This window comes from Thalassobacillus sp. CUG 92003 (genome assembly GCF_013618635.1).
Taxonomy (GTDB): domain Bacteria; phylum Bacillota; class Bacilli; order Bacillales; family Halobacillaceae; genus CUG-92003.
In genome coordinates this window covers 115,344-173,014 of the sequence record NZ_JABLSJ010000003.1, presented here as the reverse complement: position 1 = coordinate 173,014, position 57,671 = coordinate 115,344, and the positions used below count along the sequence as shown (strand labels likewise).

The following is a 57,671-nucleotide window of genomic DNA, read 5'->3' as shown; positions in this document are numbered from 1 at the left end:
GGTGTACACACTATCGTATGGAACACTAGCTGCGGTGGTTTGTACGCTTGATGGGGGAGAATACAGTGAAGAAGCGCTTAAGGAAAAAAGCAATCAGATGGAATGGGTTCAGGAAAAAGCATTTCATCATCACGAAGCGTTGCTGACGATAAGGGAAGCCCTTCCTGTCGTACCTATGAAATTTTGCACAATTTACGCCAGTCGGTCCAGTTTAACCGAAATGATTGAATCGCATAAAGAGAAGCTAGTGGATCTATTGGCCCGACTTGAAGATAAAGAAGAATGGAACCTAAAAATATATTGTGATACCGCCAAATTGAAAGAAGAAGCGGAAGCTCACAATTTAACCATACAAGCTAAAAGAGATGAAATTGCAACGATGTCACCGGGAAGACAGTATCTTGAAAAACGAAAGCTTGACCAGGTGGCAGACGAAGAAGTAGAGAAGGAAAAAGATGCATTCTGTACTGACTTTCATGAAGAATTGAAAGCTTTTTGTGAGGACAGCACCGTGAAGGATACCTGGAATAAACAAGTGACGGGCAAAGATGTGGAGATGTGTTGGAACAGTGCTTATTTGTTAGCGACCCAAGATGTTGAACAATTTTTAGCAACTATTACCAAGATGAAAGAACAGTCAAGCCCATCCGGCTGGCAAATTGAAGCAACTGGACCGTGGCCAGCCTATCATTTTGCAAATCTATCATAAAGTGAGGCGAGTCATATGTCCGAGCGAAACAACTATGAAAATAAAGACATAGCCTTGATAGATATTTTAGATACAGTTCTTGATAAAGGTGTGGCCATAAAAGGGGATATACTCATTTCCATAGCCGGCATCGACCTTGTCTATCTTGACTTGCGTGTCCTGATTTCGGCGGTTGAAACATTGATTCAAGCCGACGAGAACGCTGCCCATTCATTATCCTCTGAACAATTTGATTCTGAAAAGGAGGAATTAAAGCATGTCACAGAGCGATCTTAATCAACAGACCCCGAATAGCAGCCGGATAAATCTAGATCCAGAGGGGGCTGAACAGGGGTTAGCCCAGCTCGTATTGACAGTCATTGAGCTATTGAGGCAGTTAGTGGAGCGTCATGCGATCCGCCGGGTGGATGGTGGCACACTTTCAGAAGAAGAAATTGAGAAACTGGGTGTTGCTTTAATGAATTTAGAAGTAAAAATGGATGAATTGAAGGATATATTCGAACTGGAAGATGATGATTTAAACATTGACCTTGGTCCACTTGGAAACCTGTTGAACTAAGGAAGGAGTGCGGTTATGAGCATTGAACACCCGACGCAAACAAACAGCATCGTCGATGTGTTAGAAACCGTCCTAGATAAAGGTGTGGTCATCGCGGGTGACATCAGGGTCGGTTTAGCTGACGTTGAATTATTGACGATTAAGATCAGATTGATTGTAGCCTCAGTGGATAAAGCCAAGGAAATAGGTATGGACTGGTGGGAAACAGATCCATTTCTAAGTTCAAAAGCAGCTGAGGACAATCAACAAGAATTGGAAAAGGAAAACCAGGATTTACAGAATCGCATTGAACAATTAGAGAGATTAGTAGAAGGAAACCAGATAAAATAGAAAGGATGAGAGAAATGGCAGACTTGCAAAACAAAGCAAAACAATCCAAGCATGTATTGAATAACAATAAGGGTGTCATAACCGGCACATTGATAGGTGGCGTTGTGGGAGCTACGACCAGTCTATTATTCGCGCCCAAGGCTGGGAAGGAAATGAGATCAGACTTATCGGAGCAATCGAAGAAAGCAGTCGACAAAAGCAAGCGGTTGAAAGACAACACAAGTGAGAAATCTCAAAAGGTTGCTAACAAATTTAAGAAATCGAAGAGTGACCACGAAGGTAACGCGGATGTTGACTCGTTACCTGTTGAACAAGGAAATACGCAATCTGAAGAAGAAAAGACTGACACCAAAATTACGGCCAACGATGATACTAACCAATCTTAACGTTCGGGGGTGACAAACGATGGAAACGAATGATGAGATGTTAACCATGTTTGTGGAAGCAGCGAATAAGCACGATTTCGCATTGGACATGACCTTAAACGTGAACGGTTCTTTAGTGACTGGTACCACGATTTCAGCACAGCACTATTTTGAAACGATAGCCAGCGACCTTAATAATGGAAATGATATTGCCAAAGCAGTGGGTGAAAAACTCTCAGAAGCTGGCAATGCTGCCAAGGATCAAAACCAGGGTGGGGCAACTTTCGTCCATTTAAAAAATACCCAAATATACAGTGGAGATGCCCCTATACCATCCGAAGGAAACTTTGTATGGCGAGGAAAAATTGAAGAAGTGGATGGCTTTTTTCTTGGAAAAATCTCCGCTGATAAGTAAATATGTAAAAAGGGAAGTAACGCCGTTCATGAAGCAGTGTTACTTCCCTTTTTTGTTGCGTTTCATAAAAAAGACCAGACAAACGCCTGGTCTTTTTCAAAAAGTGAACGGAATAACGTTCCCCCGGATTATATGTGCTTCAAAGGTGAAGAGTGGATTAGCAATAGAAAGTTGCGCCGACAATGATCAAAAGGATAAACAGGACAACGATAAGCGCGAAGCCCCCGCCCCGTCTGTAGCAGTGATAGCCGCCACCGCCATAACCACCATACATAGAGTTATTCATAATTCCACCACCTCATCAGTTATTTACTTCAATCTATGAGGCAGAGGTCCAATGGGTAAGGGCGAAAGTCTATTTTTTTGATAAAAACGCCTGAGTGGAAAGCAACTGTAAAACGAAATGGCTCTGGCCGTGGTCTGAGACGCCGCATATATCCTGGTCATTTGTCGACATTTCAGTTATGTAGTGTAGCATGGTGAAGTTGAAGATGGAGTGGGCGTATGTGCAGTGGTTAAGTTAGGTTTGGCCAACTTCATGAACAGTGGATATGAGGTTGTCGAAAAAAGGTTTGATGACAAAATCTTTTGCGCCGATGTGGATGCTTTCTTTTACAAGGTACATTTGCCCGGAAGCTGAACACATAATGACTTTGGCTGCAGGGTCGTGTTCAAGCAGCTTTTTAACGGCCTGGGATCCGCTCATTCCAGGCATGGTGACGTCCATCAATACGATGTCGGGATGATAATCCTTATATTGCGGAATGACCTTCGTTCCATCTGATGCTTCGGCCACCACTTCGATGCCATAAGATGTCAGCCGGTCCGTGAGCAGCTGGCGCATGAACGGAGAATCGTCAACGACCATTACTTTTTTCATGGTAAAATCCCCTTCACTGGTAATTAGGCAAACTGGGAAAGGATGATGTCGAATACTTGTGCAGCCTGGCGACTGTAGCTTAGCCCATAGGTTCATGTCTTTGCGTCTGTTACTTTCGTAAAATTTGCCCTAGTTCTATAATACCAGATGAGAAGCAAGAAGTGTTGATTATTCGACAAAAACATTTGGAATTCTATCATTTATAATCACCGCGTTAAAGCAAAAAAGAGACGCTCTAAAAAAAGAGCGCCTCTTGAAAATTTCTAGGGGTCCCTACATTGTTTCGACATGTTGACTCAAGATGAGGGGGTTGATCAGAAAAAAAGTGCGAAAAGGTGAGTCAGTGGTCGACTCACCTTGTTATTTATTGATTGGCAAGTAGGTTTTTAACCATCGTCAATACCTCAGCATCAACTTCTCCCGGACCATTCTCTGGTTCAGCCCCGTTAGCTAATCCGCCCAATTGCAAAAAGAGAAACAGGACGATTACAAAAGCATAAATATTTTGTTCATTTTTTATTTTAATTTCTGGGTTTCCAATATCTTTGACGTAAAATTTATCTTCGTTTTTGACACCCTTCTTCTGATCTTTTTTGGGTGGCCATTGACGTAATGCTTGCAGCTGATCTTTTAGTTCTTGAATTTCAGTCTCCAGTTCACTGATTTTCCGATAATCATCATAACACGACATAGATGTTCACCTCCTTTGACTGACCTCCAGCCCCCCTATGCGTAAGGGAATAAGTAGACTTAGCTTAGTGACTGGAGCATCGCTTTCAATGCAGGGACCTCAGCTGGCGAAATGGTCCCGGAGAAGGCTAAAAACAGCACAACTAAAATGATAAAAGCGTCCTGGTCGTTTTCAATCGTGATTTTAGGGTTACCGATATTTTTGAACTCCACTTTATCTTCATTTTTAAATGTTTGTATGTGTGAGTGACTTTCTTGCTGGGCTTGCATGTGACGCAATTCGCGCAATTCGGCCCGGAGGCTTTCAGCTTTAATTTCCAAATCTCTGATTTGTCGTTGTCTAGCATAACTTGACAAAACGTTCCACCTCCTTTAGCCATATTACATTATGGTACGTCAGAAGCAGGAAATGGAAAGGGTGCTCCCCTAGTAAAAGGTAGAATTGGGTGCAACTTTTTTTCTTGGTAAGAGGGCGCTCACACTTCCGGATATCCTCCAGATATATAAGATATAGGGAATCCAATATAAAGGAGGGAACTATATGGGATACGGTGGAGGCAGTAACTTTGCCTTAATTGTTGTGCTGTTCATTCTTTTGATTATCGTCGGAGCAGCGTTCGTTAGTTATTAAGTTTGACCACCTCGGTTATTTAACCGAGGTTTTTTGAGGTCAACGCTATGAACTGGCGATAAATTCTGTCGGACCGATGATAAAGTTGGCGGAACCGACGATAATGCGTGGAGCGACGATAAAATGAGACGGACCGGCGATAAGCGGTGAGGAAGCGATGATAAATGAGGCAGAACCGACGATAAAGTGCGGAGTGCCGATAAAATGAGGCGGAGCGCCGAAAAGCGGTGTGGAAGCGATGATAAATGAGGCGGAACCGACGATAAAGTGCGGAGTGCCGATAAAATGAGGCGGAGCGCCGAAAAGCGGTGAGGAAGCGATGATAAATGAGGCAGAACCGACGATAATGCGTGGAGCGACGATAAAATGAGACGGACCGTCGATAAGTGGTGAGGAAGCGATGATATATAAGGCGGAACCGATGATAAACGAGCAGGAACCGACGATAAATCTCCATGAATCGCAAGAGGCACCGGTATCTCAGGAGGTTTACTGAGCTCCCGCAGTTAATAAGACTCTACTAGAGTTTATATAAAAAGAATGCTTCCAACCGGTTATGTCTTGTTACATAAGGGGAATATGATAAATGAACAATCAATCAAGCACTAGGCATTTTGTAACAATCGAAATAAATTTGTAACAAAAATGAAACATTAAGCGAACCTCACACGTCTAAAGGGTAGAACTATATTGAAAGGGTGTTTGTTTTGAAACATTTCATGATCGCAGCTTCCGCTTTTGTTCTGCTCTTGGCCGGTTGTGGAACCGCCAATTCAGAGGCACAACAGCAAGCAGCTGTGAACCAACAGGAGAAGCAGGTTTCGGATGAAGCGGATTTATTGTTGACGCAGCCAACGGGTAGCCTGACAGAAGTCGACCAGGACACTTCCTCTGAAAATCAAAGCAGCCCTGCTATAGAAGATACTGAGCAAATGACTGAAAATGAGTCTGGTGATAGGAGTTCGGATCAAGTTAAGGATGAGGTTTTCTTAGATGTGCTGAATGATTATAATCGCATTTTTGATCGCATAGAATCTGAGGTTAATTTCAATAAATTCTCTAAGGCCAATCAAGGGTATCCTTTCAAATCCATTTCCACGAAAGAAGAATTGTACAATGTTTATGCTGACATCATGACGGAGGATGCGGCACGTCATTTCTTTGAAGGTTATGTGAATGAATCAGATGAAGGGTTGTTTTTGATTCCAAAAGACGGTCATCCAAAATTCAATGAGGATGCGAATTATGACGTTAAAAAGGTAAATGATCAGCAATACGAATTAACAAGCGAACATCAAAGTGATTTGCATGGCAAGATGACGATGAACTTTATGTTCGTGAAATCAGATGGTGAGTGGAAGATTGACGAGATTGTGATTGAAACAAGTCAGTCGCATCAAACGGTCTAAGCAGACAAAAATGAGAACGTTCAAAGGAAGTACTGTCTTTCCTTTGGACGTTTTTTTATTGCTTAGGAAACTACAAAATTCGGGCCCTGTGGATCACACATACCTATTAGCGCCCAGCCCCTCGCGACATAAGCAACCCTGGTGTTTGGCTTATGCGTGTCGGAGCTCCCGGGACGCTTGCGACTATGTTCTGTGACAATAAATTTAATAAAAAAACGACACAATAATGGGTTTTCGTGACAAAATTTTCGTTATAATGGAAGAAAAGAGGAAAGTTTTACTAGAAAAGAGGGAGAACAGTAAGATTCTTTGTCGGGATTGCTGTCATGTAGTATAGTTAGAATAGGCAAAAATTTTAAATAATATGAAAATAGATGTAGGAGAGGAGTCTAGTTGATGACCCAGCAAACATATCTCTATCAACCTAAAATAGGAGAGGTTTTGTCGAATATACGCAAGGTGATGATCGGAAAAGAAGAAGCGGCGTTGTTAAGTGTTGTCGCGCTGCTTGCCAAGGGGCATGTGTTACTCGAGGATGTGCCTGGGGTAGGGAAAACGATGCTCGTGAAGACGTTGGCAAAATCATTGGATTGTGATTTTAAGCGGATTCAGTTTACGCCTGATTTACTTCCGTCTGACGTGACCGGGGTATCCATTTACAACCCGAAGGAGCTTGAGTTCGAGTTTCGTCCCGGGCCGATTTTGGGCAATGTGGTTCTTGCGGATGAGATTAACCGGACATCGCCTAAGACGCAATCGGCTTTATTGGAAGGGATGGAAGAAACGAGCATAACTGTCGAAGGGGAAGCGGTATCTTTGAATGAGCCATTTTTTGTGATGGCTACCCAAAATCCCATCGAATATGAGGGCACTTATCCGCTTCCGGAAGCTCAATTGGACCGCTTCCTTTTGAAGCTGAAGATGGGGTACCCGACGGAGCAAGAGGAAATGGAGATGTTGACACGGACATCTGGCGATCACCCGATTGAGAGTGCTGCAGCGGTGATGAGTAAGGAGGAATTGGTCGGCCTTCAGCAGCAGGTCAAAGATGTGTATGTCGATCAAACCGTCAACCGTTACATCATTGATATTGTGACAGCGACGCGGCAGCATCCAGGGATTTACTTAGGTGTCAGCCCCCGGGGTTCCATCGCCTTAATGAAAGCGGCGAAAGCTTATGCATTCATCCATGATCGTGATTATGTCGTGCCGGATGATATTAAATTTTTAGCCCCTTATGTGCTAGCTCATCGCATGATCCTCACTTCGGAGGCCAAGTTTGAAGGCTCCTCTCCAGAAGGCATCATTGAAGAAGAGCTGAGCAAAGTGTCGATTCCTGTTAAAAGGAATGTCAATGAATGAGACAGGCCGGTTTCTTTGCTAAATTGGCATTTGTTCTGCTCATCTTTGCAGTTCTCTTTTCATATGCCATGTTCCAGGGAGGGTTTGTCAGCTGGTTTCTCTTTTTCGCCTTCTCTCCCTTCTTGATCTACATGTTTGCTTTGCTCGTCTATCCGATTTCAAATTGGGAAATTGAACGGCATTTATCCAAACGCGTGGCGGTAGCCGGGGAAAAGGTGGAAGTAGAAGTCATCCTGAAACGGCGGTATGCGTTTCCAATCTACTACTGTGTGATCGAGGAGTATTTTCCTGACTCTTTGAAAAAGACCGATACGCATTTAGAAAAATACCATTATATCAATCAGCCCGATTATATGGAGCAGCCGCGTAAAGTCAAGCGTGTCTTATTCCCCTGGTTCAAACGGACGATCCGCTATACGTATGAGCTGCCTGATTTGCCGCGCGGGGAACACAAGTTGAAAGCGCTGCGGATCAAAACCGGGGATTTTTTTGGCTTTGTGAAAAAAGAACATGTGAGCCAGAATGAAAGCAGTTTGCTCGTTTTTCCTTACCAGCGCAAGGTACGTTTAAAAGAGCGTGTGCATAGCTTTGATCGCGGGGCGAGTCCTTCAATTACCTTGAATGAGAAAAACACGAACATTGTCACCGGGGTACGCGAATATATGCCGGGAGACCGTTTTTCCTGGATTGATTGGAAGGCGACGGCGCGGAAGAATGCGATCATGACGAAAGAATTTGAACAGGAAAAAAGCGTCGAGATGATGCTGATCTTGAATGCTGTCTATCATTCTAATCTGAATCGGCTTGCATTCGAAGGCTGCGTTGAACTGTGTGCTTCGCTGCTGGAAGAGTTGCGAAAGTCGTCCTCTCAGCTCGCGTTTATGACTTTGGGCGATGGAGCAGCTTACTTCCCGCTCCACCAGGATTATTCCCAAAAGCAAATGATTCAACGTCATTTGGCACAAGTGAAGCCGATTGGACGGATCCCGTTTGCTCAACAGCTCGAGAGAGAACAAGGACAGCTCCCGAGCGGGTTGATTTCCATGATTGTAACCTCGCGTATCGATGGGAATATGCAGAAAGCGATTGAGAAATTGATGCAGAAAAGTAAACGCGTCATCCTTTTTTTTATCCATCCTTCAGATGATATGACGTTTGGGAATCATCAATTGCTTAAACAGTTGTCCTATAAAGGTGTGACCGTCAATGTATTGACAGAGGAGCAGCTGATTCAACAAGAATTTGAGGTGAACACGTAATGAATGGGATGTCCCGCAATCAACAACAGTTCATCTACCAGATCCTGATTTACGTTGGCGGCTTCTTTTTATTTTGGGAGTGGCTGCGTCCGCTTGAGCAAATAACGGAGACGAAAGACGTGGCGATTTTTACCATTTACGCTGCGTTCTGTTTCTTTATTTCGTTTTTGCAGGTTAATTGGTGGTTTTCCATTCCCTTGAAATTTATTGGTCTTGTTTTTATTTTGGATGGGCTTTATATCATGGAACGCATTTTTAGCCGTGATTGGTTCAGGGTGGTCTCGGACCAAATTGTGTTTAACAGCCAGGTGATCCAAAATCAGCAATGGTGGGAGATGACGCCGTTTTTCCGCAGCCTCCTCTTTCTCCTGCTGTTATGGTTAATGAGTTACCTGCTCTACTATTGGTTTGTGATTGCCAAACGCATGTTATTTTTCATCATTTTAACGTTCGTTTACGTCACCGTTTTGGATACGTTTACGGTGTATGATGGAAAATCAGCCATTATCAGGACGTTCGTGATCTCGTTATTCGTGCTGGGTCTCTCAAGTTTCGCGAAGGAAATGGAAAAAGAGTCCATCCCGTTCGGCAAACTACGGAAAGCCCATCTGTGGGTGCTGCCGTTGATTGCTGTCGTGCTTGTCTCGACGGCTGCGGGGTATGCGGCGCCAAAATTTGCACCTCAATGGCCTGACCCTGTGCCGTACATTCAGAGTGCTACAGGCGGTTCAGGTTCCGGCACCGGCGGGGTCCAAAAAGTCGGCTATGGTGAAAATGATGAACAGCTCGGTGGTTCCTTTGTCCAGGATGATACGACCGTATTCCGGGCGACTGCACCCCAGGAACGGTACTGGCGCATCGAATCTAAGGACCGTTATACGGGAAAAGGTTGGGAGGACACGCTTGATGAGCCTGTGTCCGAGTTAGAGAATGGTCAGCTTTCTTTCCAGACGTTTTCAGATGAGGTGGAAACGGAAGAAGAGCAGACTTTCCTTGATTTTACAGATGATGCAGCTTTGAATAAGCTTGTTTACCCTTATGGCGGGGAGACTGTAGATCGCATCAACCCGAGTAATGAATTTAGCATGCGTCTGCATGAAAACACCGGGGAAGTTGATACGCTGCGCAACTCCAACCCTGCTCAAATGGACAGTTATCAGATGACTTATGAAGCGCCGTCCTTTGAGTATGATCAGTTACGCCAGTCCGATGATGAAGAGGATCCTGAGGAAATTAAGGAGCCTTATTTGCAGCTGCCCGATGACTTGCCAGGCAGGGTGCAAAACTTGGCTGAGCAAATCGTTCAAGAGGACGAAAATCGTTATGATCGGGCAAAAGCCATTGAAAGCTATTTTACAAGCAATGATTTCGAATATAATACGACGGACGTAGCGACCCCTGGCGAAAATCAGGATTATGTCGATCAGTTTTTATTTGAAACACAGCTGGGTTACTGCGACAATTTCTCCTCAGCCATGGTCGTGCTGCTTCGGTCAGTCGATATCCCGGCTCGCTGGGTGAAAGGATTTACGGGCGGCGAGCAAATGGATGAGGACGCTTCGATTAACGGCGAAACGTACGATGTCTATGAAGTGAGCAACTCGAACGCCCACTCCTGGGTCGAGGTTTACTTCCCTGGTCAAGGATGGGTCCCGTTTGAACCGACGAAAGGGTTCTCAAATAATACGGACTTCCATGTTGATATGGATGAATCGGGAGAAGAAGACCCGGCAGGTGGTGAAAACGGGGAAACACCTGAAGGCAACCCAGGCAACCCGCAAGAAGTCCAAGAGCAAAATGAAGAAGCGGGAGCAGCTGGAAACTTAAATAATGGTGACAACCAGGGATGGTGGCGTTGGGGAATGCTGGGAGCGGTTATCATCGCTGTGGTCAGCTTGTATGTGACGCGCTATAAATGGATGGCTGCTTACATTATCCGCAGATTCCGGAACTCGGATGATGCCGTCTCTTACCAGCGAGCTTACCATTTCTTGTTGAAGGTTCTGGCGCACAAAGGCTACGCACGCAAACCGGATCAAACGCTGCGTGATTACGCTGTGGACATTGACCGGCGTTATCAGTCTTCCGATATGCTATTCCTCACGCATCAATATGAGCGGATCTTATACCGGAATGAACAGCGTGCGGAACAACCGCAACGATTCACAGAATTATGGGAAAATTTAATCAAACGCACATTGTCTTGATTGTCGTCTGATGCCCTGTTAGAATTAATGAAAATTTAATCGCTGATCGTTCTTCATATATCCTCGAAAATAGGGTTCGAGAGTCTCTACCGGGATACCTTAAATATCCTGACTATGAAGGCAGAAGAAGATCGTGTGTCTAATGATACTTCTGCCTTCGTTATGGTTTTTTAGCGAAGGCAGAATTTTTTTATGGAATGAAGCGGATAGGAGTTGAAGACAAGATGACGCAACCAGACGAAATGATTTTAGTGTTGGACTTTGGCAGTCAGTACAACCAGTTGATTACGCGGCGTATTCGTGAATTCGGTGTGTACAGTGAACTCCATTCTCATACATTAACGGCCGATGAAATCAAAGCAATGAATCCGGCGGGTATTATTTTATCGGGTGGACCTAACAGTGTATATGGCGAGGATAGTTTTCGCTGTGACGAGGATTTATTTGAATTGGGCATTCCGGTTCTGGGGATTTGTTACGGGATGCAGCTGATGACGCATCATTTTGCCGGCCAGGTAGAACGAGCCGGGAAGCGTGAATATGGAAAAGCTGACATCTCGGTGCAGGACAAACCGGTTTTGTTCCAGGATACGCCAGCGGAACAGACCGTTTGGATGAGCCATACGGATAAAGTGGTGGAACCGCCGCGCGGATTTACGGTAGATGCGACCAGCCCATCGTGCCCGGTTGCAGCTATCAGTCATGATCAGCTGAACATGTACGGGGTGCAGTTCCACCCTGAGGTCCGTCATTCTGAATATGGCAATGATTTACTGCGTCACTTCGTGTTTGCTGTCTGTGAGGCAGAAGGGAACTGGACGATGCAGAATTTGATCGAGATGGAAGTCGAGAAGATTCGCGCTAATGTCGGGGATCGTAAGGTGTTATGCGCCTTGAGCGGCGGTGTGGATTCCTCTGTCGTAGCGGCTTTGCTCCATGAAGCGATCGGCGATCAATTGACGTGTATATTTGTTGACCATGGCTTGCTGCGAAAAGGAGAAGCCGACAGTGTCATGCACACGTTCCGTGATCAATTCCATATGAACTTGATTAAAATTGATGCCCAGGAGCGTTTCCTAAATAAACTCGAAGGCGTTTCCGACCCTGAGAAAAAACGGAAAATCATCGGCAATGAATTCATCTACGTGTTCGATGATGAAGCGGCCAAGCTGAAGGATATCGATTTCCTGGCACAAGGTACGCTTTACACCGATATTATTGAAAGCGGCACCGATACGGCTCAGACGATCAAATCTCATCATAATGTCGGAGGGCTTCCGGAAGAAATGAACTTTGATTTGATTGAACCGTTGAATACGTTATTCAAAGATGAAGTGCGCAAACTCGGCAGTGAACTTGGCGTGCCTGATGACATCGTGTGGCGTCAGCCGTTTCCTGGTCCGGGACTGGCTATCCGTGTCCTTGGTGACATAACGGAAGAAAAGCTGGAAGTGGTCCGCGAATCCGATGCCATTTTGAGAGAAGAGATCAAGAACGCTGGGTTGGATCGCGACATTTGGCAGTATTTCACGGTTCTTCCGAATTTCAGGTCGGTTGGTGTGATGGGCGATGCGCGCACCTATGATCACACAGTCGGCATTCGAGCGGTAACGTCAATCGATGGGATGACGTCTGACTGGGCACGCATTCCGTGGGATGTACTTGAGAAAATCTCGAACCGTATCGTGAATGAAGTGGATCACGTCAATCGGATTGTCTATGATGTAACCAGCAAGCCGCCAGCAACCATTGAATGGGAATAATGTTTAATGCGGGCGAACATTAAGGGTGAGTAAGCTGTTAATGTTCGGGTTTCGTTTGACGATTATGGATAACCCTTGTAAGATATAGGATGACAATAATGAATAAACGCACCGTCGTATAATAATGGGAATAGGGCCCATGAGTTTCTACCAGGCTACCGTAAATGGTCTGACTACGTTGGTGGATTGGCGAGGTCTGGGCGAGCAGCCTCCTTGGCGATTCTTCAGGTAACGTAGGTAGCACTCTTGGCTCACAGTCAAGCGTGCTTTTTTTGTTTGCTTAGGAAACTATAGGATTTGGGCCTGTGAATAACACATCCCTCATAAGCCACGTCCGGCTCCTCGTGACATAAGCAACCCACCCTGCGGAAGGAAAAGACCACCTTCTTCCTGGTGTTTTGCTTATGCGTGTCGGAATTCCAGGGGCGCTTGCTTGCGCCTTTGTTCTATAGTATACGCGGTGCAGGAGATAGGGAGGATTCAAGGTGAAGAAATTCTTTAAATTTAAAGAACTCGGTACGAATTATCGCATCGAATTCATGGCCGGTATGACCACGTTTTTGGCCATGGCTTATATTTTGTTCGTTAACCCGTCAACGCTGGCACTTGATGGTGTGGAACAGCTGCCGGAAGGGGTAACACGGATTGATAAAGGTGCTGTGTTTACAGCCACGGCCATAGCGGCTGCAGTAGGGTCGTTAGTGATGGGGCTGGTGGCAAAATATCCGATTGCATTGGCACCCGGGATGGGATTGAACGCCTTTTTTGCCTATACGGTCGTGTTAGGCTATGGCATTCCGTGGGAGACGGCTCTGGCCGGTGTTTTAGCGTCTGGACTTATATTTATTGTGTTAACTTTAACCGGCCTGCGTCAAAAAATCATCAATGCTATTCCGCCTAACTTGAAAATGGCAGTGGGAGCTGGTATCGGCTTATTCATCGCTTTCATCGGATTTCAAAATTCCGGCATTATCCAGGGGAACGACGATACACTCGTAACCATAGGCAACTTGGCCGAGCCGACGACGATGCTGGCTATTTTCGGCATCTTCGCTTCGGTGATTTTACTTGCTCTCGGCATCAGAGGCGGGATTTTCTATGGCATGATCCTCACGTCCATCGCCGGCATGGTGACCGGCCTGATCGCGCCTCCGACCGGAGTGAATGATGTGGTCGGAGCTGTTCCGAGTCTGACGCCTACCTTTGGAGCGGCGTTCACCCATTTTGGTGAAATTTTCACCTTGCAAATGTTAGTCGTCATTTTAACGTTTTTATTCGTTGATTTCTTTGATACAGCAGGCACCCTGGTAGCCGTAGCCAACCAGGCAGGCCTCATGAAAAATAATAAATTGCCGCGAGCAGGCAGAGCGCTGTTTGCCGATTCGGCTGCAACAGTGGTCGGTGCTGTGGCAGGTACTTCGACAACGACGTCCTATATTGAATCCACTGCAGGGGTCGGGGCCGGTGGACGAACCGGATTCACGTCGGTCGTCACGGCAGGTTTCTTCATTTTGGCTTTATTTTTTGCGCCGCTTTTGAACGTAGTGACGGCCCAAGTGACTGCCCCAGCCTTAATTATCGTGGGGGTGTTGATGGCCTCTTCTCTGAAGCAGATTGAATGGGACCAATTCGAAATTGCGGTGCCGGCATTCTTTACGATCATCACCATGCCACTGACGTACAGTATTGCCACAGGAATCGCGATCGGGTTCATCTTTTACCCGATCACCATGTTATTAAAGGGAAGAGTCAAGGAGATCAACCCCGTTATGTACGTGTTGTTTGTCATCTTCGTGGCTTATTTCATTTTCTTATCGTAATGAGAGTAAAGCATTACTAGAATGATATAAAGGAAGAGCAAGAATGCCCAAATAAGGTAGTCGAACACCCTGAAATAGGGAATCGCCCAACAAGTGGCCATAATCGTCCATATTGGACCCGGAACCGCCCAAGTGGGGCCAAAACCGCCCAAGCAGCGAGCAGAACCGCCCATATAAGGAGGCGAATCGTCCAAGCATAAAGGATGCTTAGCACACAAAATGCCGAACGTTTTGGTGACCGTTCGGCATTTTGTAGGTCATTCAGTTTTCTCCCAGCTCTTGTCATCCATATGATAGGATCAGTCTTCTAAATAGCGAATCGGCACCCGTTGGCTTTTGCTTTTATCGGAAATCCAGCGGTAGAGCTGAATGGTCAGGAGGCCATTTCGGTAAGTCGCTTGTATCTTGTCACTGCGTACAGCGAAAGGAAGGGTGATCGTTCGTTCAAAGACGCCCTGGGGAAGTTCGGATTTGATTTGCTGGCCGCCGCGATGATCAATTTCGACCATGCCTTTTACCGTGAGCGACGCGTGTTCGACATACACATCGACTTTTTTAGCATCGTCTAAGCCCGGGATGTCAAATATGCACAAAACCTCATTGTCATATTGGTACATGTTCATGGCAGGTATGGGAGGTTTGATCACTCCCTCAAATTCATTCCAGAAATCTTGCCCAAAAAAGCGATCTAAGTTATTTTTCCAATCATGGAATTGGTCCATGGCAGGGCCCCCTTCAACTTTTTGTAAGTTATGGAAAAAATTCATTGTGCCCATATTCAATCGTGGTATATAGTATATGCATGAATGGGCGTTACAGTGAATAACCTGTTTGCGGGAAAGTAAAAATTTAAGGGGTACAGGGGGCTGTGCAATGCTGGAAAATCCGCTCGTGATGGTGACGATCATCCTTGTGGTGAACATTGTGTACGTATCGTTTTTTACGATTCGCATGATTTTCACCTTAAAGGGCCAACGGTATTTTGCCGCGTTTATTAGTATGTTCGAGATTGTCGTGTACATTGTGGGACTCGGGCTTGTGTTGGAAAATTTAGATCGAATTGAGAACGTTATTGCCTACGCTATAGGTTATGCCCTGGGTGTCATTGTAGGAATGAAAATTGAAGAGAAATTAGCGCTCGGCTACATCACCGTTAACGTCATTTCTTCAGACCCTGATATTGAATTTACCCGTAAACTGCGCGATTTAGGCTATGGTGTCACGAGTTGGTTCGCTTACGGAATGGAAGGCGATCGTCTAGCTATGCAGATTTTAACGCCTCGTAAATATGAGCTTAAGTTATATGATACAATTCGTTCAATAGATTCGAAGGCATTTATCATTGCCTATGAACCTAAACAAATCCACGGCGGATTCTGGGTGAAGCAAGTGAAGAAAGGAAAGATTAAAAAAAGTGGCGAAAAACAAGAAGATGCGATATGAAGTGAAAGCAGACGAAACCATTGATGCGTGTCTTGAACGGATGCGTAAAGATGGGTATGTGCCTATTAGACGTACGGAAGAACCGATTTTTAAAGAACATGAACAAAATGGGGAAAAAACCATGGAACCGATCAGCCGTACCATCGTATTTCAGGCTGTAAAACAGTAAAAACCGAACATTAATTTAATGTAAAGATATTATTGTTCGTCATTCGCGTTGACAAGCATAATTGAACCTTGCTATGATGTGGATAGACATGCATAGCAGAACCTCATATAATCTCGGGGATATGGCCCGACCGTTTCTACCCGGCTACCGTAAATAGCTGGACTATGAGGGAAGGTGAAAGCTTGGCCGCACGTGTCACGTGGGCACGTTTGGAGCGACCTGTTCATCTTCTCTCATTGTGAGGGGAGTTATGAGCAGGTTTTTTTATGGTCGAATGCAGCACTTCACTTTAAAAGATCGCTATATTTCAAATGAAACGAGGGATGAGAGATGGCGCAGGTTGGGGTCATCATGGGAAGTATATCGGACTTGGAAACCATGCAAAAAACGTGTGATGTGCTAGAGGAGCTGGAAATTGATTATGAGAAAGAAATCATTTCCGCGCATCGCACACCGGAAGATATGTTCAACTATGCAGAAAATGCACGATCGAAAGGGTTGAAAGTGATCATCGCCGGGGCTGGCGGGGCTGCACATTTACCAGGAATGGTAGCTTCGAAGACCACCTTGCCTGTCATCGGCGTACCTGTTGAGTCGAAGGCGTTGCAAGGTATGGATTCCTTGTTATCTATCGCCCAAATGCCCGGGGGTGTTCCCGTGGCAACGGTAGCCATCGGCAGTGCCGGCGCTCAGAATGCGGGGTTATTGGCAGCTGAGATGCTCGGTGCTTTTGATGAAACGATAGCTGAACGCCTCATGCATTATCGGGAGGATATGAAATCTAAAGTAGCTCAAATGAGGAGTGATCTTCACCATGACTAAAGTATGGTCCGGACAGACGATCGGAATTCTCGGAGGTGGCCAGCTTGGCCGGATGATGGCGGTAGCAGCGAAGCATATGGGTTACCGGATTGCCGTGTTGGATCCGTCGGAGGATTGTCCGTGCGCGCAGGTAGCCGACCATCATATCGTCGCCTCTTATGATGATCAGCAAGCAGCGCATCAGCTTAGCGACCTCAGTGATGTGATCACGTATGAGTTTGAAAATGTCGACCTTGATGTGGCACGGATATTTGAACAACAGGACAAGCTTCCCCAGGGTGCTTATGCGTTGGAAGTGACCCAAAATCGGCAGAAGGAAAAGGAAGTGGCGACCGCAGCGGATCTGCCCGTTGCCTCATACGAGATCGTCACCTCGTTTGATGCTTGCCAACAAGCGCTCGAGCGCATTGGCTTGCCGGCGGTCATTAAAACGGTGAGCGGCGGATATGACGGCAAAGGGCAAGTGAAACTAGCAGACTATGAAGATATCGAATCTGCCAGAAACTTTATCGTTCCGGGTGACCCCTATATTGTCGAGCAGTGGTTGGATTTTGACTGCGAAATATCCCAGGTGTTCACGCGGAGTCCCAGGGGAGAAATCTGCTTCTTCCCGGTCGCAGAGAATATACATCGGGATCATATGTTGTTCCAATCGTTAGTGCCGGCTCGCGTCCCCGAACACGTCACGGAAAAAGCGCAGACAGCAGCCCGGCGCATAGCTGAAACGATGGGCATTGTCGGCACATTTGCTGTGGAATTGTTTGTGCGGGGAGACGACATCTATGTGAATGAGATGGCGCCGCGTCCGCACAACTCCGGTCATTACACGATCGAAGCGTGTAATGTGTCACAATTTGAGCAGCACGTTCGTTCGATTTGCAACTTGCCATTATTACCTGTCCATAGTTTGCCGGCTGCCATCATGGTTAATGTGCTCGGCCAGCATCAGCCTTTACTTGAAACGCAGGTGGAAAAGCTGCCGTGGGCTCATCTTCATGATTACGGGAAAAAGGAAGCGCGTCCTAAACGGAAAATGGGGCATATCACGGTGACAGGTTCATCGTTACAGGAGTTGACGACATTAATCGAAAAGAGCCCTGTGGCTGCTTGGGAGCGCATTGGACAGGAAGAGGAGGTATAGCATGATCGATCGTTACACACGCCCGGAAATGGGAGAAATTTGGACAGAAGAAAATAAATATAAGGCCTGGCTGGAAGTAGAATTACTTGCTTGTGAAGCGTGGAGTGAATTAGGCGCCATACCTGAGCAGGATGTAAAAAAACTTCGTGCCGATGCCAGTTTCGATATCAATCGCATTTATGACATAGAACAAGAGACGCGTCACGACGTCGTCGCCTTTACACGAGCCGTCTCGGAGACTGTTGGGGAGGAACGGAAATGGGTTCATTACGGTCTCACCTCGACAGATGTAGTGGACACGGCCCTTTCCTATCAACTCAAGCAGGCGAATGCGATCATTCGTCGTGATCTTGAACGTTTCATATCCATTCTAGCTGACAAAGCGCGCGAGCATAAACATACCGTGATGATGGGCCGTACGCATGGTGTCCATGCGGAGCCTACGACTTTCGGTTTGAAGCTCGCGCTTTGGTATGAAGAGATGAAGCGGAATATGGAACGATTTGAGCTAGCTGTTCGCGGCATTGAAGTCGGAAAATTATCAGGTGCAGTCGGGACATACGCCAACATTGACCCCTATGTTGAAGAATTCGTGTGCCGCGAGCTTGGACTTGAAGCGGCTCCCGTTTCCACCCAGACGCTGCAGCGTGATCGCCATGCCCACTACGTGGCAACGCTGTCACTCATCGCAACGTCGATTGAAAAAATGGCCGTGGAAATCCGCAGCCTGCAAAAAACGGAAACGCGGGAAGTAGAGGAGTTCTTTGCGAAAGGCCAAAAAGGGTCCTCGGCCATGCCGCATAAACGAAACCCGATTGGCTCAGAAAATATGACGGGAATGGCGCGTGTGCTGCGCGGCGAAATGGTAACCGCCTATGAAAATGTGGCGCTTTGGCATGAACGTGATATTTCGCATTCCTCGGCTGAACGAGTCATCTTACCTGATGCGACGATTGCGTTGAATTATATGTTGAACCGCTTTGGAACCATCGTGAAAAATTTGACCGTCTTTCCGGAAAATATGGAACAGAACATGGAGAAAACATATGGCTTAATCTTCTCCCAGCGGGTGCTGTTAACCCTGATCGATGAAGGCATGGTGCGCGAGGAAGCCTATGATCTCGTCCAGCCCAAAGCGATGGAAGCTTGGGAAAAGGGCATCCCGTTCCGGACACTGGTCGAGGCGGACAACCACATCACCGCCACATTGAGCCCGGAACAAATTGAAGCATGTTTCGACTATACCCACCATTTGAAAAACGTCGACCGGATTTTTCAACGGATCGGATTGGAATAAAAGCGAGCAGAAAGGGTGACGTATTGATGAAAGGATCGCTGCTGTATGAAGGAAAAGCCAAGCAGGTCTATCGTGTGGAAGGTGAAGCGGAGCAGCTCATTTTATCCTATAAGAACGATGCGACCGCTTTCAATGGCAAGAAGAAGGATCAGTTTAATGGCAAAGGCCGCTTGAATAACTTGATTTCCGCCAATGTGTTTGCGTATTTGCACCAGCATGATGTTCGCTCGCATTTTATTAAAACGTTGAATGACACAGAGCAGCTTGTTGAAAAAACGACCATCATCCCTTTGGAAGTCGTCGTGCGCAACGTGGCAGCTGGAAGTATCGTCAAAAGGCTCGGATTGGAAGAAAAGCAGCCGTTCGACTCTCCTCTCATTGAACTTTTTTATAAAAATGACGATCTTAACGATCCGCTCATCAATGATGAACACGCTTATTTGCTGGCAGATGTAACCGAAGAAGAACTGAACGTACTGAAGCGGATGACACTTACCGTGAATACACAATTACGATCGTTGTTCGCCGATGTGAATCTGCAGCTCGTGGATTTCAAATTAGAGTTTGGCAGACGACAGGATGGGTCGCTCGTCTTATCGGATGAAATCTCCCCTGATACCTGCCGTTTGTGGGACAGGGAAACAGGCGAAAAAATGGACAAAGACGTGTTCCGTCAAGGATTAGGCGATTTGGTCGACGTTTACGAAGTTATTTTACAGCGACTGGAGGAGAAAGCACATGCATAAAGTGAAGGTCTACATTACGCTCAAAGAAGGGGTCCTGGATCCTCAGGGAAAAGCGGTACAAAATTCCCTGCATGCTTTGGAATACGACAACGTGGCGGATGTTCGGGTTGGAAAATATATGGAAGTCTTGCTGAACGATGAAGGCAATCTGGACGCGCAAGTGGATGAGATGTGCGACCGCTTACTTGCCAATCCCGTAATTGAAGATTATTCCTATATGATCGAGGAGGTATCCTGAGTGAAATTTGCTGTGCTCGTGTTCCCAGGCTCTAATTGCGACCGGGACATGTATTTCGCTGTAAAAGACAGCTTAGGAGAGGAAGCCGAGCTTGTCTGGTATCAGGATGATGTCGACCTCACAGACTATGATGCGCTGCTGCTCCCGGGAGGATTTTCGTATGGCGATTATCTACGCTCAGGAGCCATCGCGTCCACGTCCGGAATTTTGAGGCAAATCATCAAGGCGGCTGATGAAGGCAAACCGGTTCTCGGTGTATGCAACGGGTTTCAAGTACTGCTTGAAGCTGGTCTCCTGCCAGGCGCCATGCTGCCGAACCGTGATTTGAAATTCATGTGTCATTTTGAAGAATTGGTCGTTGAAAATAATCAATCCATGTTTACACGTCAGTATGCGCCAAATGAGCGAATCAGCCTTCCGATTGCTCACGGAGATGGCAACTATTTTTGTGATGAAGCAACGTACGAGCGTTTACAAGCTAATCAGCAAATCGCGTTTACGTATGCAGCCAACCCGAATGGCTCGGTCGGCGATATTGCAGGCATATTGAACGAACAAGGGAATGTACTCGGGATGATGCCGCACCCGGAACGCGCTGTTGAGCAGCTGCTTGGCAATGAAGATGGGCTTCGTTTATTCCAGTCGATCGTAACGTATTGGAGGGATCATTATGCCATCAACGCTTGAAGTCAATCCGGAAAAAATTGAAGAAAACCGTCTTTACGCGGAGATGGGCTTGAGCGATCAGGAATATGACAGCATTAAGACCATCCTGAGCCGCCGCCCAAATTATACAGAAGTCGGTTTGTTTTCGGTCATGTGGTCGGAGCACTGCAGCTATAAAAATTCCAAACCTGTATTAAGCAAATTCCCGACAGAAGCCGCTCACGTTCTTCAGGGACCGGGGGAAGGCGCTGGAGTGATTGATATCGGGGATGAGCAAGCCGTCGTCTTCAAAATTGAGAGCCATAACCACCCTTCGGCTGTCGAACCGTATCAAGGCGCCGCGACAGGGGTTGGCGGAATTCTGCGCGATGTCTTTTCCATGGGTGCCCGCCCGATCGCACTGTTGAATTCGCTTCGCTTCGGTTCGCTGAAACATCCGCGCGTCAAGTATTTGTTTGAAGAGGTCGTTCATGGCATCGCCGGGTATGGTAATTGTGTCGGCGTGCCGACTGTCGGTGGAGAGGTACAATTTGATGATGCTTATGCGGGTAATCCGCTAGTCAATGCGATGTGTGTCGGCTTGATTAACCACCAGGATATACAAAAAGGCATCGCATCCGGCGTTGGGAATACCGTCATGTACGTTGGAGCGAAAACAGGTCGTGATGGCATTCATGGCGCAACTTTTGCTTCCGAAGAGCTTACAGAAGAATCGGAGAGTAAGCGGCCATCTGTGCAAGTCGGCGATCCTTTTATGGAGAAACTGTTGATCGAAGCGTGCCTTGAAGTGATTCATCACGATGCGCTCGTCGGGATTCAGGATATGGGGGCAGCCGGTCTTACGTCCTCTGCAAGTGAGATGGCTAGTAAAGCCGGCACAGGCATGGAGATGAATTTAGATTTAGTCCCACAGCGTGAACGCGGCATGACCGGCTATGAAATGATGCTGTCTGAATCTCAGGAACGCATGCTGCTTGTTGTAGAAACCGGTCGTGAACAGGAGATTGCTGATATTTTCGATAAATACGATCTAGAAGCCGTGGCTGTCGGGCATGTGACAGAAGAACGCCAATTCCGTCTGCGTCATCACGATGTGGTCATCGCGGATGTTCCTGTTGATGCGCTGGCAGAAGACGCACCTGTCTATCACCAGCCTTCTCAAGTACCGGCTTATTTCACGGAAAACCAGGAGCGGGACCCTTATTACCCGGTCATTGATGACCTCTCAGAGACGCTGCATGCGCTGTTAAAGCAGCCCACCATTGCCAGCAAGGAATGGGTCTATGATCAGTACGATTCCATGGTACAGACGAATACCGTTGTCACTCCTGGCTCGGATGCTGCTGTACTCCGAGTTCGCGGAACGGGTAAAGCGTTGGCGATGACGACGGATTGCAACTCACGCTACATTTACCTTGACCCTGAGACAGGCGGGAAAATTGCCGTGGCTGAAGCAGCACGAAATATTGTCTGCTCAGGCGGGAAACCACTCGGTATCACGGACGGCTTAAACTTCGGTTCGCCTGAAAACCCGGAAATCTACTGGCAAATGGAAAAAAGCGTCGACGGGATGAGTGAAGCATGCCGGACGCTTAATACACCCGTCATCAGCGGAAACGTTTCCTTGTACAACGAAGCGCACGGCGGCCAGGCCATTTACCCGACGCCCGTCGTCGGCATGGTCGGATTGATCGAAGACCTTGAACACATTACCCGGTCTGATTTCCAAGAGCCAGGAGACGTCATTTTCTTGCTTGGGGATGCGCGTCCTGAATTCGGAGGCAGTGAATTGCAAGGGCTCCTAGAAGGTCAGCATTTCGGCCAGGCCCCGGAGCTTGATTTAGAAACGGAACTTGCCCGCCAACAAGCGGTGCAGCAGGCGATTGCAGCCGGGTTGCTTCAGTCTGCCCATGACGTGGCAGAAGGCGGTCTAGCTGTCGCCCTTGCGGAAAGCATGTTCACTAACGGTTTAGGTTGTGAGGTGGACGTCGACGGGGACCTCACGACGGAACTATTTTCTGAAACGCAATCTCGCTTTGTCGTTTCTGTCGCTCAGGAAAATGTTGCAGCATTTGAAACGATGGTGCCGGAAGCGAAACAGATCGGCACCGTCACGGATTCTGGTGTTTATACACTTACCTCAAGTGGTCGGACAATTGTGGAAGAGCCAACAACATCATTGCGAGACACTTGGAAAGGAGCTATTCCATGCTTGGTGAAATCAAAGGCCTAAACGAAGAATGCGGAATTTTTGGTGTATGGGGTCATGAAGAAGCAGCGTCCATCACGTATTACGGTTTGCACGCCTTGCAGCACAGAGGTCAGGAAGGAGCCGGTATCGTAACGAGCAACGGGGAAGAATTGCAGCTGGCCAAAGGGCAAGGCTTGATTACGGAGGTTTTCAAGCAGGATCAAGTCCAGGAATTGCAAGGGGATAAAGCCCTCGGACACGTTCGATACGCGACATACGGCGATCGCGGCTATGAAAATGTGCAGCCGCTCTTATTCCGTTCACAAAAAGAAAGCCTAGCGCTTGCGCATAATGGTAACCTGGTTAATGCTCAAGCCTTAAAAACCCAGCTAGAAGCACAGGGCAGTATTTTGCAGACGACGTCTGATACAGAAGTGCTCGCCCATCTCATTAAGCGAAGCGGCCATTTGAATTTGACCGAGGCGTTAAGCCAGGCCCTATCTATGGTCAAAGGCGCCTACAGTTTCATGATGATGACTGAAGAGCAAATGTTCATTGCCGTCGATCCGCGCGGGCTGCGGCCGTTGTCGATCGGCCAAATCGGTGATGCATACGTCTTTTCCTCGGAAACGTGCGCGTTTGACGTCGTCGGGGCCACGCATTTACGCGACGTAGAACCAGGCGAACTTCTGGTGGTCAGTGACGATGGCCTGGAAACGAAACGCTTCGCTCAAAAGATTCAACGGACGCTATGCTCGATGGAATATGTCTATTTTTCCCGTCCGGACAGCAATCTTGATGGCACTAATGTGCACACGTCTCGAAAGCGGATGGGGATGAAACTTGCCGAAGAATCGCCCGTTGAAGCGGACGTCGTCACCGGTGTACCGGATTCCAGTATTTCAGCTGCAATCGGGTACGCTGAGGCAGCAAGCTTGCCCTATGAACTCGGGTTAATTAAAAACCGTTACGTGGGCCGTACGTTCATTCAGCCCTCACAGGAGTTGAGGGAACAAGGTGTGAAAATGAAACTGTCTGCTGTAAGCGGCATTGTCGATGGCAAACGTGTGGTGATGGTCGATGATTCGATAGTGCGGGGCACAACGAGCCGGCGTATCGTCAAAATGCTGAAGGAAGCGGGAGCGACAGAAGTCCATGTCCGGATTGCCTCCCCGCCGATCGTCAACCCTTGTTACTATGGCATTGACACTTCCACTAGGGGAGAACTCATCGCAGCTAAGCACGATTTAGACGAAATCCAAGAGATCATCGGCGCTGATAGTCTCGCGTATTTATCTGTCGATGGCCTCGATCATGCCATCTATCAAGGCCAGAATTCCTTGGATCATGGCGGGTGTCAAGCCTGTTTTACCGGGGATTACCCGACGGAAATTTATCCAAGTACGTTGCCGCCATATGAAAAAGCCTAAACAGAGAGAGGGAGCGTTATGAGCGATCATTATAAACAATCGGGTGTTGATGTGGAAGCCGGTTACCGCGCGGTTGACCTCATGAAAAAACATGTCGCCCGCACGTCGCGCCCTGAAGTCATCGGTGGCATAGGGGCGTTCGCCGGGCTGTTCGATATCAGTTCGTTTTCTTACCAGCACCCCGTCCTGGTGACCGGCACAGACGGGGTCGGAACCAAGTTGAAACTGGCCTTTCTCATGAACCGCCATGATACGATCGGGGTCGATGCTGTGGCCATGTGTGTCAACGATATTATCGCCCAGGGTGCAGATCCACTATTATTTCTCGATTATATTGCCTGTGGAAAAAATGAGCCAGACAAAATCGAGCAGATCGTGAAAGGCATCGCTGATGGATGTGAAGCATCCGGTTGTGCGCTTGTCGGGGGCGAAACCGCAGAAATGCCCGGGGTGTACGATGAACAGGAGTATGATGTCGCCGGATTCGTGGTCGGCATGGCGGATAAAGCGGGCTTGATTACAGGGGAACACATTGAAGCGGGCGATTGCTTGATTGGCCTTCCGTCTAGCGGGGTCCATTCAAATGGTTTTTCCCTCGTCCGTCGCGTTGTGGCTGAGCGCGAACTGGATTTAAACACAACCTATCCTGGTTTGGATCATCCCCTAGGAGAGGTGCTGCTCACACCGACTAAAATTTATACGAAAGCCATCCAGGCCGTGAAACAAGCTGTGACCGTCAAAGGGATTTCTCACATTACAGGCGGCGGTTTCGAGGAAAATATCCCCCGTGTATTGCCGGAGGGACTAGGCGTGCAGCTTCACCGTGGCGTGTGGTCGATCCCAGCTATCTTTCAATTTTTGATGGACCACGGCAAGCTTACGGAAGATGACATGTATGGCGTCTTTAACATGGGAATCGGTATGAGCCTGGTGGTAGCCCAAGATGATGTAGATACAGCCTTATCAGCGTTGCAAGCTGCTGGAGAAGAACCAGTCGTCATGGGGCATGTCACAGAGAATCAGGGTATCCAATGGCTATGAAACAGCTCGCCGTTTTTGCCTCAGGAACTGGAAGTAATTTTGATGCCATCATGCAAGCCAAACAGGCTGGGACACTTGATGCAAAAGTGGAGCTCGTTGTTTGCGATCGGCCGGGGGCACCGGTGATAGCCAAAGCTGAACAGGCGGGTGTGCCTGTGCTGGTTCTTAGGCCGAAAGATTTTGACGGGAAAGCGCTCTATGAAGAACACGTCCTTTCAGCTTGCAGGGCGCATGATATTGATGGCATCATCCTCGCGGGTTATATGCGTTTGATCGGCCCGACATTACTCGCGTCGTATCAGCAGCGCATCCTCAACATTCACCCTTCTTTGCTACCGGCTTTCCCCGGTAAAGATGCTGTAGGACAAGCCCTGGACAAAGGAGTTAAAATGACAGGCGTGACCGTGCATTACGTCGATGATGGCATGGATACAGGTCCGATCATCGCACAGGAAGCGGTGCCGGTAGCCGATGACGATACGAAAGAAAGTCTGCAAGCAAAGATACAAGCCGTCGAACACCGCTTGTATCCAGAGGTTATCCAATCTTTAAGCATGAAGGAGGAGTCTTTGTGAGCAACGAGAAAAGGGCGTTACTCAGTGTGTCAAATAAAGAAGGGCTGGAATCGTTTGCCCGTGGTTTAGTAGCGGCAGGCTACAGCCTGATCTCCACAGGTGGGACGAAACGTTTGCTGGAAGAGGCAGGGCTTCACGTCGGCTCTGTTTCCGAGGTGACCCGGTTCCCTGAGATTATGGATGGCCGAGTCAAAACGCTGCATCCTTCTATCCACGGCGGCCTGCTTGGAAAAAGAGAGAATCCTGAGCACATGAACCAGCTGGCAGAGCTCGATATTGAGCCGATTGACCTCGTCGTTGTCAACTTATATCCGTTCGAAGAAACGATTGCAAACCCAGACGTGGCGGAAAGTGAAGCGATTGAAAATATTGATATTGGCGGCCCCACCATGCTCAGAGCAGCTGCTAAAAGCTTTCAGGACGTCACAGTTGTCGTGGATCCTGGCGATTATGAAACGGTTTTGCAAGGATTGACGGACGAGACACTGACGCTTTCAGAACGGCGCAGACTCGCAGCGAAAGTGTTCCGTCACACCGCTCAATATGACAGCTTTATTGCCGAATACTTCGCTGGCTTAACCGAAGAGCCTTATCCTGAATCGTACAGTGTCAGCTATGAGAAGGTCCAATCGTTGCGTTACGGGGAAAATCCGCATCAATCGGCAGCCTTTTATAAAAAAGCAAATTACACTGGCGCCTCTCTCGGACAAGCCGAGCAACTGCACGGAAAAGAGCTTTCGTATAACAACATCCAAGACGCTAATGCTGCCCTTGAAGTGGTCACTGAATTCACCCGGCCCGCCGCAGTAGCTGTGAAGCATATGAACCCGTGTGGCGTGGGAACGGCTGAAGATATCAGTTCTGCTTATGAAAAAGCCTATGAAGGGGACCCTGTCTCGATTTTTGGCGGCATCGTAGCGTTAAATCGTGAAGTGGATGAAAAAACGGCCGCCAAATTGAATGAGATTTTTCTCGAGATCGTCATTGCGCCGTCCTTTAGTGACGGGGCGCACCGTATTTTGACTAAAAAGAAAAACATCCGACTCCTTGTTGTTGATATGACAGGCAAAGAAGAAAACGAACATAAACTAACGTCGGTCGCCGGCGGTCTGCTCGTTCAGGAGGTCGACGACGGAAACCTGAATACAGTGGAATTGGAAGTAGCGACGGACCGTACACCGACGGAGCAAGAATTGGAAGATCTTCGGCTTGGGTGGCAGGTCGTAAAGCATGTGAAGTCCAATGCGATCGTCATAGCGAAAGCTGATCATACGCTCGGGATCGGCGCAGGTCAAATGAACCGCGTAGGTGCAGCTAAAATCGCGCTTGAACAGGCAGGCGAAAAAGCACAAGGCGCCATACTCGCATCTGACGCTTTCTTTCCGATGCCGGACACGGTTGAAACAGCAGCTGCCTCAGGTGTCAAAGCTATCATTCAGCCTGGAGGCTCCAAACGTGATCAGGACTCCATTGATGCGTGCAACAAACATGGCATAGCCATGGTCTTTACCCGTATGCGTCATTTCAAACATTAAATGAAGGAGTGTTGAACCATGAACGTGATGGTCATCGGCCGGGGAGGCCGGGAACATAGCATTGTCCAAAAACTATCGGAAAGCGATCGCGTCGAAACGATTTTCGCAGTGCCGGGGAATGCCGGCATGGAGAGCGAAGCGGATCGTGTCGTGATTGATGAAAGCGATCGTGATGCTCTCGTTGACTTTGCACGTCAGAACGAAGTCGACCTGACGATTGTCGGACCCGAGCAAGCATTGCTGGACGGCGTGGTGGATGCATTTCAAAATGCCGGGCTGAGCATTTTCGGACCGACCCAAGCGGCTGCGAAAATCGAAGGCAGTAAGCGCTATGCCAAAGAAATCATGCACAACTGGTCGATCCCTACCGGCGCCTACCAGGCATTTTCGCAGCTTGATCCGGCTTTAGCTTACATTGAAGACGTCGGTGCGCCGATTGTTATTAAAGCGGACGGTCTGGCTGCTGGGAAAGGTGTTGTTGTGGCTGAATCCGTCAGTGAGGCAAAACGTGCAGCAGAGGATATGCTAATTCATGGCCAATTCGGCGAGGCAAGCAGGGAAATTGTCATTGAGGAATTTTTAGAAGGCGAAGAATACTCCCTGATGGCGTTTGTTCATGAAGACCATGTCTATCCGATGCTGCCGGCCAAGGATCATAAACGAGCGTTTGATCAAGACAAAGGACCAAACACCGGAGGGATGGGAGCCTTCGCTCCCGTCCCCGGCCTTAGTCATGCTGACATCGAGCACGATGTGCAGACGATTCTGCAGCCGGCTGCGGAGGCTTTGCTCGCTGAAGGGCACGGCTTTACCGGCATTTTGTATGCGGGGTTGATTGCCACAGACCAGGGAGCAAAAGTAATCGAATTCAATGCTCGGTTTGGGGATCCGGAAACCCAAGTGGTTTTACCCTTATTAGACAATGATCTGACGAAAGTCATTGAAGCTGTTATGGACGGCCGAAATCCTGGGCTGAGTTGGAAAGACCGTTATTGTGGAGGCGTCGTTGTAGCATCTACGGGCTACCCAGGTTCCTATGATAAAGGCGTTGCTCTCCCTGACTTGTCATCTGCGAACGGTAATTTTGTTCATGCTGGGACCGAAACAGATGGCGGGAAGTATGTATCTGCCGGGGGAAGAGTTTTACTGGCAGAGGCGACAGCGGATCGTTTACCTGACGCTTTTAAGGCAATCTATCAAAGTCTGGCGGTCTTCGATGACACACCGGCCTTTTTTTACCGCAAAGATATCGGGCCAAGCGCATCATTGCCGGCTTCGTTTGCGATGAAGAAGAACATAGATTAAGGCAGAAATCGTGCCGATGATGGCGATGATGACGAAGCCGACATCAATCAAGTATTCAAAGATATCCATGGAACATTCACTCCTTTATATTGAAACGGGACGCAAAATAGCTACTTTGCGTCCCTTATTTTTGGTGCATCAAATTTTAGGATAAATCTGCAGGCTCTTCGCTGTATAACTCGTCTTGTTTTTGCGAATGTTCGACCATCGCTGTCACCGGACAGTAGCGCACGACCCCTTCCGCCACTTTCATAGCCCCCAGACCGACCATGGCATAATTTCTGATGGACCCAGGACGTTTAGTGAGTCGAACGGAAAACAGACTGACCATAGTCAATCCTGCACTAATCCTTACCATTGCATTGATGATGCCGATATTAGGTTGTGTCAATTTTATAACTCCCTTCAAAACAGTAATGCGTGAAAATGCTGCTTGTGTTAAGATGGACAAAATAATTATTGGAGGACGATTCATGAAGGAGCAACGATTTCGCTGGCGCAACAAGCAAATCCGCGAGCATGTCAGTGTTCTCGACGGCAAGCTTGCGCCGACCAAACTCATTCAAGATACAACATTTCTTAATGTATATATGAAACAGTGGACGGAAGGTAACATTTGGATCTACCAGGACAGAATCGTCTATGCAGGTGATGAATTCCCTGATAATACAAAAGGTACGGAAATGATTGATGGATCCAGCAGTTACATCGTACCTGGCTATGTTGAGCCCCACGCCCACCCATTTCAACTATATAATCCCCAAAGTCTGGGCGAATATGCAGCCCAGACGGGAACGACCACGTTGATCAATGATAATTTGATGTGGCTTTTTTTGTTGGATAAAAAGAAAGCGTTTTCTTTGCTGGAGGAACTGATGAATATTCCCGCCTCGATGTTTTGGTGGGCCCGATTTGATCCTCAATCCATTTTGCCTAAGGAGGATCAGTACCAGCTGGAAAGTCAGGTGAAGGATTGGATTGAGCATGATGCCGTGATTCAGGGCGGTGAGCTGACAGCCTGGCCGGATGTGCTATATGACGGGGATGACCAAATGCTTCATTGGATGCAGGAAACAAAGCGGATGCGCAAGCCGCTAGAAGGGCATTTACCCGGGGCTTCATGGAAAACACTCGTAAAGATGAAGCTGATGGGCATTGATTCCGATCACGAATCTATGACAGCTGATGAAGTTGTGGCGCGCTTGGCGTCGGGGTATAATGTCGGCCTGCGCTATTCGTCGATTCGCCCTGACTTGCCCAACATCCTGGAAGGCTTGCAGGCAAAAGGCCATACCCAATATGATCACATGATGCTGACAACAGACGGCTCTACCCCGGGCTTCTATGACCAGGGTGTAATCAACCCCTGTATCAAGATGGCGATTGAATCAGGCGTGGACCTCATTGATGCTTACATGATGGGATCCTACCAGCCAGCCCGGCATTTTGGCATTGAAGACAAAATCGGAAGCATTGCTCCGGGCCGAGTCGCTCACTTAAATTTTCTCTCGAAAAAAGAGGATCCGACTCCCCATTCTGTTATCGCAAAAGGCGAGTGGGTGAAGCACCAAAGTGAGGAAGTTTCACTCGCGTCTGAAGTGAACTGGGCCGGTCACGGCGTTGCAAAGCTGGAGCTCGATTGGGATCTTCGTAAGCAGGACTTGGAATTTTCGATTCCAGTCGGGATGAACATGGTCAATGATGTAATCATGAAACCTTACCCGATTAACCTGGATACGTCTGTTGATGAAATTCCCACAGACTATAAGGAAGCTTTTCTCGTCTTAATGGACAGGGAAGGGGAATGGAAGGTCAACACGGTCATGAAAGGTTTCACAGATGAATTGGGGGCGTTAGTGAGCTCGTACTCCAATACGGGGGACATCGTTCTGATCGGGAAACGGAAACATGACATGAGGTTGGCGTTCAATCGTATGAAGGAACTAGGCGGAGGTATTGTTCTCGCGCATCAAGGTGAGATTATTTTTGAACTTCCTTTACCTCTAGGAGGAATCATGTCGGATCAGAACATGCACGATTTGATCAAGGAAGAGCAAGAATTGAAACATCATTTAAAACACTTCGGCTTCCGCTTTGATGATCCGGTTTATACGCTGCTCTTTCTGTCCTCTGTCCACCTGCCGTTTATCCGGATTACACCGGTGGGCCTTATGGATGTAAAAAAGAAAGAGGTACTTTTCCCTGCTATAATGCGTTAAAATAAGAAATAACACGAGGGGGAAGAAGTGAGGAAATGAAACAAATGAAAAAGCATGTGATGATCTTGTTTGTCATTCTTTTGTTAGCAGCCTGTTCAAATAATCAAGAGGCCGGGGAACAACAGACAGAAGAACCCGATCAACAAGAAGAGACGGATGAGCAAAATGGGGAAAGTGAACCACCTGAGGAAAATGAAGAGCCTACACACGAAGGTGTGTACCCGCTGACGGGCGAACAGGCAAAAGGAAACGCGGATAACCGTGTATTAGCTGTCATGGTTAACAATTTGTCCAAAGCACGGCCGCAAACGGGTTTAACAAAGGCGGATATCGTTTATGAAGCTTTAGCAGAAGGCACAATTACGCGCTTTTTGGCTATGTATCACAGCAATAGTCCCGAGGAAATCGGTCCGGTTAGAAGCGCGCGTCCATATTTCTTTCAGTTGGCAGCGGGCATGGACGCTCTTTACACGTATCACGGCGCTTCGCATGCAATCAACCAACAGCTGGTTAACAGCGGTGTTGAATTTTTGAATGGGTCCACTTACGATAATGACGGTAAGTTATTTAAACGGGTGCCTTACCGGGAAGCGCCTCATGATTCCTATGTTTTGCCCGGAGGCGTCTCAGATGTAGCTGAAGCAAAAGGGTACGCGCTTGAGAACGAGATTGAGCCGCTTCCTTTTGCGAGTGAAGGGGAAACGAAATTGCAGAATGGACAATCCGTCAGTAATGTGGAGATTGTCTATGCCCAGTCGCCACAGAATATCGTCTCCTATCACTATGATGAAACGTCAGGAAAATTTGCGCGTTCAAGTGATGGTCAACCCACGGCCGAGTACCACACAGATGAACAGGTGGCAGTCGAAAATGTGTTTATCGTTGAAACAGGCCACCAGATTGTTGATGATGCCGGTCGACGCGAAATTGATTTGACCTCCGGAGGCGAGGGGTATTTGCTCCAGAAAGGGAAGCTTTATGAGGTGAACTGGCAAAATACTGATGGGAGAATTCTCCCTTATCAAGACGGAGAACCGGTGAGTTTCGTCCCAGGCCAAACATGGGTAAACATAGTACCAGAGAACCCAGGAATTGAACAATCGATTTCAGTTAACTAGAGAGTTGCACAATAATTAGGAGGTTTCATACAGATGCAAATTGATAAATTACGTGGCAAAACTTTGGATCAGCTATTTGAAGCGATTCTGACTCTAGAAGATGTTGAAGAATGTTATCGCTTTTTTGATGATTTGGCCACCATGAATGAAGTCCAGTCCTTGGCTCAGCGTCTTGAAGTAGCACGCATGCTTCGTGAGGGATATACCTATCATAAAATTGAGACAGAAACCGGTGCTTCCACTGCCACCATTTCCCGCGTAAAACGCTGTCTCAACTACGGAAACGACACCTACCAAATCACACTCGACCGCCTCCAGGAAAACAAAACCAAATAAAAGCGCAGGGAGCGCGCGACAAAGAGCGCGTACCTGGTACCAAACTGAAGATTTCGAAAGAGCCGGGTGTTCCATGTTCGTACATGGAACACCCGGCTCTTTTCAATTCCCCCATTTGGTACCAGGTACGCATTACGCATGCATTGGAGGTACGCACGGGTTGGTTTTTTTGCTATAATGTAGGAATGGAATATGGTTATTGGAGGATGCGGTTGTGTACAATGTAAATGAGTGGGAGCATGTGTTTAAGCTTGATCCCAATAAGGCGATATCAGATGAGAATTTGGAGAAGCTTTGCGAATCAGGGACGGATGCAATCATCGTAGGTGGGACGGATGATGTAACGCTTGACGATGTCCTTAATCTGTTGGCCAGAGTCCGGCGTTATTCGGTGGATTGCGTCATGGAAGTATCCAATCTCGAGTCGATCACACCGGGTTTCGATGCTTATTTCATCCCCATGGTGATGAACAGCCAGAGCAAAAAATGGATGATGGACATCCAGCATGAGGCTGTGAAAGAATACGGCGATCTGATGGACTGGGATGAAGTGTGCGTAGAAGGGTATTGTATCCTTAACCCAGACGCCAAAGCCTTTCACCATACCGACAGCAAGCTGCCTGACACGGAAGATGTGCTGGCGTATGCACGGATGGCGGAACATATGTATCAGCTGCCGGTTTTTTACTTAGAATACAGCGGCACGTACGGCGATGTTGAACTTGTACAAGCTGTGCAGGATGTCCTTAGCAACACGTCCCTCGTTTATGGGGGCGGCATTCAATCCCCTGAGCAAGCCCGCGAAATGAAACAACATGCCGATGTCATTGTCGTTGGCAATATCATATATGAGCAATTAAATTCAGCTTTGAAGACAGTCAAAGCCATCAAACATGACGCGTAAAATACAACAAAGGAAGGTGTCGACATGACCCAGACGACCGAAGCCTTGCTGAAAGGACTGAATAACGAACAGCGTGAAGCCGTGATCCATACAGACGGCCCATTGCTGATCATGGCTGGAGCAGGAAGTGGCAAAACACGCGTGCTCACGCATCGTATCGCTTATCTGCTCAATGAAAAAGATGTATCGCCGCGCAGCGTCCTGGCGATTACGTTTACCAATAAAGCAGCCCGCGAAATGAAGGAACGAGTCGAATCCCTCGTGGGGCCAGAAGCAGAGCAGATCTGGATGTCCACGTTCCACTCCATGTGCGTGCGGATTCTCCGCCGAGACATCGATCGCATCGGTTACGACCGCAACTTTTCCATTCTCGATTCAGGGGATCAGTTGTCGGTCATTAAACAGGTGTTGAAAGACTTGAATCTCGACCCGAAAAAATGGGACCCGAGGGCGATGCTGGGAGCGATCAGCGGCGCCAAGAACGAATTGCAGTCCCCCGATGATTATGCCAATCTGGCTGGTAATTTTCATGAAGAACAAGTCGCTCAAGTTTATAAAGCGTATCATCGCAAACTGCAAAAAAATCAATCGCTGGATTTTGATGATTTAATCATGCAGACGCTGAATTTGTTTGATCGTCTCCCTGAAGTCCTGGAATACTACCAACGCCGTTTTCAGTACATTCACGTGGATGAGTATCAAGATACGAACCATGCGCAGTATCAACTCGTCAAACAACTGGCTGAGCGATTTAAAAATTTATGCGTCGTCGGCGATTCCGACCAATCGATTTACGGTTGGCGCGGAGCAGATATCCAAAATATCTTGAACTTTGAAAGCGACTATCCGAACGCTAACGTCATCATGCTGGAACAAAATTATCGCTCTACCGAACTCATTTTGAATACGGCGAATCAGGTTATTCGGAATAATAGTGGGCGGAAGCCGAAAAAACTTTGGACAGCCAATCAAGGCGGGGAAAAAATCTGCTATCACCAGGCTGCAACCGAACGGGAAGAAGCGTTGTTCGTCACCGACCAAATCGAAAGCCTGGTCCGTCAAGGCGCACAGAAACACAAGGATATAGCCGTGCTCTATCGAACCAACGCCCAGTCCCGGACGATAGAGGAAACGTTCGTCAAAGCCGGCATCCCTTATCAAATGATTGGCGGGACGAAGTTCTATGACCGGAAAGAAATTAAGGATATTCTCGCGTATTTGCGGTTGATCGCTAATCCCAATGATGATTTGAGCTTTGGGCGCGTGATCAATGAACCGAAACGCGGCGTGGGCAAAACAAGCCTGGAAAAGCTCCAGACGTATGCCGCCGATCATGATATTTCGCTGTACGATGCAGCTGGCGAAGTCGACTTTGTCAATGGTGTCAGCGCAAGGGCAGCCAAAGCGATCATGAATTTCCGTACGATGGTCAAAAACTGGACCCAGCAGCAGGATTATTTATCCGCTACCGATATGGTCGCCCAAGTCATTGAAAAAACCGGCTATGAACAAATGCTGCGTAATGAGCAAAGCTTAGAAGCCCAAAGCCGTGTCGAAAATATCGAAGAATTCAAATCCGTGACGCAGAATTTTGAAGAAAACAGTGAAGATAAGACCTTGATTGCTTTCTTGACCGATCTCGCGTTGATCGCTGACATCGATCAAATGAATGAGGACCCCATGGGCGATGATAAAGTCGTGTTGATGACCCTGCACTCTGCCAAAGGGTTGGAATTTCCTGTCGTCTTTTTAATTGGGATGGAGGAGAATGTCTTCCCGCATAGCCGTTCTTTAATGGATGAAAATGAAATGGAAGAAGAACGACGGCTCGCGTACGTCGGAATCACGCGAGCAGAACAACAGTTATTTGTAACACATGCAAAAATGCGCACACTATATGGTAAGACCAATATGAATCCTGTCAGCCGGTTCATCAGTGAAATGCCGGAAGAGTGCATCGATGGTAAAGCAAACGAACAACAAGCCGCGCCGTTTTTCTCGAACAATCAAACCAGCACGTCCACATCCGGTGCGTCGCAGGAAAAACGACGGCCTAAGAAAATGCACGATAACTCAACAGGCGGTGAGAAAATCTCCTGGAACCCGGGAGATAAAGCTCAGCATAAAAAATGGGGCGAAGGTACCGTTGTGAAGGTGCAAGGTGAGGGTGACTCGATGGAACTCGACATTGCGTTTCCTGCGCCGACAGGAATCAAGCGCCTGCTGGCCCGTTATGCGCCAATAACAAAAGCATGAGGTGAAGGTGGCTATGAATCAATCCGAAGCAAAAGAACAAATCCAGGCCTTGAGAAAAGAAATCGAAGTCTATAACCATGAGTATTATGTCCTCGACAGTCCGAGCGTTCCGGACGCTGAATATGATAAAAAGCTGCGTCAATTGATCGACTTGGAAGAAGCGTTCCCTGATCTGGTTACGGCTGATTCCCCAACTCAGCGTGTAGGCGGCGAACCACTCGATGCCTTTGTCAAAGTTCAGCACGATATGCCGATGCTCAGCCTAGGAAATGCGTTTGACGAAGAGGAATTGCGCGATTTCGACCGGCGCGTCCGAGAAGGAACGTCAGAACCTGTGCGTTACGTCTGTGAGTTGAAGATTGACGGATTGGCCGTCTCATTAAAGTATGAAGACGGCGTGTTTGTGCGCGGCGCCACCCGGGGCGATGGCCAGACAGGGGAAGACATTACGACCAATTTGCGCACCATTCGCAGCATCCCGCTGCGTTTAAAGAACCGAGAGACGATTGAAGTGCGCGGCGAAGCCTTTATGCCGAAGCGATCATTTGACCATTTAAATGAACAAAAAAAGCAGAACAATGAAGAACCTTTCGCAAACCCAAGAAATGCGGCTGCGGGGTCTTTGCGTCAGCTTGACCCGAAAATCGCTGCTCGCCGCCATCTCGATATCTTTTTATATGGCGTCGGCGTGTGGGAAGATGAACCGACCGAGGCGCACAGTGAACGGTTGAAGCATATGGACAAGCTGGGACTCAAGACGAATCCGGAATGGAAGTTATGTAACACCATCGATGACGTAATCGACTATGTAAAAGGATGGGAAAACGAACGTCCCGACCTGGACTATGAAATCGATGGAATTGTCATAAAAGTCGACAACCTCGCACAACAGGAGACGCTGGGATTTACCGCGAAAAGCCCACGGTGGGCGACAGCGTACAAGTTTCCGGCTGAAGAAGCTGTCACGAAATTGACAGACATTGAATTAAGTGTCGGGCGTACTGGCACCGTCACCCCGACCGCCTTGCTCGATCCTGTCAAAGTGGCTGGTACCACAGTGCAACGGGCATCGCTTCATAACGAAGATTTGATCAAAGAGAAAGATATTCGAATAGGCGATACCGTCATTATCAAAAAAGCTGGCGACATTATTCCTGAGGTCGTTCGTGTTTTAGAGGACCAGCGTGATGGCAGTGAACAAACCTTCGATATGCCGGAACGATGCCCCGAGTGTGATAGTGAACTCGTCAGATTGGATGAAGAAGTCGCGTTGCGCTGTATCAATCCGAACTGCCCGGCGCAGCTGAGAGAAGGGTTGATTCACTTTGTCTCGCGTAATGCCATGAACATCGACGGCCTGGGGGAAAAAGTCATTGCTCAGCTTTTTAAAGAGAATCTCGTCTATACGATTGCAGATCTCTACAAACTAGACCGGGATGAGCTGCTCAAGCTTGATCGTATGGGAGCGAAATCCGTCGATAATTTACTTAGTGCCATTGAAGCATCAAAAGAAAATTCGTTGGAACGGTTATTATTCGGTCTGGGCATCCGTTTTGTAGGAGCCAAGGCCGCCAATACGCTCGCCCAGGAGTTTGAAACGATGGAACACCTGATGGAAGCGGATTATGATGAGTTGATCGCGCTATATGATATGGGTGAAAAGATTGCAGATTCCATAGCCCGTTATTTTGATGAACCAAAAGTCATTGAGCTCATTGAAGAATTGAAGCAGCTGGGTCTTAATATGGCATACAAAGGGCGCAAAAAAAGCGAACAGCCGACGGATTCATTATTTGCTGATAAAACGATCGTCTTAACTGGTACAATGGAAGAGTATACGCGCTCTGAAGCTAAAGGGATTGTTGAAGCCTCAGGCGGAAAAGTCACCGGAAGTGTAAGCAGCAACACCGATCTATTAATTGCGGGGGCCGATGCAGGCTCCAAATACGATAAAGCAGCCGAGCTTGGTGTCGAGATTTGGGACGAACAGCAATTTAAACAAGCACTGAACACATAGGGAGTGGAAATACATGAGAAAGCTGCCCGCACTGGGATTTAGCATGCTCCTGGTGCTAACGGCCTGTATGCCGGTATATGACAATAATGAAGAAGTCGTTCAAGAGACAGCGGAGGATAGCCAACGGGAAAACGCTGTGATCGCGAACCATACCTTATCCGACAATCGGTACCCGACGCTATTTTCGGAAAGTAATGGAGCCAACCATTCCAAAGCCAGAGGCGTCATTAACCGTCAAATTTCCAACCGCCTGGACATCGACGAACTAGAAACAGGATTAAGACGTCATTCCAAGGAGTACTTCAGCCCGGAAAATTACTATTTTCAACCAGGTCAATACCTTGATCAAAATACAGTGTATAGTTGGCTGGAACGTTACGAAGAAGGCGAGACTGAAAAGGGGTTAAACCCAGCATTAGAAGAATCGACAGAAGGTGAATTTCGCGACAATCCACGATATCTATCACATATCCTAGAGCAGAATTACATGCAAAAGAACGAAGATGATGTCGTGGAATTGAAAGGAGCCTCTATCGGGCTGGCGCTGAAATCCACATATGAATTTCAAACGGAAACAGGCGGCCCAACATATGAAGAGAACATTTCCCGCGAAGAAATGATCCAAAAAGGGAAAGAATATGCGCAACAAGTATTAGACCGCATGCGCGAAATTGAAGGATTGCAGGATAAACCACTCATGATAGCCCTTTACCGAGAAGAATCATCCGGCGCTATGACCCCGGGGAATTTTGTGATGAAAACCTATGTCGAAGGAGGAGCAACACAAATAGGAGAATGGGAAGAACTCAATGAAGATCATATTTTATTCCCATCTGATGAAGCAGAGGAAGATCATTTCGAAGATTCCGAGCTGATGAGCGATTTCCGCAACGAACTCTCGAAATATTTCCCTGACTTTGTCGGCTTCATCGGAGACGGCTTTTATGTAGATAAAGAACTGCAGAATATATCCATCGATGTTCCGATTCAGTTCAACTCAAAATCTGAAGTGATCGGATTCACGCAATACACCTATAGCCTCGTAAAGGATATGTTCGAAAATTATTATGATGTGGAAATCAATATTAAAAGTAAGGATCGCCAAGAAAGCCTGATCGTCAAGAAGGCGGGCGAAGAAGAACCTTTTGTTCATATTTATGATTAAGAAGAGGCTGGTTTAAAACAGAATAAATTGCAAAAGGTCCGAACGATTTCGCTGAAATTGTTCGGACCTTTTTATGTTATAGCGCGTTGTGGAATGAGATGTCAGCAACCTTACAAGCCAGAAAGTGAGCTTTATATGCCATTCTCCACTAAATATAATCCTCAACACTCCAAATACACTCCCCACCTCAGTCTACAATAAAAAAATCCCTCCGCGGAGGGTCAGATATAAGCCGAAACCACGTTATATGCTCCCATCTGTATCAGATACAAGCCGCACGTAAGCAGGCAAGGTCAATACAAGCCGAATTCATATTGCTTCATGCCAAATCAGCAGATCACCCCGCCAGTTGCTCACAAAACCGGTCCAGAAGCTGATGATTTCAAGCCAAATCGACACATTTACATGCCGCGGCAAACTTACAAGCCAGAAAAAGAAGATTACATGCCGCTCCCCCGCAGATATAATCCATCCTATACACATACATTCCGAACCACTTCTCTAAAATGAAACACCGCTCTGCAAAAGGACCAAAAGAGCGCAAAAGAGCAGCATAGTGATGGATGAGCAGGAGATACTAGCATAGACTAATGTGAACATGTTCAAGGAGGCAGAATGCGTATGGTAGTTGCATATCAGCACGAACCATTTACTGATTTTACAATTGAAGCTAATCGCCAGGCGTTTGAAGCAGCGATCAAACAGGTAGAGGGAGAGCTCGGCAAATCTTATCCTCTCATTATCGGCGGGCAGCGGATTATGACGGATCGCACCATTAAAGTGGTGAATCCTGCTGATCATAACGAAGTGATCGGTTACGTTGCGAAGGCTAACGAAGCGTTAGCTGAAAAAGCTCATCAGGCAGCAGACGAGACCTTTGAATGGTGGCGGAAAACAAAAGCAGCGTTTCGAGCGGATATTTTATTCCGTGCCGCTGCTATCGTCAGGCGCCGGAAGCATGAATTTTCGGCTCATCTCGTGAAAGAAGGCGGCAAGCCGTGGAAGGAAGCGGATGCCGACACGGCTGAAGCGATTGATTTCATGGAATATTACGGCCGGCAGATGTTGCGGATTGATGAAGGGTTTGAGATCAACTCGCGTCCGGTGGAGAACAATCGTTTTCACTACATTCCGCTTGGGGTTGGCGTGGTGATCTCGCCCTGGAACTTCTTGTTTGCAATCATGTGTGGAACGACGGTGGCATCGATGGTGTCGGGGAATACGGTCCTGTTGAAACCGGCGAGTTCGACGCCGATCATCGCGTACAAAATGATGGAAGTCCTTGAAGAGGCAGGACTGCCAGACGGCGTGATCAATTACATTCCGGGCAGCGGGAAGGAAGTTGGGGATTATTTGGTGGACCATCCGAGAACGCGGTTCGTCAGTTTTACGGGGTCACGTGATGTAGGGACCCGTATTTTTGAACGGGCGGCTAAAGTTCAATCTGGACAAAAATGGCTGAAACGTACGATCATTGAAATGGGCGGCAAAGATACGATTGTCGTTGATCGCGATGCTGACCTAGAGTTGGCCGCTAATGCGATTACGTACTCAGCATTTGGCTTTTCCGGCCAGAAATGTTCAGCGTGTTCGCGCGTCGTTGCCCATGAAGACATCTATGACACGTTGCTCGACCGCGTTGTTGAACTGACAAAAGATACAGTCAATTACGGAAATCCCGTCAATCATCACGCTTATATGGGCCCGGTCATTGACCAGGGTGCCTATGACAAGATTATGGATTATATTAAGATTGGGAAGAAAGAAGGCAAGTTGATGACTGGCGGAAAAGGTGATGACAGCAAAGGGTGGTTTGTCGAACCGACTGTCTTTGCTGATGTGGATCCGGAAGCGCGGATTATGCAGGAAGAAATATTCGGGCCGGTTGTTGCGTTTACGAAAGCACGTGATTTTGATGAAGCCATCATGATCGCGAATAATACGGAATACGGCCTCACAGGTGCTGTGATCACGACGAATCGCCATCATATTGAACAGGCCAGGGAAGACTTTATGGTCGGGAACTTGTACTTTAACAGAGGGTGTACCGCTGCTATTGTCGGTTATCATCCATTTGGTGGCTTTAACATGTCAGGAACGGACTCTAAAGCAGGCGGTCCAGACTACTTGCTTCACCATATGCAAGGTAAAACATCTTCGGAAATGCTGTAAATTGCAAAACCCTTTCATGTTATGGAAGGGTTTTGCTTGCTAAATGGCGAAATTTTTAATTATTAGCTCGAGTGAATAGATATGGTGAAATGGATAAATATATGTATGATATCTCAAAAAAGATGAATAAACATACAAAGGCCTATAGAATAAGGGAATTTTTGCAATGTTCTAACATTTCAGGTATGATATATTTGTACCTGTGACTGTCTTTTGGCATTTCTATGACTTTCTGCTCATATGCGTAAAATGGAAGCGGATTGCATAGAAGTGTATTATCAAGGCTTAGGGGGTGTGACGATGGAATACGCATTATCAGGCGCCACATGGTTTTGGATGTTTGTGCCAATGCCAATCTTAATTTTACTTAGTGTCATTACTTTATTCACAGAGAGGAGATCATAAAAGACAATGGGTACAGCGACTTTAGTAACGTTTATTGTTTATTTGTTAGGTATGCTCGTCATTGGATTTGCATCCTATCGATTGACCAGTAATTTATCAGACTATGTATTAGGCGGACGTCGTCTCGGACCGGGCGTGGCAGCTTTAAGTGCCGGCGCATCGGATATGAGCGGCTGGTTATTACTTGGACTTCCAGGAGCCATTTATGCATCTGGTCTATCAGGCGCATGGATCGGAGTAGGGCTTGCAATCGGTGCCTACTTGAACTGGCAGTTTGTAGCGAGACCTCTGCGCGTTTACACAGAAGTAGCGAATGATTCGATTACGATTCCTGATTTTCTTGAAAATCGTTTCAAAGACACTTCACATATTTTACGTGTGATATCCGCACTTGTTATTCTTTTATTCTTCACGTTCTACACCTCTTCTGGGATGGTTGCAGGTGCTACGCTATTCGAAGCATCCTTCAACTTATCCTATACGCAAGCATTATGGATTGGTGCTATCATTATTATCAGCTATACATTCCTCGGTGGTTTCCTTGCGGTCAGCTGGACGGACTTCGTACAGGGGATCTTGATGTTCCTTGCTCTGGTCATCGTCCCTATTGTAGCGATGTTTGAACTTGGCGGCTGGGGATCGGCCATCCAAGCTGTCGGTGAGATTAGCCCAGACCACTTGAACATGGTGCAGGGCGTCGGCATGATTGCGATTATTTCATCATTAGCCTGGGGTCTTGGCTATTTTGGCCAGCCTCACATCATTACACGGTTTATGGCCTTGCGTTCACCTAACGATGTGCCGAAAGCACGTTTCATCGGGATCACGTGGATGGTCGTCGGTTTATATGGCGCGATCTTCACAGGGCTTGTCGGCTACGCCTATGTGGCCAACCAGGACGTGAGCACGCTGCAGGAATTCGGCATTGCCTTGACTACAGTCGATGGCGTGCAATTACTCGACAATTCTGAGCAAATCTTCATCGGATTTTCACAGATCCTGTTCAACCCAATCGTTTCAGGTGTCTTGTTGGCTGCTATTCTGTCGGCCATCATGAGTACGATCGACTCGCAGTTGCTCGTTTCATCTTCAGCCGTGGCAGAAGACTTTTACAAAGCCATTTTGCGTAAGCAGGCTTCAGAGCGCGAACTCGTATGGGTTGGCCGGATCGCTGTTGCCGTCATCGCATTAATTGCGATCTTACTTGCTCAAAATCCAGACAGCACCGTGCTTGATCTCGTCTCCTACGCGTGGGCAGGATTCGGGGCTGCATTCGGGCCGATCATCATCCTGTCCCTCTTCTGGAAAGGCATCTCACGAAATGGCGCAGTTGCCGGTATCATTGTCGGTGCTGTAACGGTCGTCGTGTGGGCCGATTTCTTAAGCGGAGGACCAGGCGGCATATTCGATCTATATGAAATCTTGCCAGGTTTCGCATTGAACTTGCTCGTGACGGTTCTTGTAAGTACTTTAGGTTCTAAGCCATCACCAGATATTGTGGCAGAATTCGAAACTGCCCGGAATCGTTAAACGATTTATCGAAACCATAATCGAGCCAAAGGACCCTCAACCGATGATGGGTCCTTTGGTTTTTTATTGGTCTAAAAAAGGAGCAACCGATAACTTTCGAGCGTGGGAATGAGAAGCCCGTTCGTTTATGTTAAAATAAGTGAAGTTATGAATGATTGAATAAATAGCATTGAATTTGGTATGATTCTATATTATGATAACTGATCGATTAAATGGGAGGTTGAACCGATATGTCACGCATCAGTAAAGAACAAGTAAAACACGTGGCGCACCTTGCCCGCCTTGCCATCTCAGAAGATGAGGCAGACAAATTCACGAAGCAGCTTGATGATATCATCACCTATGCTGAGCAGTTGAATGAACTGGACACAAGCGGCGTGGAACCAACGACACACGTGCTTGATTTGAAGAATGTTATGCGCAAGGACGAGCCTAAGAAATGGCTTGAACAGGAAGATGTACTGAAAAACGCACCAGAGAAGCAGGATGGTCAATTTAAAGTGCCATCTGTGTTGGAATAAGGAGGTTCGATGATGTCTTTGTTTGAATATACGTTACGTGAATTGCAGGATAAGCTACATAAACAAGAGATTACGGTGACGGATCTCGTAGATGCTTCTTATCAACGCATTTCCGAAGTGGATGACCAGGTTAACGCCTTTATTACGTTGAACGAAGAAGCGGCCCGTATCCAGGCCCAGGAGCTTGATCAAACAGGGCGGGGTTCCGACGCACCGTCTTTGTTCGGTCTGCCGATCGGGGTGAAGGATAATATCGTCACCAAACATTTGCGCACAACCTGTGCGAGTCAATTTCTCGATAATTTTGACGATCCTTTATATGATGCAACGGTCGTTCGTAAGTTATCGGATGCCAAGTCTGTCACTATTGGAAAATTGAATATGGACGAGTTTGCCATGGGGTCATCGAACGAGAACTCCAGTTATTTTGCGACGCGTAATCCGTGGAATACGGACTATGTTCCGGGCGGCTCGAGCGGTGCTTCGGCAGCTTCTGTGGCCGCAGGAGAAGTCTTTTTCTCCCTTGGTTCTGATACAGGCGGTTCCATCCGTCAACCTGCTGCCTTTTGCGGCGTTGTTGGCTTGAAACCGACGTACGGGCGCGTGTCCCGTTTTGGCCTGGTAGCGTTCGCTTCGTCATTGGATCAAATCGGCCCGATTACGCGGAACGTGGAAGATAACGCATTTTTGCTGGAAACGATTGCGGGCCACGATCCGATGGACACGACGTCAGCGGATGTGGACGTTCCATCCTATACGAAGGATTTGACCGGCGACGTGTCTGGTCTTCGCATTGCTGTACCAAAAGAATACGTAGGCGAAGGGGTTTCACCTGAAGTTAAAGAGGCTGTGCTTGCTGCCTTGAAAAAATATGAAGAACTCGGTGCTACGTGGGAAGAAGTGTCCTTGCCGCACTCGCGTTATGCGGTAGCGACGTACTACTTACTGGCATCCTCTGAAGCGTCAGCCAACCTGGCGCGGTTCGACGGGGTACGTTATGGTGTGCGCACAGAGAACGCTGAGAATATGCTCGAGATGTTCAAGCGTTCGCGCAGCGAAGGATTCGGTGATGAAGTGAAACGCCGCATCATGCTTGGGACGTTCGCCCTCAGTTCCGGTTATTATGATGCGTATTATAAAAAAGCTCAGCAAGTCCGTACGTTGATCAAAAACGATTTTGATCAGGTCTTGAACGATTATGATGTCATCATTGGGCCGACGACGCCGACACCTGCCTTTAAAATCGGCGAGCAAGTGGACGACCCGCTCACGATGTATGCGAACGATATCCTGACCATTCCCGTTAACTTAGCAGGCGTGCCGGCAATTTCGCTGCCGTGCGGCTTCTCGCCGGATGGCTTGCCGATCGGCTTACAAATCATCGGCCGTCACTTTGACGAAGCGACGGTCTTCCGCACAGCCCATGCTTACGAGCAAACGACCGATCATCATCAACAACGCCCGTCCCTTGGAGGTGCGCAGACATGAACTTTGAAACAGTAATCGGACTTGAGGTCCACGTCGAATTAAAAACAGCTTCCAAAATATTCAGTCCTTCGGCTAATATGTTTGGCGATGAACCGAATACGAACGTTAACCCGATCGACCTGGGGTATCCTGGCGTCCTGCCAGTCTTGAATGAGGAAGCCGTCAACTATGCCATGAAAGCCTCCATGGCGTTGAATTGTAACATTGCCTCGCATACCAAATTCGATCGTAAAAACTATTTTTACCCGGACAACCCGAAAGCGTACCAGATCTCTCAATTCGACCAACCCCTCGGGGAAAACGGCTGGATCGAGATTGAAGTGGACGGGGTGAAAAAACGCATCGGCATCACACGTCTGCACCTGGAAGAAGATGCCGGTAAGTTGACCCACAAAGATGACGGGTACTCTCTCGTAGACTATAACCGACAAGGTACGCCGCTCGTGGAAATCGTGTCAGAGCCGGATATCCGTTCACCTAAGGAAGCCTATGCTTACTTAGAAAAATTGAAGAATATCATTCAATATACGGGCGTGTCCGATTGTAAGATGGAGGAAGGCTCGTTGCGTTGTGACGCGAACCTGTCCCTGCGCCCAATCGGCCAGGAAGCATTCGGCACGAAGACAGAACTGAAGAACTTGAATTCCTTTTCCTTCGTGCAAAAAGGGTTGGAGTTCGAAGAGAAGCGGCAGGAAAAGGTGTTGCTTTCAGGCAGTGAAATTTTGCAGGAAACGCGCCGCTATGATGAACAAACAAAAGAGACCGTCTTGATGCGTGTCAAAGAAGGATCAGATGACTACCGTTATTTCCCTGAGCCTGATCTCGTACCGCTCCACATCGATGAAGCGTGGAAGGATCGCATTTACAGCCAGATTCCTGAGCTGCCGGATGCCCGGAAGAAACGCTACATTGACGAGCTGGAATTGCCAGAGTATGATGCCATGGTCTTGACGAATAATAAAGACATGTCGGATTACTTTGAAGAGACGATCGCCCATGGTGCTGATATCAAGCACGCATCCAACTGGGTGATGGGTGAGGTCTCCGGTCACTTGAATAAAAACCAAAAAGAATTCAGCGATCTGGCGATGAAGCCAGAAGAGCTTGCGAAAATGATCAAGCTGCTGGAAGACGGCACGATATCATCTAAAATCGCCAAGAAGGTTTTCGCCGAGCTTGTGGAACATGGCGGTGACCCGGAGAAAATCGTCAAAGACAAAGGCCTTGTACAAATTTCTGATGAAGGGCAGCTCACCGAGATTATCACCAAAATTCTCGATGAGAACCCGCAATCAATTGACGATTATAAAAACGGAAAAGACCGTGCCCTCGGCTTTCTCGTCGGTCAAGTGATGAAAGCAACAAAAGGACAGGCCAACCCGCCGATGGTCAATAAAATTATCCTCGAGGAAATGGACAAACGGTAAACGATTCAAACAGGAATCGACGAAACAAGGCACGCATTCAGGTGCGTGCTTTTGTATGTTTGGTTCATGTGGTTCATATAATAGACAAAAAGCGGAGCCACACCTATTAAACGAGGCACTACGGAAACACCTGGATGAGGGGGAATACCTATGAAGCGTGCCAGGATCATATATAACCCGACATCAGGAAGAGAAGTATTTAAAAAACTCCTTCCCGATGTTCTGCAGCGATTTGAGCAGGCAGGGTACGAAGCATCCACACACGCCACAACAAGCGCGGGTGACGCAACCAAAGCCGCAACCATTGCGGTTCAGCGCAATTTCGACGTCATCGTCGCCGCCGGGGGAGACGGCACCATCAATGAAGTGATCAATGGAATCGCTGAGCAGGACGGACGTCCGAAACTCGGCATCATTCCGATGGGGACCACAAATGATTTTGCTCGTGCCCTCTCCGTACCTCGCAATATTCATAAAGCAGTCGATATCATCCTGGACGATTACACGATGGCCCTCGATATTGGCCGCGTCAATGACCAGTATTTTATGAATATTGCAGGCGGTGGCAAGTTGACCGAGCTCTCCTATGAAGTTCCGAGTAAGTTGAAAACGATGCTCGGTCAGCTGGCGTATTATTTAAAAGGGATCGAGATGATACCTTCCTTGCGCCCGACCTATGTGGAATTGGAGTATGACGGCAAGGAATTCAAAGGGGAAATCATGCTGTTTCTCGTCTCCAATACCAATTCGGTCGGCGGATTTGAGAAACTGGCTCCGAAAGCGCAAATGGACGACGGCTTGTTTGACTTGATGATCATTGAAAAGATGAACATCGCCGAATTCATCCGGCTTGCTACCTTAGCGTTAACCGGGAACCATTTATCACACCCCAACTTTATTCATACAACCGCCAGCCGGGTGAAAGTTCAGAACGAGGAAAAAATGCAGCTTAACATTGACGGGGAATTTGGCGGATTATTACCCGGGGAATTTGTTAACTTATACCAGCATATCGACTTTTTTGTTCCAAAAGATCGATTCACGCCTGAATCATAAGGTTTTCACACAACTGTCCTTGCTCCAATGTTGAGCAAGGGCTTTTTGTCGAATTGTAGCAATCGCATTTTCAGGAACAGTGTGTTAGAATTTTATAACTACTAATTTGTTAAGAAAGAGGACGATGCCCAAATGGCGAAAGCAAAACCGCCAGTGCAAAAGAATGAAACGATCGATTTATCGTTTGAAGATTTGACCCATGAAGGGAATGGCGTCGGAAAAATAGATGGCTATCCCTTATTTGTTCCATATGGACTGCCTGGTGAAACAGCCCAAGTCAAAGTCGTCAAGGTGAAGAAGAACTTCGGCTTCGGCCGGCTGGTCAAGGTGAACGAAGCCAGTTCCGACCGTGTCGAACCACCTTGTAACGTCTATTACAAATGCGGCGGCTGCCAGCTGCAGCATATGAGTTATGCCATGCAGCTCGATATGAAACATAAACAGGTCAAAGACGCTATGCATAAATTCGGTCATCTCAGCCATGTCCCCGTCCACCCCGTCATAGGGATGGATGATCCCTGGCGTTATCGCAATAAAATCCAAATCCCTGTCGACGAACAGAACGGCCAATTGAAGGCAGGCTTTTACCAAAAACGCAGTCACAAAGTCATCGATATGGACACATGCCTTATCCAGGACGAACAAAACGATCGCATGGTCGAAACCGTCCGGCGCATCGCAGAGCGCCTCGGTATCTCTGCTTATCACGAAGGCAATCATCGCGGCGATCTTCGCCATATCATGGTCCGTACCGGACAGAACACCAACGACATTATGGTCGTTTTGATCACTAGAACCGACAAACTTCCCGGGAAAGACAAGTTGATCGACGAGATCAAAGATACCTTCCCGAACGTCAAATCAATCGTACAGAACGTTAACAGCGAGCAGACAAACGTCATCCTCGGAGACAAAACAACCGTCCTCTGGGGCGATGACTATATCTATGACACAATCGGTGATATTAAATTCATGATCTCACCAAAATCGTTCTATCAAGTCAACCCGAACCAAACGAAGCAGCTGTATGATAAAGCACTGGAATACGCCGACTTACGCGGACGCGAAACCGTCATTGACGCCTATTGCGGCATCGGTACCATCTCCCTGTTTCTTGCTGAAAACGCCAAACACGTATACGGCGTCGAAGTCGTCCCGGACGCCGTCACAGACGCCAAAAAGAACGCCAAACTCAACAACATCGACAACGCCGAATTCTACGTCGGCCAAGCCGAAAAAATCATGCCCTGGTGGCTCTCCCAAGGCCTGCGCCCCGACGTCATCGTCGTCGACCCACCGCGCAAAGGCTGCGACGAGAACCTCCTACACGCCATGCTCGAAATGCAACCCGAACGGATCGTTTACGTTTCCTGCAACCCGTCGACGCTTGCGCGTGATTTGAGAATTCTTGAAGACGGCGGGTATGAGACGAAGGAAGTTCAGCCGGTTGATATGTTTCCGCAGACGAATCATGTTGAGTGTGTGACGCAGTTAGTGTTAAAAGAAGAAGCAGGCTCCTGATAAAGGGGCCTGCTTTTATTACTCTTTCTCATACGAATATTTTTCCGTCCCTAGAATGATGAAAAATATTCCAATTAGGTTTACAATTAGAATATCTAGTAGTCGGGAGGGATGACAATGGAGAACGTGCGAACAAAACGGTGGAATCTTGAACGTGTTTACCCAGGTGATGGCGGAAGCACGATCAAAGAACAAATCCATGACATCAAGCTACATATTGATCAGACACAACTAGAGTTAGAGAATCACACACACGAAGATATTACTGAAGTGGCTGAAATGGTTGAACGTGTACAAGGGCTTTATACGAAGGTGTTTGAATTGGATGAGTACATTATTTGTCGTTTAGCGGAAAATGTACATGACTCAAAGGCAAGAGTGCTTAGTGAAGAAAGCAGCCAGATGAAGGCGCAGATGGAGACGTTGCTGCTTGCTTTCCGTCATTATTTGGCTCGTATTCTAGACGAGAAATGGAATGAATTGCTGCAACAGTCGGAAGTGGCAGGTATCGAGACGTTTTTAATAGAGCAGAGGCAAAAGGTGAAAGATCAGTTGCAGCCTGAGTTGGAGAAAGTGATTCACTCCCTTTCTGTTCATGGTTTTGAAGGTTGGGAAGACCATTATGAACAAGAGTTTGCCAGCCTTACTGTGCCAGTGAGCAATGAAGAAGGTACTGAAGAGATTTCGTTTGATCGAGCGTTCATGCGGGCAATGCTTTCAACCAATCGCGCGACGAGACAGGCCATCGCTGCCTCGATAACGGAGGTTTACCGTGAAAATGAAGAGCGTTTTGCTTCTATTTTCAATCATTTTGTCGGATATCGCAATGAGCTTTATAGTCTAAGAGGGTGGTCGAACCCGTTGACAGAAATGCTGGAACAAAACCGCATCGGTGAAGCTTCTATTAAGAGTATGATGAAAACGCTTCATGAACATAAATCGTTGCTCCACCAATTTTTAGAAAGAAAAGCGCAGCTGAACCAACTAGATAAGTTGAACTGGTATGACATTTATGCGCCGACCTTCACTTCTAAAACGACGCTTACATATAAGGAAGCTGCGAATATCGTCATTACGCAATTTTATAAGTATAGTGACAAACTGGGTAAGTTTGCTGAACATGCCTTCGAGGAAGGCTGGATTGATCCAGAACCTTCAGATTCGAAGCGACAAGGAGCCTTTTGTGCCTCCTTGCCGAGTTCAAAAGAAAGTCGGGTGATGCTTTCTTTTACAGGTAATTATCAGGATGTGGTCACCATGGCTCATGAACTGGGGCATGCTTATCATAATTCGTTCCTCCAAGAAGAACCAGGATTCTCGCACAATGTTGGAACAGGGTTAGCTGAAACCGCATCGACTTTCGCTGAAAATCTCGTTCTGGATGCAGCCATCGATTCAGCAGCAACACAAGAAGACCGTCTATCCTTACTGGAAATGAAAATCACCAACGGTCTGAAATACATCACGTACATCCCGGCCAAGTTCGAGTTTGAACAGCAGTTTTATGAACAAAGGCGCAGTCAGAGCCTGTCAGCTGCTGAGTTAAATGATTTAATGATAAAAACTGAAAAAGATTGGTTTCAGGATGCCGTAGGAGAAGTGGACGCCCACAATTGGATGACGATGCCGCATTTCTTTAATACGGAAAAAGCGTTTTACAACATTCCGTACACGATTGGTTATTTGTTCAGCAACGGTATTTATTCGCTCTATTTACAAGATAAACAAACCTTTACTAACCGATACGACGAACTCTTAAAACACTCCGGCAATCAAACGATGGAGGACTTAGGTCACCAGTTCTTAAACCAGGACTTAACGAGCTCAGCTTTTTGGGAAGCCGCTGTCCAACCATTAGAGGAAGCGATCCATACGTATCTTGCAGAAACCAAAGCGTACACATAAAACGTGAAAAGAGCTTGGATAAACCAAGCTTTTTTTCATTTGAAAAAGGGGAAAAGGTTTTTTGAAACTTCAAAGGCGGCTGTTCGTAATTTATACAAGGGGATTTTAAGATGAGTAATAAAACCTCTTGGTTAAATGCAGATAATTAAACTATTTAACGCCTTATTGATTAATTGAAACATTAATTTAGAAAGGAGAAGTATTTAATGCCTGTCTGTAATAATTGTAGAAATGAATGGTCCTGGGGTGATTGTGTAAAAAAAGCTTTCAGGTTCCGTAATGGAATCAAGTGCAGGTGCTGTGGAGAAATACAATATCAAACACAAGCAAGTATGAGAAAAGCATCCCTTTATGGAATGATACCCTTGTTCCTATTACCTCTAGTGATATCATTTGATATGTCGATTATAGTATCATTTGCTATTTTCTTTTTAGCTGAACTTGTATATTTAGCTCTATTTCCCTATTCGCTTGAGTTGACTAATAAGCAGGAACCGCTTTGGTAGCTTTGTATAATATTAAATTAGACTGAAAAAACTTTCTGAGTGTATTAAGACCGAGATCTCTATTATATACGGTTTCTTTATTACCATCCTAGTTGCAGAAAAAAATTCTAGATTTAGTCGCTCCGCATAGGTCTATTGTATAGGCTTCTAGGAGGTGTGCGAGTGTCAAAGAACAACGGTTCAAAAGCCAAATCTATCCTTTTAAAGACTTTAATTGGTTCTTTAGGTACAATAGCGCTGGGTTTTATCATCGCTTCTTTGCTAACGAGTAGTGGTGTGAAGCAGTATGTATACTCTCCTACGCTGCAATCCGTGTCTCAAATATTCCCAAAGGAAGCCCACCTTTTTCTACTGGAGCAAGAAATGGCTGCATTAAGTGCTTATCGTTCAGAGGAAAGGGAAAATTTTGACTGGATGCAATTAGCAACGAATATAAAATTAGGAGATTTTCGCACCTTATTGGGAAGAGAGATTCCTGGACTAGGTACATACCACAGTGAAATCATAGTCGCAGGTGAGGGGACGAATATAACCACTATTCCAATAGAATCACCCCCGCCCACTGATGATCAGTTGGAAAACCAAACAGTTGAACAAGACGAGATCGATAAAGCTAAAGAAGAAAAACCACTCAAGGATACAAAAAACGTATCCGAAAAATCCGTGTATATCTATCATACTCACAGCTGGGAGGCATTTGAGCCTCTACTCAAAGGTAGTAACAATTCTCCACACACATCAAGTACAAATCCATCAGTCAACGTTATCGCGGTAGGGAAAAAGCTAAAAAATGAATTAGAAAGTAGAGGAATAGGTGTCAAGCATAACCAATCAAATGTAAGAGAAGGCATGAACGCTAAGGGAATGGAGCCCTATGAGTCTTATGTATATTCTAGAGGATTGGTGAAAGAAGCGTTAGCACAAAACGAGAATATGTCTTACTTAATCGATATCCATAGAGATTCTCAGCCAGCTGAAATTACCACTAAGAAAATAGATGGGAAAAACTATGCTCGAATCTTTTTTGTAGTCGGTAAAGCACATAAGAATTACGAAAAAAGCCTCGAGATCGCAAATGAACTTCACCATGAACTGGAAAAAAAGTACCCTGGAATAAGCCGAGGAATTTACGTCAAAACGAAGGCTGAAGGTAATGGGATTTATAACCAAGATTTAAGTGATAGAGCTTTATTATTAGAGTTCGGAGGCGTTGATAATAATTTGACTGAACTGTATAACTCAGTAGAAGCATTTGCTGAAGTATTTGATGGTTACTATCGCAGTGATGCTAAGAAAGTGAATACTAATTAAATATTTTCATTCAAAGCCTTAGGGGGCTATGGAAAAATAGCACAGTGGCAAAGGTACTCTAATAACCGGTCGATATTTATAAAATGCCTTATAGTTGTCTGTTCTTCTTACGCTCTCCTAAGGATAATTCAATTGAATCCCTAAGGTCCTTATGAGTTCCTTCTTCTACGATAAGTGTATGTTATGGTTCTTACGTAATATCGAAACTTGACTAACGAATATGGATTGGAGGCTAAGGGTGAGAGGGAAACTGTTTCACATCCTCAACATTACCGTTTTGGTTTTTATGTCAGGAGTAAATTTGCTCGGTTGGTTCGGAAATGCGATGAGCCAGGTGACGTACTCTTCGATAAACTTTGCAATCACGACGACTTATGTCTGGTGGGGCGCTTTTTATTTGATTCAATACTCCAGAAAAGAGTCCGCATGGCGAGTGGTTTGGTTCCTCATCTCAATCGGTGTGCTATTTTACTGGATGGCTGGCGGGGGAGCATCCTTTTATAATGCGTTCGTCGAGTAAACAAAATACCGAAACGGATATACGGTGGTTCCATTCTCCGTTCTACATAAAAATAGAGGTCTTTTTAAATTCAAAAAAATACTGCCATTTCATACATAGATTAAATGCCAAAACCATTACCCAGATTATATTTCCTTATGGATTTGAAATTGAAACGTTTTTCTTAAGTGAGCCGTATGGATAGAGAAGGCTCTGAAGTCGGCAAACGAGGTGATAAACATATTCTGGAGCATTTTCTTTTTAGCAATGGGTGTCTTGGGCATTTTAAGCCCTCATGCTTTCTGGGTAATCGGCGAAAGTTGGAAATCAAAAGATGCAACAGGTCCAACGCCTTTTTTTATTTGGAGTGTACGGATCACTAGTGTATTTTTCAGCCTTTTTGGCCTCATTGCCTTAATACAAAATTTCAAGTGAAGGTGTAGCTATGAAACATATATTTGCTTTCGAAAATGGTGAAGCGTATCACCAGCATGAAGCTGTTGTTGAGAGATTTAGGGAAAGAATTACTGAATATCAAAAGATTTTGGAAACAGACTATGAACTTTATGACCTGCCAAAGGGTATCGTTTGGACATCTGAGGAATTGGCTACCACTTTCTTTTCTGAGCTGCCAATCCCTGCATTTACGAATGAAGATACGATTTATTTTTCTCCTGATTTGTCAGCATGGCGTTCTTTATTTCTGAAACAATTAGAGGGTAAAGAAGTGCCTAAGATCAAAAGTTTTTATGAGAACCTGTCTGAGAATCATGTGCTAACTATAGTAGGACACGAGTTGACCCATCACTCTGATTTATTTGTGGATGAATTTGATGAGGAAAGAGAAGATAGCATTTGGTTTGAAGAAGGTATGTGTGACTACCTATCAAGTAAACACCTGTTAAGTGCAACAGAATTCGAGGAAATTACAGAAGTTGAGTGCGAGCTGGTAGATGTGTTTAAAGATAAATACGGTGATCATTCTTTAGACGATTTTGGCGCAACGACTTATGAGGCCAGTCTGACGCGTATTATGTTCGACTATTGGCGTAGCTTTCTGGCTGTGAAGTTTCTAGTTGAAGAAAGATATGATCATGATATTAATCAAGTCTTTAACGTTTTTCATAGGTGGCATGACGAAGGGAGAACGCAGCCTTTGACCGAGCATTTCAACTTGAACGCTCCTTTTTTGTAAGGGATAAGGCGCACGAATATAAAAATTATATGTAAAGGGGTCTGGTGAACTGACGTCTTACAATAAAACTAAGCATGAGGAATCAGACAGAAGATTGCACAAAATTAACATGGCTTCAGAAGGGTCTACGGGGTGTACTTTAGGATGTTTAGGAAATCTTTTGATGATCTTTCAAATCTTAATAGTGGCTATTGGTTTATACTCATCTTATGCATTTACATAACGAGCTGCTCGGCGGCTCACCTTTTATTAATTGTATATGTAATAATTCGGTATAAACCGTACCCCATAGTACTACCAGTGAGGTTTAGAATTATATCATCAATATCCATTACTCCTAAAGAAGTGAAATACTGAAATATCTCAATGCTTCCACTTACAAATAACGAAATGAACATAACATGCATGTATTTTTTAGCGGTTGATAAAAAATATGGCGTAAGTAATCCTAATGGGAAGAAAATCAATACGTTTCCAACCATATTATATAACCATGTGCTAAGGTTATATTGGTCTATATTAAAAAGATATTTGGTAATAGTGGTAAAGGGGCCAAAATTATACGAACTGTGTCTAGGGGAGCGAAGCGATAAAATAGTACTTACTTCATAAAAGAACGAAATTCCTAAAAAGATGCCATAAGCAAGTAAAGCAAAAATCATAAAGGATTTTGTACTAGCTTTAAGGTTGGCCAATTGTAAATCACCTCTCGACTTTTAGACATTGTATTAATGAAGCTTAAAAATATGAGCGTTGAGTAATAACATGAAGGAGAGAGAGCATGAAGTTAGCACCCGCATTTTTTCTCACGATAATCCTTTTATTAGGAATCATAGCAGGATGCCAAAATGACCAAGCTTATACCACAGCTGAGCAAAATTTCTCCACAAAACAAGAAGCCCTGGATTTTTTCCTTCAGGAGGAACATCCAAATGATGACGTTGAAATGGTGAGCACGACAGCTGGTGAAGAATTACTGATTCTTCGTTCTGGCAAAGATCAGTACTCGCTGTACGAATTGGCCGAGCAGGACCAACGATATGCAGTTGAAAAGTTATCAGCCACGCTATCTTTACATAATACGAGTGGTGGTGGTTTCGAATTTACCAGTCTCCACGGGAATGATTACGGGTTCTATGTGGCCAAACAAAAGGAAGGGATAGGTGCAGATACACAGTACCCGTATGAGTTTGAGCCAGTTTTTTCAGGTCATCACTATGTTGCCTTAAGGAAAGGACATGAATCAGAAGAAAATGACACAACCGTCCCCGCCAATGTGATCGATACAACGGAAACCATGTCAGTTGATTTACAGGAGGAGAGTTAAGAGCAATGGAACACTATTTTTATGAAGCCTTTGCAGGTTTGGAACGACTCGCGCCCGGTAGTAAGCAATCGACACGGACGGCTATGTCGCTCGTGCGTTTAGACCGGGAAAAAGCGATAACCATTTTAGATGTAGGCTGTGGTACGGGTATTTCCACGATTTGCTTAGCTGAATTTTTTCCCAATGCTCGTATTACGGCTATTGATACACATGAGCCCTATTTGGAGGTTCTGAAACAGCAGCTAAACGTAAAAGGGTTAGCGTCCAGAGTAGATGTTCAGTGTCTTTCTATGACTGACATGGATTTTCCTCCAGCATCGTTCGATTTGATATGGGCGGAAGGCTCGATTTATATTGCAGGGTTTCAAACGGGTTTGACAGAGTGGCGGTCTTTCTTGAAACCGGAGGGGTACCTTGTGTGCAGTGAGATATCGTGGTTACACGCTAATCCCGCGGAGGAAAGTAAAGCGTTTTGGGAACAGGGATATCCTGAGATTGCAACCATTGCGGATAAAATAAGCCAAATTGATGGACTTGATTATGCTTATGAATTTTCGTTCGTCCTTCCAGAGGAGGATTGGATGGACGAATACTACGGCCCGCTGGAAGGTAACCTTCAAGCTATGGAAGAGCGATATCCAGATAATGCTGCCGCGTTAAACGTTGTGTCGCTGCTCCGTGAAGAAATCAAGCTCTATCACAATCATGTGCGTGATTACACCTATGTATTCTATGGTATGAAAAAAGTGTGATGGATCGGACGTCCCTCTATGGTCTGGGACGTCTTTTTTGAACTCAAAACATTCATGAAATGAAAAGGGTTTAGGGCGGGGCGCATTGAATAGGAATAACAGTAAGAAATTATGAAGTGAGAGCATGGGTGAGAGCGCGTGACGGTGTTACATATTCAAAATTTAGAAAAGCAAAGTGAGGATGCGATTATTTTTCCTGCCTTCAGTTTAGAGGTAGCAGAAGGGCAGTTGGTCGCGATTCACTCCACTACGAATGTGCGAAGTGTCCTCCTTCATCTGTTAATAGGAAAAACCGTTATTTCAAATGGAGAGATTTATATACATAACGAGAAGCTGTCCCGGCGTAAAGCAAGAGAGCACTTGCCCTTCGGTATATCCTTCTTAGACGAAGGGTATTATGAACGGCTGACGGTCAGGGAACACTTTACATTTTATCAGCGGCTATATGGGTCTGCTCATTCCATCGACGAGGTGTTGAGTAGGGTTCAGCTGGAATCCGTTGAGCATAAGAAAGGACGTCACTTAACATTCTCGGAAAAGAAGCGATTGAAGCTTGCCCGGTTGTTGATCGAGGACCCGGACTTGATGGTACTGGAGGAACCGGACCAAAATGTGGATGTTGAAACGAAGCGCGTCCTCCTTAAGATTTTTCGTGAACAACAGCACAAACAAAAAAGCATTCTCGTATTGACGGGCAATATGGAGAGTGCCATCACGTTAACGGATCAGGTTTATCGGCTGGATGAAAAAGGTCTTGAAGCCTTTGAAGTTGAGGAGCCCGCCCAGTCTTCTGAAGAAGAAACACAGGGCTCAGACCGTGAATTTGATCAATCACAACCGATTCAGTTTAACAAAATCCCAACTAAAGTAAACGAGAAAATCATCTTATTTGATCCGCCTGAGATCGATTATATCGAGAGCCATAGCGGGCAATCCCATTTGTATATCATGAGCGAAAGTTTTTCGTGTGTGTTCACCTTGGCTGAGCTCGAACAGCGTTTGCAGCCGTATGGGTTTTTCCGCTGCCACCGGTCTTACATCGT

General features: G+C 46.6%; 58 protein-coding genes and 4 riboswitches (2 of these 62 cut by a window edge). Of the genes, 50 read left to right on the top strand and 8 right to left on the bottom strand.

What is annotated here, in order from left to right; all coding sequences use genetic code 11:
- The 6 genes in view from HOP45_RS05610 to gvpU are tightly spaced (at most 19 nt apart) and all read left to right on the top strand, a layout consistent with a single transcriptional unit that may run on beyond the window.
- Window positions 1-709: the 3' portion of a GvpL/GvpF family gas vesicle protein gene (locus HOP45_RS05610; protein WP_181347939.1), read on the top strand. The gene continues 92 nt to the left of window position 1, outside the view; only the last 709 of its 801 coding nucleotides appear in the window; its start codon lies beyond the left edge, outside the window; its stop codon occupies window positions 707-709.
- 15 nt (window positions 710-724) lie between these two features.
- Window positions 725-985, top strand: coding sequence for a gas vesicle protein (locus tag HOP45_RS05605; protein WP_181347938.1), 261 nt, complete (start codon window positions 725-727; stop codon window positions 983-985).
- The gene (locus HOP45_RS05600; RefSeq protein ID WP_181347937.1) at window positions 966-1,268 is read left to right on the top strand and encodes a gas vesicle protein K; all 303 of its coding nucleotides are present in this window, start codon (window positions 966-968) and stop codon (window positions 1,266-1,268) included. The genes HOP45_RS05605 and HOP45_RS05600 overlap by 20 nt, the downstream gene beginning before the upstream one ends.
- Before the next feature lie 15 nt (window positions 1,269-1,283).
- Window positions 1,284-1,598 (top strand): gas vesicle protein, encoded by a 315-nt coding sequence (locus HOP45_RS05595; RefSeq protein WP_181347936.1) that lies wholly within the window; start codon window positions 1,284-1,286, stop codon window positions 1,596-1,598.
- A gap of 14 nt (window positions 1,599-1,612) precedes the next feature.
- Window positions 1,613-1,984: a YtxH domain-containing protein gene (locus HOP45_RS05590; RefSeq protein ID WP_181347935.1), complete on the top strand. Its 372-nt coding sequence runs from the start codon at window positions 1,613-1,615 to the stop codon at window positions 1,982-1,984.
- A 19-nt stretch (window positions 1,985-2,003) separates the two neighbouring features.
- Window positions 2,004-2,378, top strand: a complete 375-nt coding sequence (gvpU, locus tag HOP45_RS05585; RefSeq protein WP_181347934.1) for a gas vesicle accessory protein GvpU — start codon at window positions 2,004-2,006, stop codon at window positions 2,376-2,378.
- Between the two features lie 157 nt (window positions 2,379-2,535).
- Here gvpU and HOP45_RS05580 read toward each other — a convergent pair whose 3' ends face one another.
- From HOP45_RS05580 to HOP45_RS05565, 4 genes are all read right to left on the bottom strand, one after another.
- Complete coding sequence (locus HOP45_RS05580) at window positions 2,536-2,664, bottom strand: YjcZ family sporulation protein (protein WP_255437501.1); 129 nt, start codon at window positions 2,662-2,664, stop codon at window positions 2,536-2,538.
- Between the two features lie 234 nt (window positions 2,665-2,898).
- Window positions 2,899-3,258 carry a response regulator gene (locus HOP45_RS05575; protein ID WP_181347933.1) on the bottom strand — a complete coding sequence of 120 codons (360 nt, stop codon included), beginning with the start codon at window positions 3,256-3,258 and terminating at the stop codon, window positions 2,899-2,901.
- A gap of 56 nt (window positions 3,259-3,314) precedes the next feature.
- Window positions 3,315-3,397: riboswitch (cyclic di-GMP riboswitch) on the bottom strand.
- Window positions 3,398-3,622: 225 nt separating this feature from the next.
- Window positions 3,623-3,949, bottom strand: a complete 327-nt coding sequence (locus HOP45_RS05570; RefSeq protein ID WP_181347932.1) for a hypothetical protein — start codon at window positions 3,947-3,949, stop codon at window positions 3,623-3,625.
- Between the two features lie 59 nt (window positions 3,950-4,008).
- Window positions 4,009-4,305, bottom strand: a complete 297-nt coding sequence (locus HOP45_RS05565) for a hypothetical protein (protein WP_181347931.1) — start codon at window positions 4,303-4,305, stop codon at window positions 4,009-4,011.
- 184 nt (window positions 4,306-4,489) lie between these two features.
- Between HOP45_RS05565 and HOP45_RS05560 the strand changes: the two genes are divergently transcribed.
- The 7 genes from HOP45_RS05560 (at window position 4,490) to HOP45_RS05530 (ending at window position 14,399) form a co-directional block, all read left to right on the top strand.
- Window positions 4,490-4,579 (top strand): YjcZ family sporulation protein, encoded by a 90-nt coding sequence (locus HOP45_RS05560; RefSeq protein WP_181347930.1) that lies wholly within the window; start codon window positions 4,490-4,492, stop codon window positions 4,577-4,579.
- Window positions 4,580-5,286: 707 nt separating this feature from the next.
- A complete protein-coding gene (locus HOP45_RS05555; RefSeq protein ID WP_181347929.1) occupies window positions 5,287-5,988 on the top strand; it encodes a hypothetical protein in 702 nt (233 codons plus the stop codon).
- A 396-nt stretch (window positions 5,989-6,384) separates the two neighbouring features.
- Entirely contained in the window at window positions 6,385-7,350 is a 966-nt protein-coding gene (locus tag HOP45_RS05550) for an AAA family ATPase (protein WP_181347928.1), read from the top strand.
- Window positions 7,347-8,609 (top strand): DUF58 domain-containing protein, encoded by a 1,263-nt coding sequence (locus HOP45_RS05545; RefSeq protein ID WP_181347927.1) that lies wholly within the window; start codon window positions 7,347-7,349, stop codon window positions 8,607-8,609. Before HOP45_RS05550 ends, HOP45_RS05545 begins: the two co-directional genes overlap by 4 nt.
- Window positions 8,609-10,816 carry a transglutaminase TgpA family protein gene (locus tag HOP45_RS05540; RefSeq protein WP_181347926.1) on the top strand — a complete coding sequence of 736 codons (2,208 nt, stop codon included), beginning with the start codon at window positions 8,609-8,611 and terminating at the stop codon, window positions 10,814-10,816. Before HOP45_RS05545 ends, HOP45_RS05540 begins: the two co-directional genes overlap by 1 nt.
- A gap of 33 nt (window positions 10,817-10,849) precedes the next feature.
- Window positions 10,850-10,951, top strand: a riboswitch (purine riboswitch).
- 89 nt (window positions 10,952-11,040) lie between these two features.
- Window positions 11,041-12,579, top strand: coding sequence for a glutamine-hydrolyzing GMP synthase (gene guaA / locus HOP45_RS05535; protein WP_181347925.1), 1,539 nt, complete (start codon window positions 11,041-11,043; stop codon window positions 12,577-12,579).
- Between the two features lie 94 nt (window positions 12,580-12,673).
- Window positions 12,674-12,775: riboswitch (purine riboswitch) on the top strand.
- 289 nt (window positions 12,776-13,064) lie between these two features.
- On the top strand, window positions 13,065-14,399 hold the full coding sequence (locus tag HOP45_RS05530) for an NCS2 family permease (RefSeq protein WP_181347924.1): 1,335 nt from the start codon (window positions 13,065-13,067) through the stop codon (window positions 14,397-14,399).
- A 299-nt stretch (window positions 14,400-14,698) separates the two neighbouring features.
- Here HOP45_RS05530 and HOP45_RS05525 read toward each other — a convergent pair whose 3' ends face one another.
- Window positions 14,699-15,121 carry an Hsp20/alpha crystallin family protein gene (locus tag HOP45_RS05525; RefSeq protein ID WP_181347923.1) on the bottom strand — a complete coding sequence of 141 codons (423 nt, stop codon included), beginning with the start codon at window positions 15,119-15,121 and terminating at the stop codon, window positions 14,699-14,701.
- Window positions 15,122-15,272: 151 nt separating this feature from the next.
- Here HOP45_RS05525 and HOP45_RS05520 point away from each other — a divergent pair, with 151 nt between their 5' ends.
- The 14 genes from HOP45_RS05520 (at window position 15,273) to purD (ending at window position 28,998) form a co-directional block, all read left to right on the top strand.
- Window positions 15,273-15,842 carry a DUF2179 domain-containing protein gene (locus HOP45_RS05520; protein ID WP_181347922.1) on the top strand — a complete coding sequence of 190 codons (570 nt, stop codon included), beginning with the start codon at window positions 15,273-15,275 and terminating at the stop codon, window positions 15,840-15,842.
- Entirely contained in the window at window positions 15,814-16,011 is a 198-nt protein-coding gene (locus HOP45_RS05515) for an NETI motif-containing protein (protein ID WP_370457956.1), read from the top strand. Before HOP45_RS05520 ends, HOP45_RS05515 begins: the two co-directional genes overlap by 29 nt.
- 83 nt (window positions 16,012-16,094) lie before the next feature.
- Window positions 16,095-16,196: riboswitch (purine riboswitch) on the top strand.
- Window positions 16,197-16,341: 145 nt separating this feature from the next.
- Window positions 16,342-16,833 (top strand): 5-(carboxyamino)imidazole ribonucleotide mutase, encoded by a 492-nt coding sequence (purE, locus tag HOP45_RS05510; RefSeq protein WP_181347921.1) that lies wholly within the window; start codon window positions 16,342-16,344, stop codon window positions 16,831-16,833.
- Window positions 16,826-17,974: a 5-(carboxyamino)imidazole ribonucleotide synthase gene (purK, locus tag HOP45_RS05505; protein WP_181347920.1), complete on the top strand. Its 1,149-nt coding sequence runs from the start codon at window positions 16,826-16,828 to the stop codon at window positions 17,972-17,974. The genes purE and purK overlap by 8 nt, the downstream gene beginning before the upstream one ends.
- Before the next feature lies 1 nt (window position 17,975).
- Window positions 17,976-19,271: an adenylosuccinate lyase gene (gene purB / locus HOP45_RS05500; protein WP_181347919.1), complete on the top strand. Its 1,296-nt coding sequence runs from the start codon at window positions 17,976-17,978 to the stop codon at window positions 19,269-19,271.
- Between the two features lie 26 nt (window positions 19,272-19,297).
- Window positions 19,298-20,017: a phosphoribosylaminoimidazolesuccinocarboxamide synthase gene (gene purC / locus HOP45_RS05495; RefSeq protein ID WP_304650460.1), complete on the top strand. Its 720-nt coding sequence runs from the start codon at window positions 19,298-19,300 to the stop codon at window positions 20,015-20,017.
- Entirely contained in the window at window positions 20,010-20,255 is a 246-nt protein-coding gene (gene purS / locus HOP45_RS05490) for a phosphoribosylformylglycinamidine synthase subunit PurS (RefSeq protein ID WP_181347917.1), read from the top strand. The genes purC and purS overlap by 8 nt, the downstream gene beginning before the upstream one ends.
- On the top strand, window positions 20,256-20,942 hold the full coding sequence (purQ, locus tag HOP45_RS05485; protein ID WP_181347916.1) for a phosphoribosylformylglycinamidine synthase subunit PurQ: 687 nt from the start codon (window positions 20,256-20,258) through the stop codon (window positions 20,940-20,942). It abuts the gene before it with no gap.
- Window positions 20,926-23,154: a phosphoribosylformylglycinamidine synthase subunit PurL gene (gene purL / locus HOP45_RS05480; RefSeq protein WP_181347915.1), complete on the top strand. Its 2,229-nt coding sequence runs from the start codon at window positions 20,926-20,928 to the stop codon at window positions 23,152-23,154. Before purQ ends, purL begins: the two co-directional genes overlap by 17 nt.
- Window positions 23,130-24,542, top strand: coding sequence for an amidophosphoribosyltransferase (purF, locus tag HOP45_RS05475; protein ID WP_181347914.1), 1,413 nt, complete (start codon window positions 23,130-23,132; stop codon window positions 24,540-24,542). The genes purL and purF overlap by 25 nt, the downstream gene beginning before the upstream one ends.
- 18 nt (window positions 24,543-24,560) lie before the next feature.
- Window positions 24,561-25,583 carry a phosphoribosylformylglycinamidine cyclo-ligase gene (purM, locus tag HOP45_RS05470; protein WP_181347913.1) on the top strand — a complete coding sequence of 341 codons (1,023 nt, stop codon included), beginning with the start codon at window positions 24,561-24,563 and terminating at the stop codon, window positions 25,581-25,583.
- Window positions 25,574-26,158 carry a phosphoribosylglycinamide formyltransferase gene (gene purN / locus HOP45_RS05465; protein WP_370457955.1) on the top strand — a complete coding sequence of 195 codons (585 nt, stop codon included), beginning with the start codon at window positions 25,574-25,576 and terminating at the stop codon, window positions 26,156-26,158. Before purM ends, purN begins: the two co-directional genes overlap by 10 nt.
- Entirely contained in the window at window positions 26,155-27,693 is a 1,539-nt protein-coding gene (gene purH, locus HOP45_RS05460; RefSeq protein ID WP_181347912.1) for a bifunctional phosphoribosylaminoimidazolecarboxamide formyltransferase/IMP cyclohydrolase, read from the top strand. Before purN ends, purH begins: the two co-directional genes overlap by 4 nt.
- 18 nt (window positions 27,694-27,711) lie before the next feature.
- The gene (purD, locus tag HOP45_RS05455; protein WP_181347911.1) at window positions 27,712-28,998 is read left to right on the top strand and encodes a phosphoribosylamine--glycine ligase; all 1,287 of its coding nucleotides are present in this window, start codon (window positions 27,712-27,714) and stop codon (window positions 28,996-28,998) included.
- Here purD and HOP45_RS20980 read toward each other — a convergent pair.
- Both HOP45_RS20980 and HOP45_RS05450 read right to left on the bottom strand, forming a co-directional pair.
- Window positions 28,957-29,067 (bottom strand): EYxxD motif small membrane protein, encoded by a 111-nt coding sequence (locus tag HOP45_RS20980; RefSeq protein ID WP_370457954.1) that lies wholly within the window; start codon window positions 29,065-29,067, stop codon window positions 28,957-28,959. The two genes, purD and HOP45_RS20980, sit on opposite strands and share 42 nt — an antisense overlap.
- 76 nt (window positions 29,068-29,143) lie before the next feature.
- Window positions 29,144-29,389 (bottom strand): YgaP family membrane protein, encoded by a 246-nt coding sequence (locus tag HOP45_RS05450; protein ID WP_255437500.1) that lies wholly within the window; start codon window positions 29,387-29,389, stop codon window positions 29,144-29,146.
- 82 nt (window positions 29,390-29,471) lie between these two features.
- Between HOP45_RS05450 and HOP45_RS05445 the strand changes: the two genes are divergently transcribed.
- The 20 genes from HOP45_RS05445 (at window position 29,472) to HOP45_RS05355 (ending at window position 54,549) form a co-directional block, all read left to right on the top strand.
- The gene (locus HOP45_RS05445) at window positions 29,472-31,217 is read left to right on the top strand and encodes an adenine deaminase C-terminal domain-containing protein (RefSeq protein ID WP_181347909.1); all 1,746 of its coding nucleotides are present in this window, start codon (window positions 29,472-29,474) and stop codon (window positions 31,215-31,217) included.
- Between the two features lie 35 nt (window positions 31,218-31,252).
- Window positions 31,253-32,335 carry a DUF3048 domain-containing protein gene (locus HOP45_RS05440; protein WP_255437499.1) on the top strand — a complete coding sequence of 361 codons (1,083 nt, stop codon included), beginning with the start codon at window positions 31,253-31,255 and terminating at the stop codon, window positions 32,333-32,335.
- Between the two features lie 33 nt (window positions 32,336-32,368).
- The gene (locus tag HOP45_RS05435; RefSeq protein WP_181347908.1) at window positions 32,369-32,671 is read left to right on the top strand and encodes a YerC/YecD family TrpR-related protein; all 303 of its coding nucleotides are present in this window, start codon (window positions 32,369-32,371) and stop codon (window positions 32,669-32,671) included.
- A 214-nt stretch (window positions 32,672-32,885) separates the two neighbouring features.
- Window positions 32,886-33,575, top strand: a complete 690-nt coding sequence (gene pcrB / locus HOP45_RS05430) for a heptaprenylglyceryl phosphate synthase (protein ID WP_181347907.1) — start codon at window positions 32,886-32,888, stop codon at window positions 33,573-33,575.
- A 24-nt stretch (window positions 33,576-33,599) separates the two neighbouring features.
- Window positions 33,600-35,831 carry a DNA helicase PcrA gene (gene pcrA / locus HOP45_RS05425; RefSeq protein ID WP_181347906.1) on the top strand — a complete coding sequence of 744 codons (2,232 nt, stop codon included), beginning with the start codon at window positions 33,600-33,602 and terminating at the stop codon, window positions 35,829-35,831.
- 13 nt (window positions 35,832-35,844) lie between these two features.
- Window positions 35,845-37,848: an NAD-dependent DNA ligase LigA gene (ligA, locus tag HOP45_RS05420; RefSeq protein WP_181347905.1), complete on the top strand. Its 2,004-nt coding sequence runs from the start codon at window positions 35,845-35,847 to the stop codon at window positions 37,846-37,848.
- A 13-nt stretch (window positions 37,849-37,861) separates the two neighbouring features.
- Window positions 37,862-39,013 carry a CamS family sex pheromone protein gene (locus HOP45_RS05415; protein ID WP_181347904.1) on the top strand — a complete coding sequence of 384 codons (1,152 nt, stop codon included), beginning with the start codon at window positions 37,862-37,864 and terminating at the stop codon, window positions 39,011-39,013.
- A 621-nt stretch (window positions 39,014-39,634) separates the two neighbouring features.
- Window positions 39,635-41,185 (top strand): L-glutamate gamma-semialdehyde dehydrogenase, encoded by a 1,551-nt coding sequence (gene pruA, locus HOP45_RS05410; protein WP_181347903.1) that lies wholly within the window; start codon window positions 39,635-39,637, stop codon window positions 41,183-41,185.
- Window positions 41,186-41,596: 411 nt separating this feature from the next.
- Window positions 41,597-43,120 carry a sodium/proline symporter PutP gene (gene putP / locus HOP45_RS05405; RefSeq protein ID WP_181347902.1) on the top strand — a complete coding sequence of 508 codons (1,524 nt, stop codon included), beginning with the start codon at window positions 41,597-41,599 and terminating at the stop codon, window positions 43,118-43,120.
- Between the two features lie 230 nt (window positions 43,121-43,350).
- Window positions 43,351-43,641, top strand: a complete 291-nt coding sequence (gene gatC / locus HOP45_RS05400) for an Asp-tRNA(Asn)/Glu-tRNA(Gln) amidotransferase subunit GatC (RefSeq protein WP_181347901.1) — start codon at window positions 43,351-43,353, stop codon at window positions 43,639-43,641.
- Window positions 43,642-43,653: 12 nt separating this feature from the next.
- Entirely contained in the window at window positions 43,654-45,129 is a 1,476-nt protein-coding gene (gene gatA, locus HOP45_RS05395; protein ID WP_181347900.1) for an Asp-tRNA(Asn)/Glu-tRNA(Gln) amidotransferase subunit GatA, read from the top strand.
- Entirely contained in the window at window positions 45,126-46,556 is a 1,431-nt protein-coding gene (gene gatB / locus HOP45_RS05390) for an Asp-tRNA(Asn)/Glu-tRNA(Gln) amidotransferase subunit GatB (RefSeq protein WP_181347899.1), read from the top strand. Before gatA ends, gatB begins: the two co-directional genes overlap by 4 nt.
- A gap of 150 nt (window positions 46,557-46,706) precedes the next feature.
- Complete coding sequence (locus HOP45_RS05385; protein WP_181347898.1) at window positions 46,707-47,612, top strand: diacylglycerol kinase; 906 nt, start codon at window positions 46,707-46,709, stop codon at window positions 47,610-47,612.
- A gap of 132 nt (window positions 47,613-47,744) precedes the next feature.
- Entirely contained in the window at window positions 47,745-49,133 is a 1,389-nt protein-coding gene (rlmD, locus tag HOP45_RS05380) for a 23S rRNA (uracil(1939)-C(5))-methyltransferase RlmD (RefSeq protein ID WP_181347897.1), read from the top strand.
- A 117-nt stretch (window positions 49,134-49,250) separates the two neighbouring features.
- Window positions 49,251-51,038, top strand: a complete 1,788-nt coding sequence (locus HOP45_RS05375) for a M3 family oligoendopeptidase (RefSeq protein WP_181347896.1) — start codon at window positions 49,251-49,253, stop codon at window positions 51,036-51,038.
- A 206-nt stretch (window positions 51,039-51,244) separates the two neighbouring features.
- Complete coding sequence (locus HOP45_RS20975) at window positions 51,245-51,544, top strand: TIGR04104 family putative zinc finger protein (RefSeq protein ID WP_181347895.1); 300 nt, start codon at window positions 51,245-51,247, stop codon at window positions 51,542-51,544.
- 162 nt (window positions 51,545-51,706) lie between these two features.
- On the top strand, window positions 51,707-52,855 hold the full coding sequence (gene spoIIP, locus HOP45_RS05365; protein WP_181347894.1) for a stage II sporulation protein P: 1,149 nt from the start codon (window positions 51,707-51,709) through the stop codon (window positions 52,853-52,855).
- Between the two features lie 238 nt (window positions 52,856-53,093).
- On the top strand, window positions 53,094-53,375 hold the full coding sequence (locus HOP45_RS05360; protein ID WP_181347893.1) for a hypothetical protein: 282 nt from the start codon (window positions 53,094-53,096) through the stop codon (window positions 53,373-53,375).
- A 210-nt stretch (window positions 53,376-53,585) separates the two neighbouring features.
- Window positions 53,586-53,789, top strand: a complete 204-nt coding sequence (locus HOP45_RS20970) for a DUF6199 family natural product biosynthesis protein (RefSeq protein WP_370457953.1) — start codon at window positions 53,586-53,588, stop codon at window positions 53,787-53,789.
- Window positions 53,790-53,799: 10 nt separating this feature from the next.
- Complete coding sequence (locus HOP45_RS05355) at window positions 53,800-54,549, top strand: hypothetical protein (RefSeq protein WP_181347892.1); 750 nt, start codon at window positions 53,800-53,802, stop codon at window positions 54,547-54,549.
- 239 nt (window positions 54,550-54,788) lie between these two features.
- Here HOP45_RS05355 and HOP45_RS05350 read toward each other — a convergent pair whose 3' ends face one another.
- Entirely contained in the window at window positions 54,789-55,244 is a 456-nt protein-coding gene (locus HOP45_RS05350) for a VanZ family protein (RefSeq protein ID WP_181347891.1), read from the bottom strand.
- An 86-nt stretch (window positions 55,245-55,330) separates the two neighbouring features.
- Between HOP45_RS05350 and HOP45_RS05345 the strand changes: the two genes are divergently transcribed.
- The 3 genes from HOP45_RS05345 to HOP45_RS20965 form a co-directional block, all read left to right on the top strand.
- The gene (locus tag HOP45_RS05345) at window positions 55,331-55,876 is read left to right on the top strand and encodes a hypothetical protein (RefSeq protein ID WP_181347890.1); all 546 of its coding nucleotides are present in this window, start codon (window positions 55,331-55,333) and stop codon (window positions 55,874-55,876) included.
- Window positions 55,877-55,881: 5 nt separating this feature from the next.
- Window positions 55,882-56,628 carry a class I SAM-dependent methyltransferase gene (locus HOP45_RS05340; RefSeq protein WP_181347889.1) on the top strand — a complete coding sequence of 249 codons (747 nt, stop codon included), beginning with the start codon at window positions 55,882-55,884 and terminating at the stop codon, window positions 56,626-56,628.
- Window positions 56,629-56,766: 138 nt separating this feature from the next.
- On the top strand, window positions 56,767-57,671 hold the 5' portion of the coding sequence (locus HOP45_RS20965) for a LytTR family transcriptional regulator DNA-binding domain-containing protein (protein ID WP_181347888.1). 139 nt of this gene lie beyond the right edge of the window; 905 of the gene's 1,044 nt are visible here — the first part of the coding sequence; it begins with the start codon at window positions 56,767-56,769; the stop codon falls past the right edge of the window.

Excerpts from the sequence above, each read along its gene's own strand:
- HOP45_RS05545 (WP_181347927.1), top strand. The coding sequence starts at position 7,347 with ATGAGACAGGCCGGTTTCTTTGCTAAATTGGCATTTGTTCTGCTCATC.
- HOP45_RS05540 (WP_181347926.1), top strand. The coding sequence starts at position 8,609 with ATGAATGGGATGTCCCGCAATCAACAACAGTTCATCTACCAGATCCTG.
- HOP45_RS05525 (WP_181347923.1), bottom strand. The coding sequence starts at position 15,121 with ATGGACCAATTCCATGATTGGAAAAATAACTTAGATCGCTTTTTTGGG.
- ligA (WP_181347905.1), top strand. The coding sequence starts at position 35,845 with ATGAATCAATCCGAAGCAAAAGAACAAATCCAGGCCTTGAGAAAAGAA.
- HOP45_RS05595 (WP_181347936.1), top strand. The coding sequence starts at position 1,284 with ATGAGCATTGAACACCCGACGCAAACAAACAGCATCGTCGATGTGTTA.
- gatA (WP_181347900.1), top strand. The coding sequence starts at position 43,654 with ATGTCTTTGTTTGAATATACGTTACGTGAATTGCAGGATAAGCTACAT.
- HOP45_RS20975 (WP_181347895.1), top strand. The coding sequence starts at position 51,245 with ATGCCTGTCTGTAATAATTGTAGAAATGAATGGTCCTGGGGTGATTGT.
- purB (WP_181347919.1), top strand. The coding sequence starts at position 17,976 with ATGATCGATCGTTACACACGCCCGGAAATGGGAGAAATTTGGACAGAA.
- HOP45_RS05375 (WP_181347896.1), top strand. The coding sequence starts at position 49,251 with ATGGAGAACGTGCGAACAAAACGGTGGAATCTTGAACGTGTTTACCCA.
- HOP45_RS05355 (WP_181347892.1), top strand. The coding sequence starts at position 53,800 with ATGAAACATATATTTGCTTTCGAAAATGGTGAAGCGTATCACCAGCAT.
- HOP45_RS05580 (WP_255437501.1), bottom strand. The coding sequence starts at position 2,664 with ATGAATAACTCTATGTATGGTGGTTATGGCGGTGGCGGCTATCACTGC.
- rlmD (WP_181347897.1), top strand. The coding sequence starts at position 47,745 with ATGGCGAAAGCAAAACCGCCAGTGCAAAAGAATGAAACGATCGATTTA.
- purE (WP_181347921.1), top strand. The coding sequence starts at position 16,342 with ATGGCGCAGGTTGGGGTCATCATGGGAAGTATATCGGACTTGGAAACC.
- HOP45_RS05415 (WP_181347904.1), top strand. The coding sequence starts at position 37,862 with ATGAGAAAGCTGCCCGCACTGGGATTTAGCATGCTCCTGGTGCTAACG.
- purD (WP_181347911.1), top strand. The coding sequence starts at position 27,712 with ATGAACGTGATGGTCATCGGCCGGGGAGGCCGGGAACATAGCATTGTC.
- HOP45_RS05550 (WP_181347928.1), top strand. The coding sequence starts at position 6,385 with ATGACCCAGCAAACATATCTCTATCAACCTAAAATAGGAGAGGTTTTG.
- purS (WP_181347917.1), top strand. The coding sequence starts at position 20,010 with ATGCATAAAGTGAAGGTCTACATTACGCTCAAAGAAGGGGTCCTGGAT.
- purK (WP_181347920.1), top strand. The coding sequence starts at position 16,826 with ATGACTAAAGTATGGTCCGGACAGACGATCGGAATTCTCGGAGGTGGC.
- HOP45_RS05560 (WP_181347930.1), top strand. The coding sequence starts at position 4,490 with ATGGGATACGGTGGAGGCAGTAACTTTGCCTTAATTGTTGTGCTGTTC.
- HOP45_RS05605 (WP_181347938.1), top strand. The coding sequence starts at position 725 with ATGTCCGAGCGAAACAACTATGAAAATAAAGACATAGCCTTGATAGAT.
- gvpU (WP_181347934.1), top strand. The coding sequence starts at position 2,004 with ATGGAAACGAATGATGAGATGTTAACCATGTTTGTGGAAGCAGCGAAT.
- HOP45_RS20980 (WP_370457954.1), bottom strand. The coding sequence starts at position 29,067 with ATGGATATCTTTGAATACTTGATTGATGTCGGCTTCGTCATCATCGCC.
- HOP45_RS05345 (WP_181347890.1), top strand. The coding sequence starts at position 55,331 with ATGAAGTTAGCACCCGCATTTTTTCTCACGATAATCCTTTTATTAGGA.
- HOP45_RS05440 (WP_255437499.1), top strand. The coding sequence starts at position 31,253 with ATGAAACAAATGAAAAAGCATGTGATGATCTTGTTTGTCATTCTTTTG.
- HOP45_RS05575 (WP_181347933.1), bottom strand. The coding sequence starts at position 3,258 with ATGAAAAAAGTAATGGTCGTTGACGATTCTCCGTTCATGCGCCAGCTG.
- HOP45_RS05435 (WP_181347908.1), top strand. The coding sequence starts at position 32,369 with ATGCAAATTGATAAATTACGTGGCAAAACTTTGGATCAGCTATTTGAA.
- gatB (WP_181347899.1), top strand. The coding sequence starts at position 45,126 with ATGAACTTTGAAACAGTAATCGGACTTGAGGTCCACGTCGAATTAAAA.
- HOP45_RS05600 (WP_181347937.1), top strand. The coding sequence starts at position 966 with ATGTCACAGAGCGATCTTAATCAACAGACCCCGAATAGCAGCCGGATA.
- guaA (WP_181347925.1), top strand. The coding sequence starts at position 11,041 with ATGACGCAACCAGACGAAATGATTTTAGTGTTGGACTTTGGCAGTCAG.
- purL (WP_181347915.1), top strand. The coding sequence starts at position 20,926 with ATGCCATCAACGCTTGAAGTCAATCCGGAAAAAATTGAAGAAAACCGT.
- HOP45_RS05590 (WP_181347935.1), top strand. The coding sequence starts at position 1,613 with ATGGCAGACTTGCAAAACAAAGCAAAACAATCCAAGCATGTATTGAAT.
- purC (WP_304650460.1), top strand. The coding sequence starts at position 19,298 with ATGAAAGGATCGCTGCTGTATGAAGGAAAAGCCAAGCAGGTCTATCGT.
- HOP45_RS05445 (WP_181347909.1), top strand. The coding sequence starts at position 29,472 with ATGAAGGAGCAACGATTTCGCTGGCGCAACAAGCAAATCCGCGAGCAT.
- gatC (WP_181347901.1), top strand. The coding sequence starts at position 43,351 with ATGTCACGCATCAGTAAAGAACAAGTAAAACACGTGGCGCACCTTGCC.
- HOP45_RS05340 (WP_181347889.1), top strand. The coding sequence starts at position 55,882 with ATGGAACACTATTTTTATGAAGCCTTTGCAGGTTTGGAACGACTCGCG.
- pcrA (WP_181347906.1), top strand. The coding sequence starts at position 33,600 with ATGACCCAGACGACCGAAGCCTTGCTGAAAGGACTGAATAACGAACAG.
- HOP45_RS05520 (WP_181347922.1), top strand. The coding sequence starts at position 15,273 with ATGCTGGAAAATCCGCTCGTGATGGTGACGATCATCCTTGTGGTGAAC.
- purN (WP_370457955.1), top strand. The coding sequence starts at position 25,574 with ATGGCTATGAAACAGCTCGCCGTTTTTGCCTCAGGAACTGGAAGTAAT.
- HOP45_RS05385 (WP_181347898.1), top strand. The coding sequence starts at position 46,707 with ATGAAGCGTGCCAGGATCATATATAACCCGACATCAGGAAGAGAAGTA.
- HOP45_RS05570 (WP_181347932.1), bottom strand. The coding sequence starts at position 3,949 with ATGTCGTGTTATGATGATTATCGGAAAATCAGTGAACTGGAGACTGAA.
- pruA (WP_181347903.1), top strand. The coding sequence starts at position 39,635 with ATGGTAGTTGCATATCAGCACGAACCATTTACTGATTTTACAATTGAA.
- purM (WP_181347913.1), top strand. The coding sequence starts at position 24,561 with ATGAGCGATCATTATAAACAATCGGGTGTTGATGTGGAAGCCGGTTAC.
- purF (WP_181347914.1), top strand. The coding sequence starts at position 23,130 with ATGCTTGGTGAAATCAAAGGCCTAAACGAAGAATGCGGAATTTTTGGT.
- putP (WP_181347902.1), top strand. The coding sequence starts at position 41,597 with ATGGGTACAGCGACTTTAGTAACGTTTATTGTTTATTTGTTAGGTATG.